This is a genomic window from Bradyrhizobium sp. USDA3010, from assembly GCF_056429065.1.
In genome coordinates, this window is sequence record NZ_JBWJZD010000043.1 from 1 (window position 1) to 45648 (window position 45648).

The following is a 45648-nucleotide window of genomic DNA, read 5'->3' on the forward strand; positions in this document are numbered from 1 at the left end:
CGCGTTGCAAAGTACCGGTCGTCAGGCGGTGAAAAGCCGAAGGCAATCCTGTGCGCCTCGTCAGAGCAGATGTACGGCCGCATCAATCGGGCCCAAAAGCCGCACTCTCACGAATAGGACGGGCTAGCATGGCCTTCTGGAGTCGAACCACGACTCCGCTGTGTGTAGACGCCCGCGTTATGGATGATCGCATCCATGCGCCCGATCGCGTTCACTTGGTCCGCGATGCCTTTCGTCTCGGCGCCGCTCTGCAGGTCCCCGACCACAACTCGTTCGGAGCGCAACGCGAGCTCTCCGAGGGTTGTGGCCCGATCCGCCGATCGCGCGTGCAGCACCACTCGATGCCCCTGATCGAGAAGCGACTGCGCCGCCGCCCAGCCGAGATCATCCGTACTGCCGGCAATGAATACGATCGCCATGCGCTGCACCTCCGGATGTTTCGGAACGCACTCTACAGCACCGGTGCATCACTTCCGAAAGCGCTCGCCGCTGACGTCCCGCGTTGAGGAGAGTCAAAATCGCAACGATTTGCCAACCATAGATGCTTTCCGAGCCGGCCGCTAACCAATCAAAAACCGATCCGCCTCATGTTCGCGTCTCGAAGCTGAATGGGGAAATCAAACATGACGGGATCAGCAATTCTGGAGAACGTGCGTCGCTATCGCGCAATAGCTTCGCTGTGCCGTCAAGCCGCAGCATTCCGCCCAGTCCAACGAATCTCATTGCTGATACAGGCCGACGAATGGGAGCAGAGAGCGGTTGGTGAGATCGAAGAATACTTTGGCGCCCAAGACTCTCCGATACCGGCTCAGCTCTCAAGCAGCGTCAATTGACCTAGAGCTAAGTACGAAAGCGGACACGCTTGGCACGTCAGGGGGACAAAGTCGCCTAGGTGCTTGACTATTTTGCCGCGAGTTAGTCATGCGCGGCGGGATCAACCCCGACCACCCGGCTTTGTGGGTTGTTGCAAGGCGCTTCCTGGCCTCGATGCTTGAATGAGCGCCAGATTCTTGCTCGCGATGATCGAACTCTTTGCTGCGACCTCGCGGTTGACATCACGAACATGATCAGCGTCGGTTAGTACCCGCGCTGGCAGGTCCGCCCGCCCGCCCCAAGAGAACTGCCGCAAATCGGGGCGTAAAGGCTAACCATATCTCCACCGATCTGTCGTGGAGATCGGTCGGACCATTGGACGTCTTAATGACATTTGAGCTACCGATGATGTATTCGGAATTGCTTGGAGCCTCGGCAATCACCAACGACTTTTCTTGAAAGGCCCTCAGCACTTTTCCGCTTGATTTCCTGAGCGCGCGCCCGGGAATCTCCTTCAAGACGTCCGGGTTATCGAGGCTATCAATGAGACGGGCCTTGTCATCTTCGGGCAAAGGGCACTTTGTCCGCTCGTAGTCAGCTATCGCGGTCTCGACCCGGGAGCGGAACGTTTCGGGCTTCAGAACCCGCGCGTGTTACGAATTTCGCCTCGAATTTTTTCGCCGATTTTTGGCTGCGAAAAAGTGAGGGGTCTATTTGCGATAGTTGACCCATCTCGTTCCTCAAAGCAGCAGTCGGAAATCATGCTGGGCGCCCCGGCGGTCACCAAGATCGAGGTCGTCGCTTTGCGTAGAGGTTACTCCCAAGTTGGGAGCGTGCAGGCAAACGCTCCTCCGTCCAGGACTTAAGCCACCCCATCCTGTTGTTGCTCCCCGGCTTCTCCTCCGCATTGGCGTGCCAAGTCTCCGGCTCATCGACTTCGATTGTAGGCACTACGCACCCGTCGTCAGTACACAGGCGGCCTGTTGCCCCGAATACGATATCCAATTGACACCATAGTTGGTCTCGCGGATGAATTCGTCGAAAGCTAATCTTTCATGATTCTCGAACCCTACGTAGTTGAAGTATTCGTCAAACACGATAACGCATCCGGGACGAAGCTGAGACTTGAGCCCCGTAAAGATACTTCTTGTGCTTGAATATATGTCGCAATCGACGTGGATGAACGCAACGGGCAGCTTGCGCTGAGCAAACACCGGAATCGTCTCATCAAACAAACCAACAATAAGCTCTACGTTCTCCGGAACGTCAGGCGCCTTGCCTCCACGATCGAAGTCCACTGGAAGGTATCCGTTCCAGCGCTCCGGCAGGCCATTAAAGCTATCGAAGCCATAAAACTTCCGCTCCGGAAATCGCTCGGCCATGGTGCTGATGGTGTAACCGCTATAGACGCCGAACTCGAGGGCAACACCCGCACCCGCTTTTGACAAGGCATCAAACCTGAATTCATCATGATCGGCAAAAAACACAGCATCAGCCATCTCTGTGCGGATTATCTCAATGGCTCGTTCCTGCGCAATCACAGACAAAGTACGAAACAGGCTATGATTTGTTCTGGGTAGCCCGTACATTTCCGCAGCGGTTACAAGTTTGCGCAGGTGTTCATTTGCAATGTCCTGCTTGCTCAGCATTGTCGACAAAGCTTTGGCTACCTCGCTGGAAGATTTTGCTAACCGATCAATTGCTGCCAATAGGCGATCATCAACCGTTTCTTTCATCGCGTCATTCCTTTTGACTACACAAAATCAATTGCTCTCGCTGATCCCGACGAAATTATCTCATCGATCCTCTGAAAAGCGGTAGTTGCGAAGAACCATTCCATGAGACAGGTAAGAGCGACTCGATTTCGGACCATAAGAACAACTGATTTGCTGCTGCTGCGACTACCAAATTCAGCAAAGTTCAAGATTGACGCGGCAAAGATCCCGCCGCAGGTGCAATTCGAAGAATGGGCGCAGTATCTAGCATGGCCAGCAGGCGGCTGGCGCCGGCATCCGGCCGGGGATGAGCGAACTCTTCTGCCGGTGCTGCTGGTCACCGCCGACACTCGACGATGGCCGATGATCGGTATGTCGATGATCATCAGCAATATGATGGTAATGCCGTCGAACAGCATGTTCATAGTGCCGATGATCAGTTGATCATCGGGTATCTGGCACTTTGGCCTCGGCCCCGATCGGCGTCCAATTCAGTCAGGTCTCCGCCACGCTACGTCACGATCCGGCTTGTAGGCCGGTCCGAGAGAATCCTGTCGTCCAACGCGATCGAAAGCCTCGTTCTCGATCACCAGAAGCGCGACATCTGCTTCACCGTACCATTTGGCGCTTCGTGACTGCGTCGGTAACTAACGCTCGCAGTCTGACAACGGGACACGCCGCCGTACTTTCTGAGAAGAGTCAGACTTCTGCTCAACAGACTTGTAATCTTCGTTCGCTGAGCTCGAGATTGGGCACTGACGAGTCCGTTCGTCGATCGCGCGTCTGGCCGCGGGAAGCGCGTCCAATTCTGCCGCAGCGGCGCTGTTGGCGAACGCCAAGCCGTTCCCTCTTGCGGTCCGTGTCAGGAACCTCGCTTTTCGAAGAAGCGGCCCTCGTAGTCCGCGCTGATCGTGCAAGCCTGCCAAACGTCGACGACGATGCGGGAGGCCAAACCGCAAAGGATCTGCGGCGGTCACTTCCTCCGGCTCAACTAGACCAACGAAATGCAACCCGGCATCATAGATGGCGGTCGACCAGTCCCGGTAGATCCTAAGAACCTTCCGGTTGAACATAGCACAAGGTCTTGATGCTTCTCGACCACCTCTACGATCCCACTCTTCAGCCCCGGGGAGGCATCACCTGCCTCACTACCGCCATAAGCCCTTCATCCACAGTTCTTACATCGGCGCGGTGTCCGTGCCGCTTGTGACTCGCTCTGCCTTCCAAAAGCTTAAGCTGGAGCGCCGCCGGCGATCCTGACGAGATGTTCGTTCGAGGCTTCCTCAACGAATCCTTGGGAAATCGCCAGAGCCGAGGTCTCCAAGGCAACGGATTCTTTCCGATGAAATGAACCGGCGCCGCCCTTCGCCGGAACGTTTCAAATTGTAGCGATCGTTTGCGGCACTCGTTCAGCGCTGCCGGCCAATCCTCGAAGCACACGCGAGAGCTTCTCCCGCGCACGAAGAAACTTTGCCGCAGGCGACGTGCCTAGCCGGCGCCAAAAATGGAAGTGCGACGTGTCCTCGGCCCATTCAAGCATCTGCAGGCGGAAATTGCCTTATCGGGACTGCCACGTAATCGTCTCAGGACCGGAAGATCCGGCGGTCCCGGGCACCGTCACCTGTATCGACGTCGAGACCGGCACGTTCGTCGGTAATGCTCGGATCGCCGATCGGTACGATCGTGCGATCGGGGACGAAGAAGTCACGCGGATGGTCGGGGGAGCGTACCGATTGGCCTCGATCGCGGTGGATTTGGAGACGGATCTCCTGTCTCGCCGCAGCAGGCGCATTTCGGATATCCTGCGGACCCGCCGACGTCGCTGGCGTCGCCGCTGCCGCGCCCGACTGCACGCTCTCGGCTGATTTTTCGCACCGCCCGCATCTTGCAGGGCCGAACCATTAAAATCTTGGGCACGAATGTAGCGCGATCACGGCCACTTCGGACCGGCCGAGAAATCATCCGGATCAGGCTCGTCCGGATCGACCTCGGTAAGGATGGGTTCTTCGCCGAATGGACGATTGATGATGGCGAGAGCTTCGGGAGCAGCATAGACCCGGTTGCGCGCGTAGCCGGTCCTCTCTTGCAGAATACCGGATTGTTGTAATTGCGCGATGGCCTGGTTTATCTGCGCAGGTGAGATATCGAGTAGTTGGCCGAGCCGCTTCGCCGTCACGACGGGATATTTGTGAAGTTCGTCCAAGGCTCGCATGGCCGCAGATCCCTTTCGGAATTTTCGGCGCTTCCTCCAGCGCTCGGACAATTCCGACAGCGCCGTCCGCGTTCGAATGAGTTCCTCGAAGGTACCGGTCACGGCCACGGCCACGAATGTGATGATGGGCTCCCAGTCAAGTCGTTGTTGAGCGTCCTTAAGCGAAGCGTAGTATGTGCCCTTTTTGCTTTCGATGTAAGGCGAAAGGTACAGAGGCACATGCTTCTCCGCCGCCATCATGAGCGGAAGTAGAAGGCGACCGACACGTCCATTGCCGTCGCGGAAGGGGTGCACCGCCTCGAAATGGGTGTGTGCGATCGCCATGCGCGTGATGAACCCTTGCGTCATCTGCTGCATCCCCTCGTTCCGAAGGTAGTCGACCGTTTGGGCGAGGCAGTTGGGGACATCGGCAGGAGGCGGAGGGTTCAGACTTGAATACGCGATGTCCTTGTTTCCGCCGATCCACACAACCCGCGTGCGGAGGGTCGCCGGGAACATCCTGGTAGTCGGGATCGTCCTTCATCACAGCGCGATGGAGATCCTTGATCAGGTCCATCGTGAAGACGCTATAGCCGTTCCTGGCGGCCCTCGGGATGAAGCCATCCATGGCAACGGCGTAGTTGCAATTCGTCGAGAGTGCTCTGGGTGCCTTCGATCGACGACGAACTGATCGCCTCGCGTCTGGTCAGGACCCGGCTGACGATGTAGGGGTCCTTCATCTGGACCGCGATGGCGTCGACCTTGCCGAAGGCCGCCTGAGCGGCCTCCAGGGCCTTGGTCGCTCCGGGGGCGAACACGCCGTCCTCCGGGGGCGCTGGCGGGACGATCCCATCATGGGAATCGTAGGGCGGGGGCTGCCGCCTCAGGGTCTCGCGATCATGTGGCTGAGCTCGCTACGCTTCATGGGAACCCATACTAAGATGCCGGATTTGCGTTTATATTTTTGTTTTTGAAAAAAGCCATAACGTGGCGAGATCTCAGGGACCCTTGTTTTGGTTTTCAAGGAATTGTCGGTTCCAACTCGCTTCCGATAGACCCGGGAGCTGGCGTATGCCGACCCGAACACAGATGGAAAAGCCGGCTGCGGCCGCCGCAATCGGCAGAAGCACTCGAATATCGCCCGCGGCCGGGCCGAGGTGATCCGATTGCTTCGGAGTAGTGGCAGGCGATTTTCGACGATGCTGCCACCTACACTGGGGCTCCGCCAACGCCGCCCGAGCGCCGCGCTTCTGCGACATCAACCGGCACCTGCTGCGCGTCGGCTGCCATCGATGTGGTCGCACGGTCGACATTCAGAAAGCCCATTCGCGAACGAGGGCCAACAGCCGTCTTCTTCGTGACGGCCGGTCAGCCGAGCGCAGGCATCGTCGAGGAGCCGCTGGCCGACCTCCTGCCAGACCGACTCGGGTCCGTACAGTCGTAGCGCTAGCGCCAGCGCCCGCCTTTGTCCGAATCCTGGATGTCCCGATGGCGCCATTACATCATCTGCCCCTCTCTCGGGAGGCCCTCAATAGCGAGTTCGGAAGGCAGGAGATGATGAATATCCTTATCGACCTCAATATCGAAGCAAAATGGCGGATTCCAATTATCGCAACAGGATCGCTCTTGATCTCGGACGCGCCCTAGCTGCCATTCGACAGATAAGGCTCCTTTTAAAGCGCCTTGAGAAGACGGCGGGAGTCTTGCTGTGGACATGGACGCCGCTGGTCTGATCGAGACCGTCGACCTGCCGACAGCACACGTCCCGGTCGCTCTAGCATCGCCACCGGCAATGGAGAGCTATTCCACAAGAGACACATCTCATGTGCGCCAAGGTTGGCAATGTTCCCCCAAATTCGACTTACTCTCCCCCCTCGTAGAAGAGCTCCAGCGGCAGACCGACCAGCGATTTTCCGATCCAGTCGCGCGCGATGACATTGGAGGGCCCCATCGCGATCGCTGCACGGGCGTCGCGATAGGCACGCTCGATCGGCCCGCGGTGATAGCCGTAGCCGCCCGTCACCGTCAGCGCCGTCGCCGCGACCTTGTTGGCGACCTCGGCGGCATGCACCTTGAACTCGGTCAGCGGGATCAGGATTTCGCTTTGCGGCTTGCCGGTACGCCAGAGCGCGTCGAGCTTGCCCGCGAGTTCGTTGCGCCACGGCCGCAGCGTCTCGACCAGCACCTTGGCTGCGCCGAGCTCCTGGCGGATTGCCTGATAGTCCGACAGGCTCTTGTTCCTGTCCTTGTGCACGAAGCTCGTGGTGTGGGCGATCGCAGCGTTCAACGCGCCGCGTGCGACGCCTTCCCAGACCGCGCCGAGCCCGATCAGATAGACCGGGGACACGCCGTCATAGATGATCTCCTTGCCCTGCCCTTCGGCACCGAGCCGGTCGCGTTGCGGCACATGCACATTGCTGTAGCGGATCGCCCCGGAATGGTTGGCCCGCACGCCGAGCGCATCCCAGGACCGGGACTCGATCCCCTCCGCCTTGCCGTCGACGATGAAGAAGATGATGTCGGCCTGATCCTTGGCGCCCGGTGTGCGCGTCTGCACCACGTAATAGTCGGCCTGGCCCGAGCTCGTGGTGAACGACTTCTCCGCGTTGACGCGATAGTCGTCACCGTCGCGCGAGGCTTCGGACAGATTGTACCACCAGTGCCCGCCGGTGGCGCGTTCGCTGGTCGAATAGGTGCCGAGCAGACTGCCATTATTCGCCTTCAGCCAGCGCTCCTTCTGGTCGGCGTTACCGAACAGATTGATGGTCTGCGCCGCACCAACATGCATGACATAGACCAGGCCGGTGGAGGCATCGGCCTGCCCGATCCGGTAGGCGGCTTCCGCGAAGTCCAGATGGCTGAGGCCGAGCCCGCCGAACTGCGGCTCGTTCAGCACACCGGTCCAGCCGGCCTCCGCCAGCGCGCGAAGATTCTCGCGCGGAAAGCGGCTCTCGCGGTCGTTGCGGTCGGCATTCACCTTCACCGTCGCGTCGATGGCGGCATCGAGCCTGGCATAAACGTCGTCGTCGATCTTGCGTGCGAGATTGTCGTTGGCCATGGTCAGTTTCTCCGGGTTGCAATCATGCGACAGCCTCGCGCGGCTGCCTTCGGCGCGGGTCACCCTGCGACGATCCGCCGAGATAGTGGGTCTTGATGTCGGCGCGCTGGCGCAGTTCGGCCGCGCGGCCGGCCAGCACGCTGCGCCCGTTCTTGAGCACGACCGCATAGTCGGCAAAGCGCAGCGCCACGGTCGAGTTCTGTTCGGCGACCAGGATCGACAGCCCCGGCTCGCTGTTGAGCTGCTTGAGCGCGCGAAAGATGGCCTCGACGACGAGCGGCGCGAGACCCATCGACGGTTCGTCGAGCACCAGCAGCCGCGGGCGCGACATCAGGGCCCGGCCGATCGCCGTCATCTGCTGCTCGCCGCCGGAGGTCAGTCCGGCGAGCGTGCGGCGATGCTGCTTCAGCCGCGGAAACAGCTGATAGATGCGGTCGAGGTCTGCAACGATCTCCGCCCTGCGCGCATCGCGTCCCATCGCGCCAGTGATCAGGTTTTCCTCCACCGTCAGCGAGGCGAAGCAGTGCCGCCCCTCGAGCACCGGCACGAGGCCGGCGCGCACCAGGGTTGCCGCCGAGGTGCCGGCGATTTCACGGCCATCGAAAACAATCCGGCCCGCGGTGATCTGGCCGCGCCGCGCCGAGAGCAACGCCGAGACCGCCTGCAGCGTGGTCGACTTGCCGGCGCCGTTGGCGCCGAGCACGGCGACGATCTCGCCGCGCCGCACGGCAAGCGAGACGTCGCTGACGGCCGCGATCGCGTGGTTGTAAGTCGCGGCCAGGCCTTCGACCGAGAGCAGGGTTTCGCTCATCTGTTGATCCATCGTCTTGAGGGACGCGGGAGCCGGACAGCTTCCGCGCCCGTTGCGGCGTCAGTTGCTGACGGGATCGTCGCCGGAGGTCCGCACCTTGATGCCGTGCTCCTTGGCATAGGCGGCGGCCGACTTCTCGATGATCGGACGCAGGAAGGCCCAGTCCGGCGCGATCCAGCCGGAGACGACCTTCCACTTGCCGCCGTCCCACTGCTGGAAGGTGACGCGGCCGTCGCCCTCGTGATTGTCCCAGGTGACGTTGATCGAGTGGAACAGATCCTTGGCGCCGAGCGCTTCGACCCGCGCCGGATCGAGCTGCAGATGCTCGAAGCCCCAGCGCACTTCGTCGCCGGTCAAAGTGCGCTTGCCGAACTTCGCCTGTGCGATGCGGATCGCCTCGACATTGAGGATGCCGTTCACGATGCCCAGATTGTGGTAGACGCTGCCGATCCGCTTCTTGTCGTCGAGATTACCCTTGCCGGCGCCATAGACCGTCTTGATCACCTCCTGCAGCACCGGATACTGCTCGCCCGAGGCCTGCGTCGTGATCGCGATGTAGCCCTTGGCGGCGTCGCCGGCCGGGATCACGTCTTCCTCGGAATTGGACCAGACGTTGCCGATGATGTGGTCGGCCGGGAAGCCGACCTTCTGCGCGGTCTTCAACGCCACCGGGTTCATCACGCCCCAGCCGCGCAGCACCACGTAATCGGGCTTGGCGCGCCGGATCGACAGCCATTGCGACTGCTGCTCGTTGCCGGGATGCGGCACCTCGATCTGCTCCAGGCTGAACTGGTACTTATCGGCCAAGAGCTTGTAGATCGGGATGGTCTCCTTGCCGTAGGGCGAGCCGTGATAGAGCACGACGATCTTCTTGTCCTTCAGCTTGTCGACCCCGCCCTCGCGGCTCGCGATGTAGTTCACGATGCCCGAGGTCTCGCTGTAGGGATTGAGCAGCAGCGGGAAAACGTAGGGGAACACGCGGCCGGCGGTCGAATCGGTGCGGCCGTGATTGATGGTGATGAGCGGCACCTTGTCCTTGGTGATGCGGTCGATCATGGCGTAGGCGATGCCGACTGACAGCGGATTCCAGGCGGCAACGCCGGGCCGCCCCTTGAGCCGCTCATAGACCTCGACCCCGCGCTCGACCTCGTACTGGGTCTCGCCCTCGTCCCAGGTCAGCTTGACACCGTTGACGCCGCCGTCGCGGATGTTGATCAAATTGAGATAGTCGATGAAGCCACCGAAGAAGCCGGTGCCGCCGGCCGCATAGGGACCGACCCGGTAGCTCTGCAGCGGGAAGAACTGCTCGTCGGCCCGCGCCGCCGGTGCTGTGGCCAGCACGGAGGCCACCGCCGCGGCGAAGGCAAATTTCAGATATCTCGATCTAATCATCTTTGGTCTCTCCCTTGGTGCGAAATGTCAGGTGTTGCGGATGGCGGCTGGCCGCGCGACCGCTCGCCAAAGCCGGTCCCACAGCGCGATCAGGCCGCGCGGTTCGGCAATCAGGAACGCGATGATGAGCACACCGACGACGATGCGCTGGCTCATCTCCAGCACGCCGGAATCGAACACGCCGCCGAGCAGGGCTGCGCCGGCGCGTGACAGGATCAGCGGAAACACCACGATGAAGGCGGCGCCGAGAAACGCGCCGCGCAGCGAGGCCAGTCCGCCGATGATGATGATGAACAGGATCTGGAACGAGCGATCGAGGTTGAAGCCGGCTGGCTCGACCGTGCGCAGATAGGCGAAGGCCCACAGCGCGCCGGCAATGCCGATCAGGAACGAGGAGGCGCCGAAAGCGAGCAGCTTGGTGCGCAACAGCGGCACGCCGATCACCTTGGCGGCGAGTTCGTGGTCGCGCACCGCGATGAAATTACGGCCGCTCTGCGAGCGCAACAGCCGCAGCGTCAGGAACGTCGCGACGACGACGACGCTCAGCGAGAACAGGTAGCGCCCCGCCGGGCTGGTGAAGGCGAAGCCGGCCACGCTGAGCACCGGGGCGTCGATCACGCCGGACGGATTGTCGTTGGAGAACCAGCCGAACTTGGTGAGCGCCCATTGCACGAAGAACTGCGCGGCGAGCGTCGAGACCGCAAGGTAGAAGCCGCGCAGCCGCAGGCTCGGCAGCCCGAACACGATACCGATCGCGGCTGCGATCAGGCCAGCGAGCACCAGATCGACAAGCAGCGGCAGCTGCGGCAGCCGAAGGTGAAGGTTGTAGGTCGCATAGGCGCCGACCGCGAGGAACGCGGCGGAGCCCAGCGAGACCTGCCCGGCATAGCCGGTGAGCACGTTGAGCCCGACGGCGGCGAGCGCCAGCGCCAGGAACGGCGTCAACACCGCGTCCATCAGATAGTCGGAACCGAGCAGCGGAACGGCGCCAAAGACGACCGCGACCCCGAGAGCAATCGCAAAGGCTCCGACGCCGGGCAAGAGCCGTGCCGTCGATGGTGCTGCGCGCATGGCCTAGACCCTTTCGACCAGCTTCTGCCCGAACAGCCCCGACGGCCGCACCAGGAGCAGGACCAGCGCCACGACATAGGCCGCCCAGGCCTCGATGCCGCCGCCGAACAGGGGCCCGACATAGACTTCGGAGAGCTTCTCGATGGCGCCGATCAGAAGGCGCCGATGATCGCACCGGCGATCGAATCGAAGCCGCCGAGCACCAGCACCGGCAGCGCCTTCAGCACCACCAGCGACAGCGAGAACTGCACGCCGAGCCGCGCGCCCCACAGCAGGCCCGCCACCAGCGCGACGATGCCGGAGGCGGTCCACACGCTGGCCCAGACCCGCGGCAGCCGCAGGCCGACGGCCAGCGCCGCGAACGGATCGTCGGCGACTGCGCGGAACGACAGCCCGGTGCGGGTGTAGCGGAAGAACAGCGCAAACAGCGCCACCAGGCTGCCCGCGACCGCCGCAGCGAACAGGTCGAACCGGCTGATGAAGACCCCGGCGATGTCGAGCGGCACGTCGCTGATCCCGATGTCGAGGCCGTGGACCTGGGTGCCCCACAGCAGCTGCGCCGCGCCCTCGATCACATAGGACAGCCCGAGCGTTGCCATGAACAAAGTGATCGGCGGCTGGTTGACCAGCGGCCGCAGCACCGCGCGCTCGACACTGACGCCGAGCACGACCATGATCGCGAGCGTGATGACGAAAGCAACCGGAAACGAGATGCCGCGCTCGATCAGGCTGACGAAGGTCAGCGCCGCGAACAGCAGCATCGCGCCTTGCGCGAAATTGAGTACGCCCGAGGTCTTGTAGATCAGCACGAAGCCGATCGCGACCAGCGAGTACATCACCCCCGACAGCAGGCCACCGACCAAAACCTCGATCAGAAACTGATAATCGAACATCAGACCGCGAGCTCCGTGACGTCCTGATGCGCGACGCCGAGATAGGCGTCGATCACCGCCTGGTCGGCCCTCACCTCGTCGGGCGTGCCGTCGGCGATCTTGCTGCCGTTGTCGAGCACCGCGATCCGGTCGGAGAGGCCCATCACCACACCGATGTCGTGCTCGATCAGAACGATGGTGGCGCCATAGAGGTCGCGCGCATTGCGCACGTGCTCGGACAGCTCGAGCTTCTCGCTCAACGTGACACCGGCGAACGGCTCGTCGAGCAGCAGCAGCCTCGGCCGCGCCACCAGCGTCCGCGCCAGTTCGACCCGCTTCTGCAAGCCATAAGGCAAGCTTCCGGCGGCGCGCTCGCGGACGTCGCCGAGATGCAGGAAACCGATGACGTCTTCGGCAGCGGCGCGGTTTTCCGCCTCGATCCGGCGCGCCAGCGGCGAGCCGATGATCTGGCGCAGGAAGCCGGCGCGGACGCGGTGCGCGAGCCCCATCAGGACATTGTCGAACACCGACAGCCCCTTGAAGATCGCGAGGTTCTGGAACGTGCGCGCAACGCCGTGCGCCGCCAATCGTGCCGTCGGCACCTGGGCGAAGGCGCGTTCACCGAGCCAGACCCGGCCGCGGTCGGGCCGGTAGAGCCCGCTGATGACGTTGAGCAGCGAGCTCTTGCCGGCGCCATTGGGCCCGATGACGGCACGGATTTCACCCGGTGCGACCGCAAGGTCGATGTCGCGCAGCGCGGCGACGCCGCCGAATGTCAGCGCGATATCGCTCAAGGCCAGCACCGGCCATGCCACGCGATCTGCGGCCTGCGCAAGGCGCCGATCGGGAGCATCGGTCGTCGCCGTTGCGAGCGCCCTGCCTTGCGCCGGGGCCGCCTCCAGCGCAAGAACGCCGGCATCTGTCGCTATCGCCGTCACGCCGCGCGACTCCCCGTCACTCGGCTGCCTGGGCGTGCACGGCGGTCTTCGCCTCCAGCGCACGGACCAGCGGAATGACGCGGCGGCCGAAATACTCGACCTCCTCCTGGAAGTGCAGGAAGCCGAGCAGCACGAGATCGACCCCTACCTCCTTCAGCGCGACGATGCGCTCGGCGATCTGTTCCGGCGTGCCGATCAGATTGGTCTTGAAGCCGTCATTGTACTGGACGAGATCCTCGAAGCTGGATTGCGCCCAATTGCCCTGACCTTCCGGCGAGGCCTTGCCGGCATTCTTCACCTCATGCCCGAACGCGTTGACCGCCTCCGGATCGGCCTTGACGATGATCTCGTCAAGCACGGCGCGCGCCTCGGCCTCGGTGTCGCGCGCGATCGCGAAGGCGTTGACGCCGATCTTGACCGAATGATTGTTGGCGCGCGCCTTCGCCCTGATGTCGTCGACCTGCTTCTTGATCTCCGCGACCGAATTGCCGTTGGTGAAGTACCAGTCCGACACCCGCGCGGCCATGTCGCGCGCGGCGCGCGAGCTGCCGCCCTGGAAGATCTCGGGCAAGGGATGCGCCGGCTTCGGCTTCAGCGTGTAGTCGGAGAAGCGGTAGAAGTCGCCGCGGAATGTGAAATTGTCCTGGGTCCAGATTCCGCGCAGCGCGCGGATGAATTCTTCGGAGCGGCGGTAGCGCTCGTCGTGGTCGAGCCAGGGCTCGCCGATCGCGGCGAACTCGCCGCGGAACCAGCCGCTGACGATGTTGACGGCGACGCGCCCCTCGGTCAGCTGACTGATGGTCGCGATCTGCTTGGCCGCAACCGCCGGATTCCAGGGGCCGGGCAGCAGCGCCGCGATCACTTTCAGCTTTGTGGTCGCGGCGAGCAAGGCGTGGCTGAAGGCGACCGGCTCATGCTGGAACTCGGCGCCGTATCCGGCGGTGAAACGGATCTGACTCAGTGCATAGTCGAACCCTGCCTGTTCCGCGATCTGCGCAAGACGGCGGTTATAGTCGATGTCCCATCCGGTTCGCTGCTCGATCTTGCTGATCACGAGGCCACCGGAAACATTTGGAACCCAGTAAGCGAATTTGACCTGATCATGACTGGTGGTCATTTGAATTACCTCAAACGTTGGACGTGATGGGGTGAGGAAGGCAGCACGAAGCGTTCGCGCGGGCGCCCATCCAGCGGGTTACAGCGCGGCTCATGCGAACTGCCGGCAGATTTGAACTAGGGGAGGGTGGCCGATCAGTATCCGCGATACGCGCCGGCACACGCTCGCTGCGTCAACAACACACCGTTCGACATGATGTCAGCGGCGCGGCGCGACTTCGAGATCGATCAAATGGGCCATTGCAAGTCATCCGCATTCCCCTCGCAGGCAGCATCGGCGAACGATCAATAGTCGCAGAGAAAGCAGAGACGAGCGAGTCCAAGGCAATCTCTTTTTCAGCCAGTCCGGGAAAGCGGTATTCTTTTGTTGATGCAAAATGCGTCGTTTGGTGCTGAGCGGTCGATTTTCTTCGGATTGAACGCGCCGCTAAACACCGAGCGACGCTTATAACGCGCTGGCTGCTCCATTCGGTAAGGCGAACATGCATGCGCGAAGCGATGAGGTGCCGAATATCGCGGACCAATGTGGGTTTTGCGCGCCTCCCGGAGGTGTCGGCAAGCTTTTCCCAGCGACTCATAATTGCCCGACGAAGCCAAAGGCAATACTCTGTCGAAGCCAATATCAATTACCGCATGGTAGGCCCGAGTGGCCGTCCGGTTAGAGATGCGAGCAATAATCGAGATGGCTTTTTTTTGTTTTTGGGTTTCTGCGTGGCAACCGAAGCCACGGTATCAAAAGCGATATGGCAATATGTGTATTTGTGCCTTAAGCTGGATCTGTAATGCTCAGGAGGTTGCCAGCATGGATGGTGCAGACTCGATGTCTGATTTGGTCGATTTCGCGTTCGAGCTCGCCGGAAGCGCAGGTGCTCACGCCACCGAATTGTTTCGACGGCCGATAGACATCAACACGAAGGATGACGAGAGCCCCGTTACGGAGGCAGATCGGCGTGTCGAGAAAGCCATCAGAAAGGCGATTTCCGCTCGATTTCCAGAGCATTCGATTTTCGGTGAAGAATACGGGATCCAAGGTGATCTCGATTCGCCTACGTGGGTGGTCGATCCCATAGATGGCACGCGCAGCTTCATTTCCGGGTCTCCGCTTTGGGGAACGCTGGTCGCGCTCGCTATCCAAGGGCGTTCACAGATTGGCGTCGTCGAGATGCCCGCATTGCGGGAACGCTGGACGGGCGCAACCGGCCTGGGTAGCTGGTTTGTCAACTCGAGCGGCATTCGCACAAAATGCCAAGTTCGCGACTGCCGGCGCCTCGCCGACGCGAACTTCTACACCACGTCGCCCCTCTATTTTGCAGAATCAGAACGCGATCAAATCCTGGGCATCAGCCAAACTGCCCGGATGTGTCGCTTCGGCGGCGATTGCTATAATTATGGGTTGCTTGCATCGGGACACATCGACCTCGTCATCGAGACGCGGATGGAGCCTTACGATTTCATGGCGCTGGTGCCGGTGATCGAAGAAGCCGGCGGCATTGTCACCGACTGGGAGGGCAAGCCGCTCACGATCACCTCCGGCAAGCGGGTCATCGCTGCAAGCACGGCAGAACTTCACGCCGAAGTTCTGCCGTTGCTCTAGAAACGATAGAAGCGCGGCTGAGTCGGTCAGTTACGTGGAAGGATGGGCGCCAGCATCATGTCGGTTGGACGCATCGAGCCTATTGTCGTATCGCGCTACGGCCCGAAGCCGACGATAGAAACTGCTAAGATACTGGGGAGCTTCTATGTGGCAAGAGGAACGACGGCGTCACATTCGATCGATGTTGGCAACGTTCGGCACGCTAAGCGTTGATCGGCTGACGGAAGATTTTGGAGTGTCGCTCGAAACGATACGCCGCGATCTCATGGAAATGAAAGAAAGCGGAGAACCCCGCCGGGTCCGTGGCGGAGTCGTTCCGGTTGCCAAGGACAAGGAGGCTCCCTGCCAATTGCGCACTGCCGTACGTAGCCGCGAGAAAAGAGCGATTGCCAGGGCAGCGGCAGCAATGGTCGAGGCCGGTCAGACGAGCCTTCTCGACGCGGGAAGTACGACAACCACCCTGGCCCAACGCTCAGCTCAGATGGAAGGGCTCATTGTCGTCACCAATTCTCTGAATGCCGCCAAGTGCTCAACTTCCGCGGGTGATTGCACGCAGAGCGGAAACAGAGGTGTGATCCTGGGTGGGGACGGACGATCCGCCCGCAACGCTCGGGGCGATTACCGTCAATGAGATAGCACTCGCTACCGAGAAGATTTAGCGATGGTCTCTCCGTTCGGTCTCGATGCGACCGCGGGTGCGATGAGCTACATCCCGACGAAATAGAGACAGCGAGAGCGATGTTTGATCATGCGCGGAAGCGCGTTATTCTCGCCGACTATTCCAAAGTGGGTGTCGTTAGCCGGGTTTCGTATTGCGCGCTGGTAGACGCAGACTGCGTGATCGTCGACGTCAGGGCCCGTCAGAACGCCATGTTTCCGCAACTGTGCTCAGTCAATCCGAACGTAGTTGTCGCTTAGGTACTGCGGCGCATCGAGAGGCACGTGAGGCATTTCCTCCATCCCCAACATACCTAGATTCCAAATTTGTAAAAACTTAGCGACCGCTTGCGGCTCGCGCCATTGTGCCGCCATCGAATTGCTCAGAAGTGAGCGGAGCGCGTGTCCGATGTAGCGCAGCGCCGTGCTGCCTTTGCGATAAGCCGAGCATCCGGATCGCTCGTGGACACGTGTGCATGGTTGCTGCGCGATTGTCCGCGGAAGTCGCTGCCGCCCTCGTCATCGCCGTCCTTCTCGAACCTCTTCTGCCCGGCCCGAGCCTAGATCAACGTGCGATCCACACTGAAATGTTCGCCCGACAACCAGCCCCGGTCATTGGCGATCTCCACCACTTTGTTGAACAGCGCGATCACCGCATCGTGTTCGATCAATCGCTCGCAGTTCTTGCAACCTTGGCCGGCGCCGTTTGCCGACCCAGCACGAGGTCCAGATGGCCGTCCTTAAGCCGGCTCAGGCGCCGTGTCGCTCATGTTCGCTCCGTCGGTCGCATCGGGCGACGGCGTTGCGCCGGATCGGACCGACGGCAGTGCGTGCACGCCATCGCCTCCCGCGCGTTCAAGCCGGCGCACGCTAGCCTCCCCCCGCGGCGTCGCTGCGGTAGCGGCTGGTCGAGGTCTGGTAGTACTGGGCGTGGATGGCCGCCATGGCCTCGATCAACGCTCCCCACGGCGCAGGAAAGCGCTCTTCCGCCATCAGCCGATACAACATGCGCGTATGGCCGGCCAGCTCGTCGTTAAGGAACTCCACGACAGGCATAGCCGAATAGCGCTGCAGCAGCAGGATCGCCGCGTTGCCGGCCTCGCCGGCCAACCTGTCCTTGTCCCGTCCATGCAGATCGTTCTGCAGGCGCCCTATCGCGGAGATGAGCCGCAGGACCTGGCGAAACGCCGGACGCGCGCGCAAGGTCGCCATGTCCAGGCCCCACAGCAACGACAGGCAACAGAACACGTTCGTGTAGGCGATCGAATCGATGCCGTTGTGCAGGTACTCGGCGTAGGACCAACGTTCCGCGTCTGCCGTCTGCGCCTGTCCGGCGCGCAGCGCCGCGCAGTAGCGCCGGGTATCGTCGAGAAGCTGAGCATAGTCGCGACGATCGTAGGCAAGCGCAGCCAGCGAAGCGCGCAGCACAGCGCAGCCCTCGAATCCGGGGAGCGCGCACGGCTCGCCCTGTCCCAGCGCCTGCTCCACCGCGGCGAGTTGTTCCGGCGCGATCAGGCCAAGGTCGTTGCAATCGTCGAGCCAGAACAGCAGCGCCAATTCGCGATAGAACGCCACGATCAGCGTTTCGTCCTGCGGATCGCGGCCGGTTCGGGCGCTGATTTCGCGCAGGCTCGGGTGGATGCGCTGCAGGATGTACTGGCCGCCCCTGACGGCTTCCATGGCATGCTCGTCGGCGAACCCGGTCAGGGAACGCCCCCACTCCAGCACCTGCTGCAGCGCGCGTTCGGGCTGGATCATGGCGCCGCTCCTGCTCCCTCGGCCAGGACCCGCCGCTCCCAACGAAGCGCCAGCCACAACCCGGCGAGTTCGGCCACACGCACGACCCGGGTGGGGCAATACAGTTCCTTGCCGATCCACAGCGGCGTTTGCGGCAATGCATGCGCCGCATGGCGGGCGAGCATCCAGTCCAGCGCACGTGCGACCGCGTGCGCGATGCGCCAGCGCCCTGTCGGCTCTTCGCTCCCGTCCATCACGCGCAACGCGAACAGCGCATAGGCGGTTTCCTCGAATGTGGACGCGCGACCGGCGCCCCAGCCGCCGTCGTCACGCTGCGCCTGTAGCAGCGCCGCAAGCGTGCGCTCGTCGCGCCACTGCGGCTCGCCTTGCGCCAGCGCAGCGAGCGCATGCGCAGTGGGATACAGCCACGAAACGTGCCATTTTTCGTTGTCCCATAGACCTTGCAGGTTGCGATTGGCCTCGACGTAGGCGCTGGTGCCGGCGGCGGGCTTTCCCAACAGCCGCAAGGCATGCAGGGCATGGATGTTGGTCGACACCGAGGCATTGCGCTCGCCGGGGAAGGTGGCGAACAGCTCGCCGATTTCGAAATGGCGCAACGCATCGACCGCCGGCTCACGGCCAGCAAGGCGCAGGACGCACAACGCAACGGCGGTGTCGTCCGCATCGGCCGCGAAGTGCAAGGCCGGGCCCAGACCGCGCCCGCTCAGACGCGCGTCAAGCTGCGCGACGATCACGCGCACCGCCTCGGCGAGCGCGGGATGCGCGAACAGCCCGGCCAGATGCAGGGTGTACAGCGACCAGCATGGCTCGAACACATTGATCGGCCAGACGTTGGGAACGACACCTTCGATGCCGCTGCGCGTCGCCCGCGATGCCGTCTGCAAATACGCGTCGGCGCGCCCGACCTGCGGCGTGCTCCCCTGTGTCACGGCGTGCGCACGCCACGCGGCGGTGGCCGCCGGACTGATGCCGATGCTGCCGTGCTCATCCGGGAGTGCGGTGGTCGGCGACGTCCCCCAGGCTTCCCAGGAGTGCAGCAACGGATGGCCGCTCGGCAACGTCGCCACCGCCGCCAGCTTGACCAGGCACGCTTGCCGCAACGGCAACAGCGCCGGGTGGCGCGGAAACGCCACGCCGCCCAGCAAGGATGCGGCCTCGCCGCAAAACTGCGGCAGGATCAGCTCCGCGCCGATCGGCGCGTCTTCCGGGACCGCATGCGCGTAGGGATCGGGCTGGCGCTGGAGGAACCGGATTGCAGCCTGGACTGCGTCGGCAGCGCCGGGAAGAGGATAGGCCCGCTGCAATGCCAGCAATGCCGCCCACGTAGGCGCATGGCGGAACAGCGGGAAGTCCGCGCTTCCCCATCCGCCATCGGCCTGTTGCTGCGCCATGAGCCACGCGTATGCATCCTGCCGACCGGTGACGTTGCCATGGAACCGCAGAGCTCGCGCCGTGTCGTAGACGGACGGACCGACGCTGCCGCCATCGCTCATCTCGCTCAGCAGGCGACGCAATTCGGAAAGGATCTGTTCAGATAGCGCGTTCACGCGGGATGCTCCTTCAGACGGATGGGCAAACGTCGCGCGCATGTCGCCGCAGGGCGTCGCTTAGGCAGTGCCGGACGGCCGCCCTGCTCCGGCGCGGCGACCACCCCAATGCTGGCGCCGGCCCGCCGCATAGGCTTGCGGGCAGCGCGCCCGCGTGCGCCGCGGCCGTGCCGGGCAACCGCTGCGATCGGCGCCGGAGACTTCGCACATAGTGCAGCATGCACCGCTGCCGCCGGCCGATCGCAACGGCACAGGAGCGTCTCCAAGCGGACGGGCACGCTCATGCGCATGGCGCGTGCTTGAACAGATACGCGTTGGCCCGCTGCAGGATTTGCGCCAACCGTTCTGCACGCGGCCCCAGCGGCGCGATGGCCTCCCCGGCATCGCGCAACAGATCCAGCGCGAACTGGCGCGCTGCCTGCAGTCCCATGATCGACGCGCAGGTCGGCTTCTGCGCCGCCGCGTCCTTGCCGGGGGTCTTGCCCAGCGTCGCGGTATCCGCTGTCACGTCGAGAATGTCGTCGATCACCTGCAACGCCAGGCCGAAACAGGCGCTGTAGCGATCGAGCGCACAGTACAGCGCAGCGTGCGCGGCATCCTCCGCGATGGCGCATAGCGCGCCCATGCGAACGGACGCGCGCACTAGCGCTCCGCTCTTCATCCGGTACATCGCCACGATCCTGTCCAGCTCCACGTGCTTTCCGACCAGCGACAGATCGATGGCCTGCCCGCCTGCGGCCCCCTCGGCGGACACCGCCTGCGCCAGTTCGCGCACGAGCGCGATACGGTAGTCGCCCGGCGCATCCAGGCTCGCCAGGGTCAGGAAGGCGTGCGCCTGCAGCGCATCTCCGGCCAGGATCGCAGTAGCTTCGCCGAACTTGACGTGCACGGTCGGTAGGCCGCGACGAAGCACGTCGTCGTCCATCGCGGGCAGATCGTCGTGGACCAGGGTACAAGCGTGCATCATCTCGATGGCGGCGCCGACGTCGTCGAGCATGTGCGCCGGCGTGTCGGACAGTGCGCCGGCCGCCAGGCAGAGCAAGGCACGGGTGCGCTTCCCGCCATGCAAGGTGGCGTAGCGCATCGCCGTCATCAGCTCGGTCTCACCGTCACGTTCGGCGCAGAGAAGGCGCGCCAGCACCTGTTCGACCCGCTTTGCGCCGTCCTGCATCCAGATCTCGGGCAGCAGCCCGCCGGATGCGCCGCGCGCCTGTCCGCCCAATCCGCCGAGCGCGGAATCACCAGTCCTGTCGTCCTGTGGCGTGGAACCGGTCTGCATGTTGTTCATGTCCTTGTTCCTGACAGGCGAGCCGCCGAGGTGTCGTCCGCGTCGCACCGTGCGCGCGCGGCGAGTGCAGCAATGCCGCGCGTCGCCGGCACCGCTGCCTCGCCACAGGGGCATGCGGTGCCAGCTCATGAGAATCCGATGCGGATAGTCATGGACGGATGTGCGGTCGGGTAATAGCGCCGGCCTTTTTCGACGCTGCTCAGCAACCGCGGCCGCACCCCGGCCTCGTGCATGGTCAGCGCCAAGGCGATGCAGAACTGCACCAGTTCCAGCCATGCCAGGTGGTAGCCCATGCAGACGTGTGGGCCGGTACCGAATTGCAGCATGTCCACCGGACGGATCGGCTCGGTGCGTTGCAGCCACCGCGCCAGCCGAAACTGATCAGGCGCTTCGTGCAGCAGCGCCGAGGTCGAGAAATGCAGCAGCGGGATGCACAGATCGGTGCCCGCGGGAATGCGCTGTTGGCCGAGTCGCAATTCACGCAGTGCGCGACGCACCAGGAGCGGCGTCGCCGGATGCACGCGCAGCGTCTCGCGGAACAGCGCCTCGGCGACCGGACACTGCGCCAGGTCCGCGTGCCGGCTCGGCACCGCGCCCACGCGTAGCGCCTCCTCGACCAGGGCGTCCCACAGCCCAGGCTGCCGCGCCAGCTCGATCACCATCCAGGCCATCGTCGAGGCGGTGGTGTCGTGACCACCAAGCAGCAGCAAGCGGATATTAGCGACCAGGACGTCATCGGAAAGCGGATCGTCGCTGCGATCGAAGGCGCTCACCATGTCGTTGATCAACCCGGTGCGCGAGGCATGTTCGCGCGCGGCGCGGACGAACTCGCGCAACCGCGCATCGATCCAGTCGCGGGCGGCGCGGCCGCGCCGCAAGGGCAGTCCGGGCAAGTCGACCGGGGGCGCGACGATCAACTGCAGCAGTTGCCGGTACTTGCGATGCCATCCCGGCAGGTCCTGCGCGGGGATTCCCATGAGACTGAAGATGAGCTTGAGCATCAGATCGCCGGTTTCGCGCAGGATGGTTACGTCGCCGCGGTCGCGCCACCTCTGCACGCGCGCCCGGATGACGGGCGCGAACAGCTCGCCGATGCCGGCCTGGGTCAGCCCCTTGGGCAGGAGTGCCGCCTGGATCGCATCGCGCGCCTGCCGGTGCGCGATGCCGTCCTGGGCGACCAATGTTCCCCCAAACAATTCGGGCGCGATGTCTTCGATCAGCGCCGAGGACACGTCTTTGTGCCGGAGCAGTGCGAGAGCATCCGGATCCAGACTGGTCATCAGGTGTCCGGCAGGGCCGAAATCCAGCCAGAAGTGGCTGCCCAGCGTCCGTTCCGCGCGCCGCAGCAGGCGCGGCAGGTCGCAGACAACGGCGGGAAGATGCCCGACCAAGGGGAAAGCGCCGGGCACGACCGGGATGTCGTGCCGCAGCCGATGCCGACGGTTCAGTGGGTTGAGCAGCATGTCCATCAGCAGCGCGGCGACGCGTCCGCTTTGGCGGTCTTGCCGGAAGGCCGCGCGGCGCGGCTGTTGCCACCATCGGCGTATGTCGGCACATGCGCCAGCATGCCGCCGTCGATGCACACGACCTGGCCAGTGATGAACGCAGCATCGTCGGAGAGCAGGAACGCCACCAGCGCGGCCACGTCCTCGGGGCGGCCGACGCGCGGCAGGAGCTGGTGCCGGCGCAGATGCCGTTGCGTGCACTCATCCAGCTTAGCGAGGAGACGATCGGTCATGATGAGACCCGGCGCAACCGCGTTGCAGCGGATCTGCGCATGACCGTACTGGGTGGCGAGCGAAGCGGACAGCATGTTCATCGCCGCCTTCGACGCGGCGTAGGATGTCTGCGCGGTGTCACCGCTGAGCCCCTGGCACGACGACATGTTGACGATCGCGCCACCGCCGCGGGCGATCATCCGTGGGATGGCCTGCCGGCAGCAGAGCAACGTGCCGCGCAGATTGGTCGCCATTGTCTGATCCCAGACCGCCAGTTCCAGGTCAAGGATCGCGTGGTCGCGCGGAGTCAGATGCATGGCGCTCGCGTTGTTCACCAGCAGGTCGACCCCACCGAAGTGCCGCTCCGCCGTTTCGAACAGCGCTACCACCGCCTGCGCATCGGCGATGTCTGTTGCCGAGGCCAGCGCGTGGTCCGCCTCGGATGCAATTTGCGCGGTGCAGGCTATGGCCGCCGAGCCATCAATGTCGGCGATCACCACTCGCCCTCCCTCGCGCGCGATAGCGAGAGCGCATGCCTTGCCGATGCCGCCGCCGGCGCCGGTCACCACTGCCACCTTGTCTTCAAACCGTCCCATCGTGTCCTCCTGGATGGCGTTGGTCTCTCTCGGCATGCCGCTCGGCCTCCGCTGCAAAAGGCGCAGGGTCGGCGCTGGCGCGCTCGTCATCGCCAGCGTCGCTTTCGATGACCCGAATGGCGGCGACCGGGCACTGGCGCGCCGCGAGCCTCACGGCGGCGTGCAGCGCTTGCGGGACCGTCGCCACGCACACTTCGGCCACGCCGTCCGGTTCGCGCTGGCGAAAGGTGCCCGGCAGCGTCAGCACGCACTGCCCGCTGGTTCCGCACAGATCCTGGTCGACCACAACGCGCATCTCAGCTCCCCCGCGCATGCAGCCGCACCGGCAGCGCGCGGAACGTCCGAAGGAAGGCGGAGGGCTCCCGGGTCGGCTGCTCGGCCAATGCCAGCGTGGGGAAACGGGCCTGGATCCGCGGCAGGCTCTCGGCCAACTGCACCCGGGCCAGTTGCGCACCGAGGCAGAAGTGAATGCCGTGGCCGAAGCTCAGCATGATCTGCCCGTCGGTCGACATACCTGGACTGGTGCCGTAGAACCGCGCCGGATCGAAGCGATCGGGATCGGCGAAGGCGTCCGGGTCGCGATTGCCGGACGCGATCAGCACGCGCACGTCCGCGTTCTTCGGGATCACCACGCCGCCCAATTCGATGTCGCGCTGGGCGATACGCGGAATGGAGCTGAACATCGCGGGCGCGTCGCAGCGCAGGACTTCTTCGACGAACGCCTTCACCCCCACGGCGTCTCCCTGCAGCCAGTGCCTCTGTTGGGGATACGCCAACATCGCCAGGACCGCATGGTCGATGGTGGCAGCAGTGGTGGCGAAGCCGCCCAGCAGCATGCCCCACAACATGCTGATCAACTCCGCATCCGACAGCGTGTCGGCATCATCGTCGTGTGCGCCGACCAGCATCGACACGATGTCGTAGCGGGGATCGGTGCGCTTGCGCTGTATGAGGCCGCCGAAGTAGGCCTTCACTCTGGCACTGGCCGCGTCCGCCGCGGCGAGCTGGGGATCGCTGGCGTGCGGGCTCAGGCCTTCCAGAATGGCGCCGATGCCAGCGGCGAGCCCGAACATGTCGTCCTGGGGCATGCCAAACAGTTCGGCGAAGACCAGCATGGGCAAGGCCAGCGCGAATTCCCGATGCAGGTCCACGGCCTCCCCGCGCTCCAGCGCGGGCGCCATGCCGTCCAGGCGCGCGGCGACGATGCGCGCGATGGCCGGCCGCAGGTCGTCGATCTGGCGCATGGTGAAATCGCGCGAGATCAGCCGGCGCAGACGCGTGTGCGCCGGTGGGTTCTTCATCGCTAGCGTGGACGCCAGCAGATTGAGCGATAGGCTGGTCGCCGCATGCGGAAAATAGCGCGCCAGTTCGCCCGGTTCCGGCGCCCGAAACACATCGCCCGTGGCCTTGAGCGCCCAATAGATGTCGGCGTGGCGGCTCAACAGAAAGAGGCCCGAAGCCGCGCGATGCACCGGATCGGTCTCGCGCAGCCACCGCATGAACGGATATGGGTCGTGGATGCACGCAGGCGACGCCAGTTCGGCGAAGGCATCCCGGCATACTGCCGTGGTTTCTTGCACGTCCATCTTGGTTACCCATCGGCTGGCTGATCTGACCGGCGCGCCCCACGCGCGCAGGCAAATTGTGGAGAAGATCGCGATCCGCGGCGCCGTCCGCGCATCACCAGAGCACCGGGAACTCCTCGAACCCGCCAGTGATGATCTCCTTGCGCAACTTCAGTTCTTCGGGCGGCACGGCCAGGCGTAGCGCGGGAAAGCGCTGGAAGATCGAACCGAACACCGCTTTGAGTTCGAGCCTGGCCAGCGCCCCGCCGATGCAGGAGTGCGGCCCGTAGGAGAACGCCAGGTGCGGCTTTTCCTGGCGTCCAATGTCAAAGATTTCCGGGTCATCGAAATGGCGCGGATCGAACGACGTCGCCGGCAGGCCGACGAGCACTTTGCTCTCCGCGGGAATATCCACGCCCGCGATGGTCACGTCGGTCCTCGGATAGCGCATGATGCCGTCCCAGCCCGCGCCCGGCGGGTACATGCGCAGGATTTCCTCCACCGCCTTGTCCACCAGGGATGGATCGCCGACCAGGCGTTCGCGCTGTTGCGGATGGCGGAACATCGCCAGCAGGCCGAATTCGATCTGCGCGACGGTGCTCTCGTGCCCCGCCACCAGCATGCCCGCCGCCAGGCCGACCGCCTCTTCCTCGGTCGCCTTGCCCTGCTCGACCGCCGCGAGCAGATCCGTCAGCAGGTTGTCGCCCGGATCCTGGCGCTTATCCCGCATCTTGCCGCGCATGTAGGCGCGCAGTTCTTCCCAGGCCCGGCACGACGCACTGCGCGGGCCGCTTTCATGCTGGTGCGTCATCACCTCGTCGGACAGCCGGGCGAAAAAGGCGCGATCCTCGTAGAGCACGCCCATCAGCGCGCTGATGACCATGGCCGGAAGCGGAAAGGAGAGGTGGCGCCTCAGGTCGGCGGGCTGAGGCTGGGCCGCTAGTTTCCCAAACGACTGCGCGGCGATCGCTTCGACCTGCTGCGCGAGCAGCTTCAACCGGCGGTTGCTGAAGGCCGGCGCCACGATCGTGCGTAACCGAGCATGCTCGCCCCCCTCGTGCGAGACCAGCCAGCCCGGCGAACCGAGAATCACCGAATCCGGGGTGAATGCCGGCGGCGGCATTCCCGCGGGCCGGAACGCCGCGTCGGACAGCACCGCCTTGGCCTCGTCATAGCCCGTCACCCACCAGCCTTCGTGTCCGGACGGGAAGCGCACGCGGTGGATCGGACCGTTGGCGCTTAGCGTTAACATCTCCGGCGAAGGCTCGATGTGATCGACGCGCCACATCGGCAGCGTCGGCAAGGATTGTTCGGACATGGTGGCACTTCATTCTCTAAGCGATGAATGGGCGGAAGGTTACCGATAGGAGCCGCGGGCAGCGAATGCGCAAGACGGCAGGTAGACGACATCCTCCCCGGCGATGGTCAGCGCCAGATCCCCCATCCGCACGAGCGGCGCGAGGAAGGCGCAGCGCAATTCCAGGCGTGCCAGCGCAGCGCTCAGGCAGAAATGCGGCCCTAGCCGAACGAGAGGTGCGGGTTGTGCCGCCGCATGACATCGAACCTGTCGGCATCGCCATAAATCGACTGACCGTAGGGATCGGTGAAGGAGGTCGAGGTACCACCACCGACTTGTCCGCCAATATAGCCTCCGGACCAGTCGCACACTTCCCGTGGCAGTTTCACTGGCTCCCAAAAGAAGAACTCTAGATCGCATCCAACCCTTCCCTGCATTTGCTCGTCCACAACCGAGCGCCAAGTCATTGCACAGCAAACCGTCGGAACGGACGAAACGCGAACAGCGACGCGCGCCGTGTCCCGAAGACCATCGCACTGCGATTGGTGATGATGCCGTAAACAGAGCAAATCGCGTGCCGAGGTGAATTCGCAGGCTCCGCAGGCACTTCGTAGCGGCGCGTATGTCAGGTTTCTGGCATTGAGTCTCAATGCCGACAACCGGCGCAGCAAATGCCCGACAAAGGCCTGCTCTCGCGCTGAATGCGCGTGGCGGCCCTTGCGCGATTTCAAGCAACCGGATTGGTTGCGGCAGGTGACCGCTTCTGGCAGTGGGTGGAAAGCCGCTTCAGGATTGCGAGGTCGAGGCCCTCGTTCTCGAGCGCGAAGGTGAGGTGTCCTTCGAGTGTCGCGTCTGGGGCATGGCGTGGCGTATAGATGCGCCATCCCCCTTCCTCGATGATGCGATGCTTTGTTCCAATGGCGGATAGCGCGCGGGGAATAGGAACGGACAGGTCGTAAGCGTCGATCAAGGCGGCTAGCCAGCGGGGGTCGCGGCCTCCGGCAGCCTGCGATCATGAAAAACGCTCGCCGGCCCTGAAAATTGTATCTGCATGAGACCGACTCCTGAAAACCCTTCTCCGGCCGTGAATTTTGGCTGCCATTTCGCCTTGGGTACTCGAAACAGACTTTACCCCACGAAAAACGCTCTCCTGAAACAGGAAATATGAAAACCTTCACATTGTCCGCCGCAGATTTTGCCCAGGGGGAGCCATACGTAGTTCCGACCTACTCAACCCTCCAAAAAGTAAGCTTGAAAGTTCAATTCCAAATGGAGCCGACTTTCGGTGAAATCGAGCGGACATTCGTCCAGAACCGGAACGCTCTGCAAAAAGCCGCGCTGATCAATTCGCATTATTCGTCTGCTCGAGTTCGGCCCCTTCGAACGGCGCTCGCGTGGCGGCTGCCGTTTCGGCACGAAGACGATCAGCAATGTCGTCGCCGAGCGCCTGATCTCTAACGGTCGCGCGGAAATCATTGGTGACCGCTTGCAACTTAAGCGCCGTGAGGCAGCAGAGTGATGCCTACGGACGGCTCCGGCAGGTCATGAACGGATCTTTGGCCACGACGTTTCGGCCGACCACCCCGAGCCCATGCGCCCGCAGATTACCGTCCGCCTTCCGATACGCAAGGCCTAGTCGTCCTCGCCGGTGAGTTCCTTCCATCGCCGATGTCGACATCGACGAAGTTCGCCGGATCTCCGCGGCCAAAAGGCTTCGTGTCGCCGCGAAGCGCGCGTTCATGCCCACTTTCACAAAGGCACTTACCAAGCCCGTATCTTGGCACAGGGGCCGCTTTCCGAGAGCGGACATTCGCGAATTTACAAGAATCTGGGCGATCGCATCCTTCGCCGCGGGGCTCTTCTCGGTTTCATAAGCATAGTTCAGGTGACGAATGTAGTCTGGTGGATGGTAGTAGGAAATGTATTGGAGAGCGTCCGCGACGCTACGAATGACATCATCTTCGCTAATGAGCGCGGTCATAATAGATCTTCTCCTCCGGGAGGCCCAAATGCACAGTCGACGAAAATAGCTCGATCAAGGATGTGACCTAACCGCGGTCGGGGCTTTCATTGGATCTCCAGGTCTTCGTCGTTGTGATCGTCGGCACCGCTCTCACGACGTCGATGACGGTGCCATCCCTGTATTCGACCACTGCGACGATCTTGTCGTCCTCGATGGCGCGCGCCTTCACTGGGCCTGCCTTGCGTATCGCTTCTTCCTTCAATCGTTCGATCGAGACCACAGGTATATTCGCGAACTTTAGGCGATCCAGCAGGTCGGTGCGTTGAGGATTGACCGCGACGCCGGATTCGGTGACGACGACATCGACGGTCTCCCCTGGCGTGGTCAACGTTTTGACACGATCGACTATCTTCGGCACGTTACCGGCCGTCAGTTGCGTGGTTATCAATGTGAGCTTGGCTCCGGCAGCGGTGTCCGCATGTCCTCCCGATCCTCCGAGGATCAGGCCTTGATTTCCGGTTGTTACGTTGACATTGAACGCGAGATCGACTTCGGCGGCCCCAAGGATGACTGCGTCCAGCTCGTTCACGACACATCCGCGATTGTGCGGATTGGCATACATCGAAGCCGACATGCCGTGATGGGCCGGGCTGCGGCGGTAGGATGCCACGGCTTCGAGATCGAAAGCCTGAACGTCGAGCAACGCACGAAACAACCCCGCGTCGAACATTTCGACGATCCCGCCAGTGATGCCTCCGGAAGCGAAACTACCTTGCACCTTGCGGCGGATCATGATGTCTCGAAGATAAGCCGCTGCGGCTAGCGACACTCCGCCGGCGCCGGTCTGAAACGAGAAGCCCTCGTCCAACAATCCCGATGCGTCGATTATCCTAGCTGCCATTTCGGCAATCTGCAAACCAACGGGATTTGTCGTCAGACGCGTGGTTCCCGAGACGATCTGCTCCGGGTCGCCGATGGACTCGATGGCGACGACGAAGTCGACGCTATCTTGTGAAATCTCTATAGGTGTCGCCGGATATGGGACCAGATTGTCTGTGATTGCAACGACGTGATCCGCGTACTGGACGTCGGAAACCGCATAGCCAAGCGGGCCGCAGGCGGCCCTACCGTTGACGCCGTTGAGATTCCCGCATCTGTCGGCGGTCGGCGCTGCAACGAAGGCGATGTCGATGTGAAGTTCACCGGACTCGATGCAGCGCGCACGGCCCCCGTGCGTAAACATCAATACAGGCTTGGCTAGTTCGCCCCTCGAAACCGCATCGGCAAGCGGTCCATAGATGGTGCTCGCCGCCAGTCCACCCACGACCCCGCGATGTATGTGCTGGACCAGAGGAGCATGGACGGAAAACAGCGCGCTTGCCGCCACTGTGATGTCTTTCAACCCCTTCGCAGCAATCTCTGACAGTACCAGATTCAGGACGCGATCGCCGTTGCGGAGATGGTGGTGGAATGAGATGGTCGCACCATCCCGAAGCTCACATGCGTCGAGCGCCGCCCTAACACTTGGTAGTGTCTTGGGAACGCCACGCGTGGCGCTGCGGACGACTGTCGCGGCGCGCGATATGGGACCGGGCACCCGCAATGCTCCAGCGAAGGGGTTAACGTTGCCATAGCCTTCTATGGAGCTGGGTAACCCTCGTCCAAGTATGTCCGGCATCTGCGACTTTCCTTCGAGCAGTGCGGAGGGGTCTGCCATACAGCGTCGTTTGGCTTTGAGAACGAGGACTAATACCCCTGTGCCAAAATCCAGGCGTCAATTGCCATATGTGGTGGGGCGGAGAAATAGCGAATTCGTTTGAAGAGCTAGAGCAAATTCCAATGGCAGCTAGCTCACCCTTTAGAGACGGACCGGAGCGGTCAGTGACCGCGCGCTTAGCGTGACCTTGATGTTTTCGAGCACTTGCCTAGTTTGAACGCGAATGTTGCGGCCAGAGCGGGTACCAGTAACAAAAAGCCTCACGGTATGGCCGTCTTTGCAATAATTACATTCGTGTGCGACGCAAACAGTTCCGTGAGAGCCGTGGAGAGCCAGAAGGTCGTAATGGTCGCAAGCGCGACAACCCCTGCCACTGGATGAAGGGTCCTGGTCATAGTCTTCCAGCGGTGAGAGTTCGTTGCGCCTGTGGTGTCGCGAATCTTGGATTGCGGGTCATCTGCTGAACCACATGCGCCGGAGAAGATGGTCGCGGCGAATGAATTGGTGATAAAGGGCGGCACCGGCGTGAAGCACGAGCAAGGCAAGCAGGAGCCGCGCTCCCAAGCCGTGCGGCACGTGGGCGGATGCCTCTAGAAGTCCGGCAGCAGGGCGCCCTCTCCGCCAAAGATCGCTAGCGTTGCGCCGCTCAGCGCCATCATCCCGATGCCGCTCGCGATCATTCCCAGGGACGACGAGGTAGAAGAGGAGGTGAACCGCTCGAGCTAAGCGCTCCTGCCACCGCGGTGAACCGCCGACCGGATCGGGCTTGCGAGATGGAAGCGGGCGCCGCCGCTGGGCAACAAGCAAACCGCGCGCCAACTTGGCGCGGTTGCCGAACGTTCTGTCAATGACAGTCCGTCAAAGAGCGCGAGGCGCTCTCTGACATCCTCAGCGCAAGAGCAGATGGGCACCTGGCTTGACGACGTGCTCGCCGTTCCGCCCCGGCTTACTTCCAGGCCGCACACTTGCTTTCGCCGCGTGTCGCGAACGCCTGATCGCCAGGGACCTTCTCCTCGAGCTTGAGGTAGTCCCAGGGATATTTCGATTCGGCCGGCGACTTGACTTGTGCGAGATACATGTCGTGCACCATGCGGCCATCCGGCCGAATGTAGCCTCCTGTCGCGAACATGTCGTTGATCTTCATCGACTTGAGCTGAGCCATCACCTTTTCGCCCTCGTCGGTCCCCGCCGCCTTGACCGCCGTCAGATACGTGAGGGTCGCCGAATAATCCGCAGCATGACCGCTATTCGGCATTCTCCCCGTCCTCTCGAAGTAGCGCTTTGCCCACTTTCTGGTTTCTTCGTTCGTGTCCCAGTACCATGCATCAGTCAGATACAGGCCCTGGGTCGCCTTGAGGCCGAGCGAGTGAATGTCGCTCACGTACATTAGAAGCGCGGCCATGTTCATCGTCTGGTTTACACCGAACTCGCTCGCCTGCTTGATCGCTTTGATCAAGTCTCCGCCGGCATTTGCCAAACCGAGTATTTTCGCTTTGGACGCCTGCGCCTGAAGCAGATTCGAAGAATAGTCCGACGTGTTGATTGGATGCTTGGAGGATCCAACGACGGTGCCGCCGTCCTCCTTCACCACTTTCGTTGTATCAGCCTCGAGAGATGCGCCAAACGCATAATCTGCCGTTAGAAAAAACCACGACTTGCCTCCGTCGCGTACCACCGCTCCTCCGGTCACTTTCGCGAGAGCGACAGTGTCATAGGAATAGTGAACCGTGAAGGGCGTCCATTCTTCGTTGGTGAGCCGCGCCGTGGCCGCGCCGACGTTGATATAGACCTTCTTCTTCTCGTTCGCGACGAAGGCGATCGCCAACCCCGCAGCAGAGTTCGAGCCACCGAGCACCATATCGACGCCCTGGGTGTCAATCCACTCCCTCACCTTGTTGGCTGCGATGTCGCTCTTGTTCTGATGATCCGCGAATACGAGCTCGATCTTCTTTCCATTGGCGCTGCCGCCGAAGTCGGCGATGGCCAACTTGATCGCCTCGACCCCGCCCATGCCGTCGATATCCGCATAGGTACCGCTGATGTCGGTGATGAAGCCGATGCGACGATGTACGGCGCCAGAATCTGTCATCCGATGCTGCCAATCACCGACCGACGGGAGCACCTGATCGTTCGGCCGTCAGCTGCTCGATCGCGCGTTTGGTTCTCCTGACGTGTTTGGAGGGACAGTGACGCTGGAGCGCCGAAGAATTCTGCGCTCGTAGTTGTCCGCGAGATCCAGAAGTCGTCGCTTAATGAAGGGATCGGCGTCCCGCGCAATCTCCCTAAGCTGACGCACGCGCTCGACGAGAAAATCGTCATCCATCGGCTCGATTCTCCGAGACAGGCCGACACCATGTTGATCAACGCGAACGCACACCTCATGCGAGGACGTATTGCAAACCACTATGGCAACGAGAACGATTTACTAATTGGTCGGGAGCCGTTTGGCTGGCATCTTCTCGCCGTTTCTCCCGCGCATCCTCCTGGGTGCCACTGACTTGAGCCCGGCACACCTACGCCGGGCTTTTTTATTGCATTTGCGCGCGGCCACTTCAAACGCGTCGACGTCACGTTGACGGGCGCGCGGTAATCGCTCTTAGCACGATAAGCAGGCTAGCGCCGCAATCAGGCCGCTTTTGACAAATGCGTCTTCTAAGCTTGTCTGCCTAGACCTTGTACACCTGCAACGCTGGGACCAGCCGAAAGCAATGATGCCGTCGACGGCAAGAGGACGATCCGCTTATCCAACCGTCTGGTATCACTGGAACCTTGGAGTGTCCCTGGAGCCCACTGTCCAAAGAGCTCGTGGCCCGAATTGCTGGCATCACGCATTGCTTGCGACCCGGACGCGCTCCGGCGAAAACTCGGCTCTTATCCTGTTTCCATCGCGATCGTGGCTGGGGACCCCGCCACAGCACTTCGACTCGCCGCGCACCGAACTACCAGGCGCCAGGAGTTCGATGTCGCCACCATCGGTCGCCACGGTAACGTACTTGTTTTGCGGGTGGTCGATAAGATCCTTGAGTTCGGAAAAATGTCCGAACGCGATGCGCGCGCGTGACAGGCGCGCGACACACTCATCAGAATCAAGCTTTACGATTTGTTCGGCACACCACGCCTCGACCTGGGCTCGGTTCTCGATGCGAACCTTATTGCTCTCGGACCCCGGAGCGAGCACCTGCGTCGGCGCTCCGAAGACATCGGCACACAAGGACTTCCACTCACGCTCATTTTGCACCGATATCAGGACGTCCTTGCCATCGCGGCACGCAAACTTCCCGTACGGAACAATGGACGGATGCCTTAGCCCAAGTCGCATTGGCGCAAACTGCCCGTACTTGTGCTGCAGAAAGGGGACGTTCATCCAATCAGCCATCGCGTGATAGAGAGAGACGTCGATCACACGGCCCTTGCCGGACCTCGAGCGCCCCAGCAAGCCTTCAAGGATTGCCTGGTAGGCGGTCATGCCGGCCGCGATGTCGCAGACGGAAACGCCAACACGCGCGGGTTCATCGCCGATCCCATTGACCGCACAAAGGCCTGTTTCTGCCTGAATCAGGAGGTCATAGGCCTTCTGCTCGCTTCTTGGTCCCTCGCGGCCATAGCCGCTGATGTTGCACACGATCAGCCGCGGATTGAGCACCAGGAGTTCATCGGAGCTGAAACCGAGCGATTCGATCACACCGGGACCGAGGTTTTGAATGAAGACATCGGCCCGCCTCAGCATGTTCTTGAGCAGCGCCTTATCCTCCGTCGCTTTCAGGTCCAGAGCGATTGATTCCTTTCCACGATTGAGCCGGACGAAATAAGCGCTCTGGCCGTTCACGAGTGCATCGTACGCCCGGGCAAAGTCTCCCTCCGGCCGCTCGACCTTGATCACTCTCGCGCCGGCGTCAGCGAGCTTGCCCGATGCATAGGGCGCGGCGACGGCGTGCTCGACGGCAACAACAATGATGTTAGAGAGATCCGTCATTGTGCGTTGCCTCCATTCCTGTACCTGAAGACTGTGGCCCAATTGCCTTCTCCGCAACTGCATTGTGCCGATGGGTGCTATTGGCTTACCCTATCGAGAGTCCCGCGGCTTTCAGTCATTGGTTTTCGCAATATCAGTGGTCAACGATTCGGTGTTGCGGTCGCAGAAGCGGATGCTTAACGCTGCCCGAACCTCCGCGACGACGCCTTTGGGTGGGACATGACGATGAGCGATCCATTTCTTGCCTTGTTCATTCCCGCCACGAGGCCTGAACGCTTCTACAAGGCGGCTTCTTCCGGCGCCGACGCGATCGTCATTGATCTCGAAGATGCAGTTGCGGCACATGATCGCGCCGCTGCGCGGAGAACGTTGCGCGCCGTTCTTCCAACGCAGGAATTTCCCGGCCAGGTCGTCATCCGCATGAACGGACCTCGAACGACGGATCACGATGAAGATGTTCGTCTCCTCGAGGATCTGCCGAGCTCGATCGGCGTCATGCTCGCCAAAACGGAGCAATGCGAGGACCTCCCACGCCTCGCCGACTTGCTTCCGGGTCGCTTGCCAATAGGTCTGGTTGAGACGGCTACAGGCATCGCCAACGCCCGCCATCTCGCACCTCTATGCACCCGAGTGGCGTTCGGATCGATCGACTATGCGAATTCGATCGGAGCCGCTCATTCGGCGCGCGCCCTGCTGGCGGCCCGGTCGGAACTCGTGTTCGCCTCGGCCCTCTCGCGTGCGGCCGCGCCGCTCGACGGCGTGACTATTTCGATAGGAGACGAGGCAGGAATTGAGTCCGATGCCTCCCTGGCCCGAGAGCTCGGCTTTCGGGGCAAATTGCTGATCCACCCTGCGCAGGTCGTGCCGGCGCTGCGCGGCATGGCCCCTCCGGCAGCGGATCTCGAGCATGCCCGCGCGGTTCTCGCGGCAGGCAACCGTGGCGCCCACGGGGTCGACGGGAAGATGGTGGATGCACCGGTTGTCGAGACCGCAAGACGCATTGCTGAGGACTACGACCGAATACATCGCCGGATCGACGCCATTGTGCGCAGATCCCCCTTGGCATCGTAGTTCATCCGCGAGCCCGCCCATTCAGGACCGACCGGCGAATTAAAGAACGCGAGGAAAGGTTGCGGCGAGGTTGCCGCCAGAGAGGAGCAGATATGGAGAAACAGATAGGTATTATCGGGATCGGCCTGATGGGGCACGGCATTGCCAAAAATCTTATCCTCCGAGGGTGGAAGACCCGTTATCTAAGACACGCGGGCAACCAACCGACGGACGATCTCGATGCGAAGGGCGCGGTGGGGTGGCCTTCAGCGTCAGAGCTCACGAGAACATCCGACGTTCTCATCCTATGCGTTACGGGCACTCCTCAAGTTGAGGATGTCCTGACCGGGAGCGGCGCCGTACTTGATGCGCTCCGCCCCGGTACAATTGTTATCGACTGCTCGACAGCAATTCCGAGCTCGACGATCAGGTTGGCGGAGTTGGTCTCCGCAAAAGGCTGCCACTTTGTCGACGCTCCAATGACGCGCACTCCGAAGGAGGCCGAAGAGGGCCGGCTCAACCTCCTGGTTGGTGGGGACGCCGCTGTGGTCGAGTCCTTGCAACCTCTACTTTCTTCGTTCGCGGAAAACATCTTTTACGCCGGCGGCGTCGGGTCAGGGCACCAGCTCAAGCTGCTCCACAATTTTGTGTCACTCGGCACCGTCACATTGATCACGGAAGCCGTGGCCTGCGCCGCTAAAGGAGGCGTCTCAATGGGCGCACTTGTGGACTGCTTGAGCCGCGGTGGCGGCGCCGGCGTTGCGCTCGATCGGCTCATTCCTTACATTCAAAAAGAACAAACGGAACGACTTCGCTTCACCGTGGCAAATGCTTGCAAGGATTTTTCCTACTACAATCAGATGGCTGATGAACTCGGCGCTTCGCATTTAATCGCCGCTGGCATCTATCACACCCTAGATGGTTTGGTTCGCTGCGGCGAAGGAGACGCATACATGCCCCAGCAAGCCACATTGCTTCAGAAGCATGTCATAACGTGATCGATGCCGAGGCTTTCAGCGCCTCGCCTGAAAGAAGGGACTTGTCGGTCCCTTCTTCACCGCAACACTCCAGCATCCTCACAGCGCCTTTTCCAGTTGGGGCAAGGCCTCGAATAGATCGGCGACCAGGCCGAAGTCCGCCACCTGAAAAATGGGTGCATCCTGATCATTGTTGATCGCCGCGATAATCTTAGAGTCCTTCATACCAGCGAGGTGCTGTATGGCGCCGGAAATGCCGACCGCAATGTAGAGTTCGGGTGCCACCACTTTGCCGGTTTGACCCACCTGATAATCATTCGACACGAAACCCGCATCGACGGCCGCACGAGACGCGCCCACCGCGGCGTTCAACTTCCGCGCCACCGCTTCGAGCAGCTTGAAATTTTCGCCGGACTGCATACCCCGTCCCCCCGAGATGACAACCTTGGCTGAAGTGAGTTCAGGTAGATCCGATCGAGAGATGGTTTCGCCCACGTAGGAGGACAGGCCCGGGTCAGCAACGGCCTCTTTACGCCCGACGACGGCGTTCCCGGTCTCGCTTGCCGGCGGAAACGAGGCGATACGCACCGTGATCACCTTCTTCGCGTCGGTCGCTTGGACCGTCTGGACGGCGTTGCCCGCATAAATCAGTCGGACAAATATGTCGGCTGCCTTCACGTCCGACACTTCAGACACCTGCATCACATCAAGCATCGCGGCCACGCGCGGCATGTAGTTCTTGCAGTTATTGGTGGCCGGCGCGACGATGTGATCGTAATCGGCCGCAAGCGCAACAATATTCGCCGCCATGGGCTCAGCCAGCGGACGCTCGAGCTCCGCAGCGTCGATATGCAGAACCCTCGTCACGCCGGTCAATTTTGCCGCATGCTCAGCCGCTGCCGCGGCCTGGTAGCCCGCCACGAGTACGTGAATATCGCCACCCACCTTGGCGGCCGCGGACAGTGCCTTGTGAGTAGCTTCTTTCAGCGACGCGTTGTCATGTTCCGCGATGAGTAGAACGGTCATCGGATCGCACCCGTTTCCTTGAGCTTTGCTGCGAGCTCGCTCGCCGAACACACCTTCACGCCTGCCTGCCGTTTTGACGGCTCCTCCGTCTTGATCAGTTTGAGGCGCGGTTTAACATCTACGCCGTAGTCTGCTGGAGTCATTTCGTCGCAAGGCTTCTTCTTTGCCTTCATGATGTTGGGCAACGATGCATAGCGCGGCTCGTTCAGCCGGAGATCCGTCGTAACTATAGTTGGCATCCTGAGCCTGACGGTCTGCAGGCCGCCATCCGCCTCGCGCACGACGGTCAAAGTCGAATCCTCTATGTCGATCTTCGAGGCGAACGTACCTTGTGGCCAGTCCAGCAACGCGGCGAGCATTTGTCCCGTTTGATTGCAGTCATCGTCAATGGCTTGCTTGCCCAGAATCACGATGTCGGGTTTTTCGGCTGTAACGACTTCCTTGAGCACCTTGGCCACGCCGAGCGGCTCCACATAGTCCTCGTGCTTGACCAGAATGGCCCGGTCGGCCCCCATAGCCAGCGCCGTGCGTAGCGTCTCCTGGACCTGGGCAGGGCCGATCGAAACAACCACCACTTCGGTGGCCTTTCCGGCTTCCTTGAGGCGCACCGCCTCCTCCACGCCGATCTCATCGAAGGGGTTCATCGACATCTTCGCGTTGCCGATGTCCACGCCCGAGCCGTCGGCCTTAACACGGATTGCGACATTGAAATCGACGACGCGCTTCACCGCGACGAGAATCTTCATCGATCGAATTCTCCCGATCTTTTTTGACAGTTTGGACTGAGATGTGTGCCGGAACGACTTTTCGATCGCCTGCGCTCGATGCACTTGGCGACAGGACTTGGCTTCGGCGACGGGCCCGGATTGGAGCAACGGGCAGGCCAGCCGCACGTGGACGACGGCCTACCCCTTCAAAGTCCGGAGCGACTTGACCTAGACCTTAACGTAGCAAGGCCGCGGGCAATAATGGGCTCGATCGTCTCCATGATCTCGTCGTAGTCGGGATTCATGGGAAGCGCCTGGAAGCCGGTGAATCCGAGATTCTTGGATACCTCTTCCCCCGAAAAATACGCGCCCGCGACGAACCGACCGACGACATCCATTTCCTCGACCGGGATCGCATTGAGAAACGCGAGCGGATCGTGAGGCTTCTCCGCAGGCAGCTTGGAGACGATCTCGTAGAACCGTGGCGCGAGATCCGGGCGCGCTTTGAGTGCGCGCGGGAGCAGCGTCTCCAGAACGCCGGCGGCCCTCGCGGAGGGCATACCCAGTTCATTGTCCCCCGGGATCATGGCATCGCACAGCCACCCCAGCTGAGCGCGAATGTCTTCGTATGTAGTGGACATAAAAGGTGCTCCTCAGGCGACTTTCGATGAGACTCTCTGATCGCGACGACTGTTTACGATCGCTTCGGCATTGCGCAGAGCGAGTGCGGCCACGGTTCCGGTTGGGTTCACCGGCCCCGATGTCGGCATCACGCTGCCGTCCATCACGAACAAATTCGGGACATCGTGGGCGCGTCCGAATCCATCGACCACCGATGTCGCGGGGTCCGCCCCCATGCGAACCGACCCGAGAATGTGCCAGCCTGTTTCACGCGAGTCCGGCGCGATAACGGTCTCGTACGCCCCCGCCTCGCGCATCGAGATCGCGGCGTGCTCCTCGTGCCATTTGACCAACTTTCGGGAATTGTCGTCACACCGGTAGATGAGTTTCGGCGCCGGAATTCCGTCCGCATCCTTCAAGACCGGATCGATCACGACCCTATTTTCGGGATTCGGCAGATCTTCGCCAATAATCGACCACATCGCGGAGCGACCGAACCGCTTGTGAACGATCTTGTGGAATTCCGCTCCCCAGCCCGCGCGCTTACCCCACGGCCAGACGCCAATTGTCCCGAGCGGTCCGCCCGTGCCCATGAGCTGCCACTTTGCGCCGCGTAAGAACCCGACACCGGGCTGCGTCTCCGTGAATTGCTGCGAATAGGCTCTCTGTCCGGTCGGACCCTGCCAACTGTCGAAGTGATCATCAAACAGGCCCATCACCATGCCGTGGGGGTGCATCATCAAGTGGCGTCCGACCATATCGGAGCTATTGGCGAGCCCCTTGGGGAACTTCGCACTATGCGAGTTCAACAGGATCCGCGGGCTGCCGATGCCGTTGGCACTGACGATGACGATTCGCCCCGCCTGGAAATGCGTCTTGCCCGACTCACGATCAATATAGGTGACGCCGGTCGCGAGACCCGATGGGTCGGTTTCGACCCGTGACACGCGCGCCCGCTGCACGAGCTTCACACCTAGCTTGATGTTGGTGGGCCAATGCGTCCGGTCGACGGACCCCTTCGCTCCGTCGAAACAGGCCGGAGCCATGCATGCACCGCGCCGCACGCACGGGTTCATGCCGTTATGCTTCACCGTGGCAATGGCGTTGGTACCAGGCCAAATGTGCCACCCCAGACGCTTGTGAGCAGCGAATAGTTTCTTGTCGATCACGCCCATCGGCATGGGCGGGAGCGGTGGATCGAACGGCGGATAGGATGGATCACCACCCACTCCCGACACGGACATCTGCTCCTCTGCCCGCGCGTAGTACGGAGCCAGGTCATCATAGGTCAGCGGCCAGTCCGCACCGACGCCGTCCAAAGTCTTGACGCGGAAATTGCTCGGCTGAAAGCGATGCCACGCCGCGGCGTAGATCACTGAACTTCCTCCAACGCCATTCCACATGAACGGCGCAACGTCTGATTCCTCGTCGTTGATCGGATAGTCGGCTGCATTCATGCGCCTGTTCGGGTACCAACTGAACACCTGGTCTCTTTTGAGCTCGAATGTCGGCTCGTCGAAATTGATCGAAGTGTAGTTCGGGTACTCGCCCTGCTCGAGGCAAACGACGGATAATCCAGCCTCCGCCAGCCGGCGAGCCGCGATCGCTCCACTCGGTCCGGAGCCCACGATAACGGCGTCCACAATGTCCTTCGTGCCTGTATTCACGGCATCCTCCTCGTTCCAAATCAACGCTTACGCGTCGATGGCTTTTTCAAACGGCTGTCCTGATAGCGGTGTGTCGTCCGCAAGTTCTTTTCATCGGGCCCTGCGCGTACTCGCCCCGATTTCCGCGCAGGGCCCTCCCCCTGGGTGACTCAACGCGATCCCGCAATACGCTTTTGGAGGGCGTCCAACAGGACCGCGGCAAGAATGATCGAGCCGGTCGCGAAGTCCTGCCAAAAGATGTCGATGCGAGCGAGATTGAGGAAGTTCCTGATCAGCGCGATGACCACGACACCGATGATCACTCGCAGGATATTGCCCTGCCCGCCGCTGAGGCTGACACCTCCGATAACAACGCCGGCAATCACTTCGAATTCCAATCCGCGGGCCGTGTCGGCCTGGATCGATCCGATACGCGCCAGCAGGACCATCCCGGCGAAGGACGCGCAAAGACCACAAATCATCAGACAAACGATTTTGATGCGATCCACGTTGATTCCGGACAGCGCAGCCACATTTCGATTCGCACCAATGGCATACACCTTCTTTCCGAAAGCCGTGTGGTTGAGGAGGACGTAACCCGCCAGAATCGTCAGGATTGCGATGATGAAGGGCATCGGAATGCCAAGGGGTCGCCCAAGGCCGATAATCCTGAATGACTCCGGGACGTTGGACACCACCTGTCCTTGAGTTGTCACGAACGCTAGGCTTCGGGCGATCATCATCGTTCCGAGCGTGGTTATGAACGACGGGATGCCGAACTTTGTCACGACAACGCCGGCGAAAAGGCCGAATAGCGGCCCCACCACCAGCGCAAGCGCAAACGTTGCCGTGATTCCGATCTCGGGCATCAGCTTGCCGGCAATGGATGCCGTCAGGGCCAGGACGGCACCCACGCTGATATCGAACTCGCCGTTTATCATCACGATGGTCATGCCTGCAGCCACGATTAGCGCTGCCGACATCTGAGCCATCAGGTTCTGAATGTTTATCACGGACGCAAATCGCGGTGAGACGATCGACATCACCACGACCAGAACGAGCAGGACGGCCACGGACTGGATGAGACCGTACGAGCGTCGAATACTCTCCTGCAAATTCGAGCGCCCAGCCTCTAGCGTGTATGTGCTCATGCCGCTTTCCTCCCACTGACCGAAGTTTCGAGAATTCGATTGTGCTCCAGCTGCGCGCCGGCAAACTCTCCAACGATGGAGCCGCGGAACATCACGATAGCCCGGTCACAGAGCTTCTCGATGTCCGGCATCTCGGTGCTGATTATGATGACTCCGACACCTTCGGAGGCAATGCGTTCGATGATCTTTCTGATCTCGTCCTTGGAGCCGACGTCTATACCGACGGTCGGATCATCCAGAATGAAAATTTTTGGGCGCGTTTCCAGCCACTTCGCAATCAGCACCTTCTGCTGGTTTCCGCCACTTAGCGTTCTGATCGGAACATGCGCGCTCGGCGCCTTGACGTTGAGCTCACGGACGCACCGCGTTCCCATGGCGTCGATCTTGCTCCTCGACAGCAACCCCAGTGCATTGCGCAACTTGCCGATGATGGGAAGCCCAACATTCTCCGCGATGGTGAAATCGGGGAGAATCCCCTCACGCAGCCGGTCACCGGTCAACAGGGCCACCCCTTCCTTGATGGCCTTGCCGGGATTCCAATGGCTCTTTACGTTACCGCGGATCGCGATCGTTCCCTTGGACGGCTGATATCCCTCGACGCCGAACAAGGTCTTTGCGAGCTCCGTGAGACCGGAGCCCGTTAAACCGGTGAAGCCCAGGATTTCGCCACGATGAAGATCGAACGAAACGTCGTGAAGCATCCCTGGCACACTCAGACCCCGCACCGACAGAAGCACCTCAGTGCTCGCGACCGCACCTCGCTTGCTCCTGGCGTCGACTTCGACCAGCTTACGTCCGAGCATATGCTGCACAACCTCCGAAATCGAGGTCGACTCCTTCTGCAGATTGGCGATGGTCTGGCCGTCGCGCAATATCGTAATCGTGTCGCAGATCCGAAATACTTCGGACAGATAATGGGAAACGAAGACGATCGCGACGCCTCTGCGAGACAACTCGGTAATGAGCTTGAGAACGACGTCGACCTCGGTTGCGGTCAGCGAGGACGTGGGCTCATCCATCAGCAAGATGGTTGGCTCCCAAGTCATCGCCTTGATGATCTGCACCATCTTCTTCAGGTCATTCGGCAGCCGGCTGACTTGCTGACTTGCGTCGACCTCGATTCCGTAGTGGTCGAGAAGCTCTTGCGCTTTCGCGTTGAGGCTGCCAGCCGTAAGAACGCCGAGACGACTCGTCGGCTCATTGTTCAGAAAAATGTTCTCCGCGACGGTCATTCCTTCCACAAGATTGATGTCCTGATGAATGGTCACGATGCCGCGCTTGAGGGCGTCGATCGCGTTGTGTGGGCTGTAATCTTTCCCGAGCAACTTGATGCTCTCGGCAGAATCGGCCTGGTACACGCCGGCTAGAATCTTGAGAAGGGTGCTCTTGCCCGCTCCGTTCTCTCCGACGAGCCCAACCACCTGTCCCTTTTCCAGCGTGAAGCTTGCGCTTCGAAGAGCCTTGATGCTGCCGAAGGTTTTCTTGACGTCCTTGCAGACGAGTGCCAACTCACTCATTGTTTCCCCCGTCCGGAGTGTCCGGCATTCGCCGGACACTCCACTATTTGTTCGCGCTTCAATTGACCTTGGCGTCGAGGACCTGCGGTTCATTGACGAACTCGGCAGCGTTGGCCTTGGTCATGAGTTTCGGCGGCAACTCGACCAGCTTCTCCGTTTTTCCGCCGGTCAGGAACGACAGCATCGAGTTCATGCCGACATAGCCCATCTCGAAGGGGTTCTGGACGATCGTGCCCGCGATCTTGCCTTCCTTGACGAGGCGGTAGGCCGTGGGATCGGTATCGAAGTTGACGAGCTTCACGTCCAAGCGCTTCGCCGCCTCGAGCGTCGCCTCAGCACCGATCGTCGGCGCGTGGTTCTGGAAGAAGACACCGGCGATGTCCGGGATCTCGGTCAGCGTATCTTCCATCGTGCGTCGGCCGTCCTCGAGGGAGAGCTTCATCACCTTGCGCGGAAGGACGGTCAAGCCGAGCTCCTTGGAGCGCTGCTCGAAGCCGCGATTGCGGTCGATGATGCACTGCACGGCCGGACCATGGTCGAAGACGATAACCTTGGCCCCCTTAGGCACCAGAGTGGCCATATGATCGGCGGCCATGCGACCGCCCAATTCGTTCGCCGTCACGACGTAGGTCACCCAGTCGCCCGAGTTTAGGCCGATATCGGTGACAACAACCGGAATCTTGTTCTTGTTGTAGATATTCTTGACCGGATCGGCGAGAACGACGGAGTCACCAGGGAAGATCAGCAGACCATCGATCTTCTGCGTATAAAGGTCTTCGAGATCTCCGACCTGCTTGGTGGTATCGGTGTCGCCGCCGTTGGTCACCAAGAGCTCGACCGACACGCCCTTCTTTTCCCATTCGCCCATCGCCTTCCGGGCGCCGGCGATCTGTGTGCGAAGGAAGGTATTCGTGCCCCAGAACTGGGAATATCCGAGCTTGAACTTCTTGTCCGCGGCCATCGCCCTGCCGATGAACGGCGATGCCAGAACGGACGCTCCAAGTAGCGTCGAAAACTTCAATACGTCGCGCTTGCTAACAGTCATTCCCACCTCCCTATGCAAAAGAATATTCTTCTCCGAGCCACCGTCGGCTCGTCCGATCGCTCTGTTCTGGAAGCGGCGGCGCCAGACCTCACGGCAATGACGTCAGCTTCCTGTCTCAAAGCCGGCACGGTCCGAGCATGGCGATTGGATCCCCCGATCGGCAATTGTCCCTACGCTCTGGCACCGATTAGAATTTGATATCGCTGGCACCGACCGCTGGCAGGCGGCCATAGCCAGTACCAATTGCCATCAGAATGAATGCGGCCTAGCTGCCTGCGCGCCACCTGGGATTACGTCGCATCCTCACACTAACCTTCGGGAGGACTAGCTCATGCAGGCAAAAGGGAATGGTATGAAAGATTGCGTCGTGCTCGTGACGGGAGCTGCGGGGGGAGTCGGCAAGGAAGTCATCCGTCAACTCGCCGAGAACGACGCCAAGATCATCGCGACGGACATTGCCGATCAGGTTCATGACCTAAATAGGGAGTTCTCCGGCGCCCGGATCACGACGATCACCGGCGACGTCTCGAAGAGCGTCGATGTCGAGAAGATCTTCGGTGCTGGCGAGGACAAGTTCGGCGCCGTTCAAGCCCTTATCAGCAACGCCGGCTACATGATTGCCAAGGCGCTGCACGAAACCAGCGAGCAAGACTGGGATGCAGTCCTCGCGGGGAACGCAAAATCCTTCTTCCTGACCGCGAAGCGAGCTCTTTCAAACATGCTGGCCGCCAAGAAAGGATCGATTACGGCGACCGGCTCCATCTCCAGCGTCGTCGGACTGCCTTCCCAGGCCGCTTACTGCGCTTCGAAAGGCGCCGTTCTGCAGCTCGTCCGGCAACTGGCCGTTGAGTATGCCGGCTCGGGCGTCCGCGTGAACGCCGTCGGTCCGGGTGCTATCAATACGCCGTTCCTCACGCGCTATCTGAATGGCCTTCCCGACCCGAAGGCAGGCGCGGATGCCGTGAAGGCCGCGCATCCGATGAAGCGTTGGGCCGAACCCGACGAAGTCGCAAAAGCCCTGGTTTTCCTCGCAAGCGACGATGCCGCCTTCATTACCGGCCATATCTTGATGGTCGATGGCGGGTACGTCGCGGGCTGACCCATAGATAGAGCCATTGGAGAGACGTCATGTCCGTCAGCGCCATAATCGACCCCCATCATCACCTCTGGGATCTCGAAAACTATTCCTATCCCTGGCTTTGCCAAAGCGGCGAACCGGTGGCTCCGATCGTAGGTAGCCTCCGGTCCATCATGAAATCCTACTCACTCGCGGACTACCGCGAGGATTCCAAACGATGGAATGTCGTGAAGGACGTCCATCTCGACGCGCTCTCGGCCGACATTCTCACCGAGACACGTTGGCTTCAGGACATGAAAAACAAGACAGGTTTCCCGACGGCCATCGTCGCGCACGCGGATCTGGAGGCCGACAATGCCGACAGCGTTCTTGCAAGCCACGCGGAAAGCAAGGCGGTCCGCGGCATTCGCCAGATCCTCAACTGGCATCAGGATCCTCGCTACACTTTCATCGAACGTTCGGACCTGCTGCGAGACCCGAAGTGGCTGAAGGGTTTTGGCCTGCTGAAGAAGTACGACTTCTCCTTCGACCTTCAGCTCTATCCCCACCAGATGATGGACGCAGCCCGCGTTGCCCGTGACCACGAGGACACGACCATCATCCTGAACCATACCGGAATGCCTCTTCAGCGGGATGCGGCGGGCGTTCAGACCTGGCAAGACGGCATGCGGGCTCTGGCGTCCGTTCCAAGCGTCCATGCCAAGATCTCAGGCCTCGGAATGGTCGACCCTGAGTGGACGGTCGCAAGCATCCGGCCGTTCGTCCTCAAGACGATCGACTACTTTGGGGTCGATCGGTGCATGTTCGCAAGCAACTTCCCAGTCGACAAGATCTACGCCAGCTTCGACCGGATCTACGAGGCTTTCTTCGAGATCGTGAAGGACTTGTCCGATACCGACAAGAAGAAGCTCTTTCACGATAACGCTCTACGCGTCTATCGGCTTTGACATCGGGTCCGCGAGCATCGGCGCACTGCCGCGACAATAAGTATCTACATTGTTGCAGTAGTCCGTGGGACGGACCACGACAGGAGCCAACCCCACCCCCTTTTGCGCAGGGCTATCGCATGTGGCCGAGGAGTTCGAAGAGGAATGCATCGTTCCATCCGGCGCGCTTGAGCTTGCCGCGCAGGGAGACTGTCGTGTCCGGGTGGGCTTGGGCGACGTTGAGAGCCAGACGC

At 61.6% G+C, this 45648-nt stretch carries 38 protein-coding genes and 6 pseudogenes; 8 read left to right on the plus strand and 36 right to left on the minus strand.

Annotation, left to right across the window (positions count from 1 at the left end; translation table 11 throughout):
* Positions 1-122: 122 nt before the first annotated feature.
* Both AC066Y_RS37400 and AC066Y_RS37405 read right to left on the minus strand, forming a co-directional pair.
* Positions 123-419 (minus strand): annotated as a pseudogene (locus tag AC066Y_RS37400) (SDR family NAD(P)-dependent oxidoreductase); the annotation flags it as partial.
* A 1344-nt stretch (positions 420-1763) separates the two neighbouring features.
* On the minus strand, positions 1764-2549 hold the full coding sequence (locus tag AC066Y_RS37405; RefSeq protein ID WP_478278230.1) for a class I SAM-dependent methyltransferase: 786 nt from the start codon (positions 2547-2549) through the stop codon (positions 1764-1766).
* Positions 2550-2699: 150 nt separating this feature from the next.
* Between AC066Y_RS37405 and AC066Y_RS37410 the strand changes: the two genes are divergently transcribed.
* Positions 2700-2972 carry a hypothetical protein gene (locus tag AC066Y_RS37410; RefSeq protein ID WP_478278231.1) on the plus strand — a complete coding sequence of 91 codons (273 nt, stop codon included), beginning with the start codon at positions 2700-2702 and terminating at the stop codon, positions 2970-2972.
* A gap of 1486 nt (positions 2973-4458) precedes the next feature.
* Here the strand turns inward: AC066Y_RS37410 and AC066Y_RS37415 are convergent.
* From AC066Y_RS37415 to sfnG, 9 genes and pseudogenes are all read right to left on the minus strand, one after another.
* A complete protein-coding gene (locus AC066Y_RS37415) occupies positions 4459-5238 on the minus strand; it encodes a Fic family protein (protein WP_478278232.1) in 780 nt (259 codons plus the stop codon).
* A gap of 68 nt (positions 5239-5306) precedes the next feature.
* On the minus strand, positions 5307-5537 hold the full coding sequence (locus AC066Y_RS37420; RefSeq protein ID WP_478278233.1) for a Fic/DOC family N-terminal domain-containing protein: 231 nt from the start codon (positions 5535-5537) through the stop codon (positions 5307-5309).
* Positions 5538-6580: 1043 nt separating this feature from the next.
* Positions 6581-7777, minus strand: a complete 1197-nt coding sequence (locus AC066Y_RS37425) for an acyl-CoA dehydrogenase family protein (protein WP_478278234.1) — start codon at positions 7775-7777, stop codon at positions 6581-6583.
* A gap of 22 nt (positions 7778-7799) precedes the next feature.
* Positions 7800-8588, minus strand: a complete 789-nt coding sequence (locus tag AC066Y_RS37430) for an ABC transporter ATP-binding protein (RefSeq protein ID WP_478278235.1) — start codon at positions 8586-8588, stop codon at positions 7800-7802.
* A gap of 60 nt (positions 8589-8648) precedes the next feature.
* On the minus strand, positions 8649-9980 hold the full coding sequence (locus AC066Y_RS37435) for an ABC transporter substrate-binding protein (RefSeq protein WP_478278236.1): 1332 nt from the start codon (positions 9978-9980) through the stop codon (positions 8649-8651).
* A 27-nt stretch (positions 9981-10007) separates the two neighbouring features.
* Positions 10008-11051 carry a branched-chain amino acid ABC transporter permease gene (locus AC066Y_RS37440; protein WP_478278237.1) on the minus strand — a complete coding sequence of 348 codons (1044 nt, stop codon included), beginning with the start codon at positions 11049-11051 and terminating at the stop codon, positions 10008-10010.
* Positions 11052-11054: 3 nt separating this feature from the next.
* A pseudogene (locus AC066Y_RS37445) lies at positions 11055-11944 on the minus strand (branched-chain amino acid ABC transporter permease).
* Positions 11944-12861: an ABC transporter ATP-binding protein gene (locus AC066Y_RS37450; protein ID WP_478278238.1), complete on the minus strand. Its 918-nt coding sequence runs from the start codon at positions 12859-12861 to the stop codon at positions 11944-11946. The pseudogene AC066Y_RS37445 and the gene AC066Y_RS37450 overlap by 1 nt, the downstream one beginning before the upstream one ends.
* Before the next feature lie 16 nt (positions 12862-12877).
* The gene (sfnG, locus tag AC066Y_RS37455) at positions 12878-13978 is read right to left on the minus strand and encodes a dimethylsulfone monooxygenase SfnG (protein ID WP_478278239.1); all 1101 of its coding nucleotides are present in this window, start codon (positions 13976-13978) and stop codon (positions 12878-12880) included.
* Between the two features lie 801 nt (positions 13979-14779).
* Here sfnG and hisN point away from each other — a divergent pair.
* From hisN to AC066Y_RS37470, 3 genes and pseudogenes are all read left to right on the plus strand, one after another.
* Positions 14780-15571 carry a histidinol-phosphatase gene (gene hisN / locus AC066Y_RS37460; RefSeq protein ID WP_456718553.1) on the plus strand — a complete coding sequence of 264 codons (792 nt, stop codon included), beginning with the start codon at positions 14780-14782 and terminating at the stop codon, positions 15569-15571.
* 145 nt (positions 15572-15716) lie between these two features.
* The gene (locus AC066Y_RS37465) at positions 15717-16202 is read left to right on the plus strand and encodes a DeoR family transcriptional regulator (protein ID WP_478278240.1); all 486 of its coding nucleotides are present in this window, start codon (positions 15717-15719) and stop codon (positions 16200-16202) included.
* A 71-nt stretch (positions 16203-16273) separates the two neighbouring features.
* Positions 16274-16489 (plus strand): annotated as a pseudogene (locus AC066Y_RS37470) (hypothetical protein); the annotation flags it as partial.
* A gap of 135 nt (positions 16490-16624) precedes the next feature.
* Here the strand turns inward: AC066Y_RS37470 and AC066Y_RS37475 are convergent.
* From AC066Y_RS37475 to AC066Y_RS37555, 17 genes and pseudogenes are all read right to left on the minus strand, one after another.
* Positions 16625-16914 (minus strand): annotated as a pseudogene (locus tag AC066Y_RS37475) (IS5/IS1182 family transposase); the annotation flags it as partial.
* A gap of 184 nt (positions 16915-17098) precedes the next feature.
* Positions 17099-17986 (minus strand): terpene synthase family protein, encoded by an 888-nt coding sequence (locus AC066Y_RS37480; RefSeq protein WP_478278241.1) that lies wholly within the window; start codon positions 17984-17986, stop codon positions 17099-17101.
* Entirely contained in the window at positions 17983-19533 is a 1551-nt protein-coding gene (locus AC066Y_RS37485; RefSeq protein WP_478278242.1) for a hypothetical protein, read from the minus strand. The genes AC066Y_RS37480 and AC066Y_RS37485 overlap by 4 nt, the downstream gene beginning before the upstream one ends.
* Before the next feature lie 280 nt (positions 19534-19813).
* Positions 19814-20812, minus strand: a complete 999-nt coding sequence (locus AC066Y_RS37490) for a polyprenyl synthetase family protein (RefSeq protein WP_478278264.1) — start codon at positions 20810-20812, stop codon at positions 19814-19816.
* 134 nt (positions 20813-20946) lie between these two features.
* A complete protein-coding gene (locus tag AC066Y_RS37495) occupies positions 20947-22290 on the minus strand; it encodes a cytochrome P450 (RefSeq protein WP_478278243.1) in 1344 nt (447 codons plus the stop codon).
* Positions 22290-23135, minus strand: coding sequence for an SDR family oxidoreductase (locus AC066Y_RS37500; protein WP_478278244.1), 846 nt, complete (start codon positions 23133-23135; stop codon positions 22290-22292). Before AC066Y_RS37500 ends, AC066Y_RS37495 begins: the two co-directional genes overlap by 1 nt.
* The gene (locus AC066Y_RS37505) at positions 23122-23430 is read right to left on the minus strand and encodes a ferredoxin (RefSeq protein WP_478278245.1); all 309 of its coding nucleotides are present in this window, start codon (positions 23428-23430) and stop codon (positions 23122-23124) included. Before AC066Y_RS37505 ends, AC066Y_RS37500 begins: the two co-directional genes overlap by 14 nt.
* Position 23431: 1 nt before the next feature.
* Positions 23432-24721 carry a cytochrome P450 gene (locus AC066Y_RS37510; RefSeq protein WP_478278246.1) on the minus strand — a complete coding sequence of 430 codons (1290 nt, stop codon included), beginning with the start codon at positions 24719-24721 and terminating at the stop codon, positions 23432-23434.
* A 94-nt stretch (positions 24722-24815) separates the two neighbouring features.
* A complete protein-coding gene (locus AC066Y_RS37515) occupies positions 24816-26018 on the minus strand; it encodes a cytochrome P450 (protein ID WP_478278247.1) in 1203 nt (400 codons plus the stop codon).
* 200 nt (positions 26019-26218) lie between these two features.
* The gene (locus AC066Y_RS37520; protein WP_478278248.1) at positions 26219-26386 is read right to left on the minus strand and encodes a hypothetical protein; all 168 of its coding nucleotides are present in this window, start codon (positions 26384-26386) and stop codon (positions 26219-26221) included.
* A gap of 338 nt (positions 26387-26724) precedes the next feature.
* Positions 26725-26967 (minus strand): hypothetical protein, encoded by a 243-nt coding sequence (locus tag AC066Y_RS37525; RefSeq protein ID WP_478278249.1) that lies wholly within the window; start codon positions 26965-26967, stop codon positions 26725-26727.
* A gap of 372 nt (positions 26968-27339) precedes the next feature.
* On the minus strand, positions 27340-27489 hold the full coding sequence (locus AC066Y_RS37530) for a hypothetical protein (RefSeq protein ID WP_478278250.1): 150 nt from the start codon (positions 27487-27489) through the stop codon (positions 27340-27342).
* 219 nt (positions 27490-27708) lie between these two features.
* A pseudogene (locus AC066Y_RS37535) lies at positions 27709-27978 on the minus strand (fumarate hydratase); the annotation flags it as partial.
* A gap of 67 nt (positions 27979-28045) precedes the next feature.
* Entirely contained in the window at positions 28046-29638 is a 1593-nt protein-coding gene (citF, locus tag AC066Y_RS37540) for a citrate lyase subunit alpha (RefSeq protein WP_478278251.1), read from the minus strand.
* Positions 29639-30130: 492 nt separating this feature from the next.
* Positions 30131-30496: a cytochrome b/b6 domain-containing protein gene (locus AC066Y_RS37545; RefSeq protein WP_478278252.1), complete on the minus strand. Its 366-nt coding sequence runs from the start codon at positions 30494-30496 to the stop codon at positions 30131-30133.
* Between the two features lie 127 nt (positions 30497-30623).
* Complete coding sequence (locus tag AC066Y_RS37550) at positions 30624-31766, minus strand: ABC transporter substrate-binding protein (RefSeq protein WP_478278253.1); 1143 nt, start codon at positions 31764-31766, stop codon at positions 30624-30626.
* Between the two features lie 735 nt (positions 31767-32501).
* Complete coding sequence (locus AC066Y_RS37555) at positions 32502-33650, minus strand: CaiB/BaiF CoA transferase family protein (protein ID WP_478278254.1); 1149 nt, start codon at positions 33648-33650, stop codon at positions 32502-32504.
* A gap of 225 nt (positions 33651-33875) precedes the next feature.
* Between AC066Y_RS37555 and AC066Y_RS37560 the strand changes: the two genes are divergently transcribed.
* Both AC066Y_RS37560 and AC066Y_RS37565 read left to right on the plus strand, forming a co-directional pair.
* Positions 33876-34721, plus strand: a complete 846-nt coding sequence (locus AC066Y_RS37560; RefSeq protein ID WP_478278255.1) for an HpcH/HpaI aldolase/citrate lyase family protein — start codon at positions 33876-33878, stop codon at positions 34719-34721.
* 38 nt (positions 34722-34759) lie between these two features.
* Positions 34760-35698 carry an NAD(P)-dependent oxidoreductase gene (locus AC066Y_RS37565; protein ID WP_478278265.1) on the plus strand — a complete coding sequence of 313 codons (939 nt, stop codon included), beginning with the start codon at positions 34760-34762 and terminating at the stop codon, positions 35696-35698.
* Positions 35699-35776: 78 nt separating this feature from the next.
* Here AC066Y_RS37565 and AC066Y_RS37570 read toward each other — a convergent pair whose 3' ends face one another.
* The 7 genes from AC066Y_RS37570 to AC066Y_RS37600 form a co-directional block, all read right to left on the minus strand.
* Positions 35777-36703, minus strand: a complete 927-nt coding sequence (locus AC066Y_RS37570; RefSeq protein WP_478278256.1) for an electron transfer flavoprotein subunit alpha/FixB family protein — start codon at positions 36701-36703, stop codon at positions 35777-35779.
* Positions 36700-37449, minus strand: a complete 750-nt coding sequence (locus AC066Y_RS37575; protein WP_478278257.1) for an electron transfer flavoprotein subunit beta/FixA family protein — start codon at positions 37447-37449, stop codon at positions 36700-36702. The genes AC066Y_RS37570 and AC066Y_RS37575 overlap by 4 nt, the downstream gene beginning before the upstream one ends.
* A 167-nt stretch (positions 37450-37616) precedes the next feature.
* Complete coding sequence (locus AC066Y_RS37580; protein ID WP_478278258.1) at positions 37617-38051, minus strand: hypothetical protein; 435 nt, start codon at positions 38049-38051, stop codon at positions 37617-37619.
* Positions 38052-38063: 12 nt separating this feature from the next.
* A complete protein-coding gene (locus tag AC066Y_RS37585; protein WP_478278259.1) occupies positions 38064-39698 on the minus strand; it encodes a GMC family oxidoreductase in 1635 nt (544 codons plus the stop codon).
* Between the two features lie 149 nt (positions 39699-39847).
* Positions 39848-40828 (minus strand): ABC transporter permease, encoded by a 981-nt coding sequence (locus tag AC066Y_RS37590; protein WP_126261737.1) that lies wholly within the window; start codon positions 40826-40828, stop codon positions 39848-39850.
* Positions 40825-42345 (minus strand): sugar ABC transporter ATP-binding protein, encoded by a 1521-nt coding sequence (locus tag AC066Y_RS37595; RefSeq protein WP_478278260.1) that lies wholly within the window; start codon positions 42343-42345, stop codon positions 40825-40827. The genes AC066Y_RS37590 and AC066Y_RS37595 overlap by 4 nt, the downstream gene beginning before the upstream one ends.
* 58 nt (positions 42346-42403) lie before the next feature.
* Entirely contained in the window at positions 42404-43390 is a 987-nt protein-coding gene (locus tag AC066Y_RS37600) for a substrate-binding domain-containing protein (protein WP_478278261.1), read from the minus strand.
* Positions 43391-43721: 331 nt separating this feature from the next.
* Here AC066Y_RS37600 and AC066Y_RS37605 point away from each other — a divergent pair, with 331 nt between their 5' ends.
* The gene (locus AC066Y_RS37605) at positions 43722-44489 is read left to right on the plus strand and encodes an SDR family NAD(P)-dependent oxidoreductase (RefSeq protein WP_478278262.1); all 768 of its coding nucleotides are present in this window, start codon (positions 43722-43724) and stop codon (positions 44487-44489) included.
* 29 nt (positions 44490-44518) lie between these two features.
* Entirely contained in the window at positions 44519-45415 is an 897-nt protein-coding gene (locus tag AC066Y_RS37610) for an amidohydrolase family protein (RefSeq protein ID WP_478278263.1), read from the plus strand.
* Positions 45416-45527: 112 nt separating this feature from the next.
* On the opposite strand, the pseudogene AC066Y_RS37615 reads toward AC066Y_RS37610, so the two are convergent.
* A pseudogene (locus tag AC066Y_RS37615) lies at positions 45528-45648 on the minus strand (ISAs1 family transposase); the annotation flags it as partial.

What these genes read in the sequence shown, in the direction of transcription:
- AC066Y_RS37515 (WP_478278247.1), bottom strand. Translation starts at nt 26,018, where the DNA reads ATGTCCGAACAATCCTTGCCGACGCTGCCGATGTGGCGCGTCGATCAC.
- AC066Y_RS37595 (WP_478278260.1), bottom strand. Translation starts at nt 42,345, where the DNA reads ATGAGTGAGTTGGCACTCGTCTGCAAGGACGTCAAGAAAACCTTCGGC.
- AC066Y_RS37560 (WP_478278255.1), top strand. Translation starts at nt 33,876, where the DNA reads ATGAGCGATCCATTTCTTGCCTTGTTCATTCCCGCCACGAGGCCTGAA.
- AC066Y_RS37500 (WP_478278244.1), bottom strand. Translation starts at nt 23,135, where the DNA reads ATGGGACGGTTTGAAGACAAGGTGGCAGTGGTGACCGGCGCCGGCGGC.
- AC066Y_RS37590 (WP_126261737.1), bottom strand. Translation starts at nt 40,828, where the DNA reads ATGAGCACATACACGCTAGAGGCTGGGCGCTCGAATTTGCAGGAGAGT.
- hisN (WP_456718553.1), top strand. Translation starts at nt 14,780, where the DNA reads ATGGATGGTGCAGACTCGATGTCTGATTTGGTCGATTTCGCGTTCGAG.
- AC066Y_RS37495 (WP_478278243.1), bottom strand. Translation starts at nt 22,290, where the DNA reads ATGGACATGCTGCTCAACCCACTGAACCGTCGGCATCGGCTGCGGCAC.
- AC066Y_RS37550 (WP_478278253.1), bottom strand. Translation starts at nt 31,766, where the DNA reads ATGACAGATTCTGGCGCCGTACATCGTCGCATCGGCTTCATCACCGAC.
- AC066Y_RS37465 (WP_478278240.1), top strand. Translation starts at nt 15,717, where the DNA reads ATGTGGCAAGAGGAACGACGGCGTCACATTCGATCGATGTTGGCAACG.
- AC066Y_RS37570 (WP_478278256.1), bottom strand. Translation starts at nt 36,703, where the DNA reads ATGACCGTTCTACTCATCGCGGAACATGACAACGCGTCGCTGAAAGAA.
- AC066Y_RS37405 (WP_478278230.1), bottom strand. Translation starts at nt 2,549, where the DNA reads ATGAAAGAAACGGTTGATGATCGCCTATTGGCAGCAATTGATCGGTTA.
- citF (WP_478278251.1), bottom strand. Translation starts at nt 29,638, where the DNA reads ATGCCGGACATACTTGGACGAGGGTTACCCAGCTCCATAGAAGGCTAT.
- AC066Y_RS37555 (WP_478278254.1), bottom strand. Translation starts at nt 33,650, where the DNA reads ATGACGGATCTCTCTAACATCATTGTTGTTGCCGTCGAGCACGCCGTC.
- AC066Y_RS37580 (WP_478278258.1), bottom strand. Translation starts at nt 38,051, where the DNA reads ATGTCCACTACATACGAAGACATTCGCGCTCAGCTGGGGTGGCTGTGC.
- AC066Y_RS37415 (WP_478278232.1), bottom strand. Translation starts at nt 5,238, where the DNA reads ATGTTCCCGGCGACCCTCCGCACGCGGGTTGTGTGGATCGGCGGAAAC.
- AC066Y_RS37435 (WP_478278236.1), bottom strand. Translation starts at nt 9,980, where the DNA reads ATGATTAGATCGAGATATCTGAAATTTGCCTTCGCCGCGGCGGTGGCC.
- AC066Y_RS37505 (WP_478278245.1), bottom strand. Translation starts at nt 23,430, where the DNA reads ATGCGCGTTGTGGTCGACCAGGATCTGTGCGGAACCAGCGGGCAGTGC.
- AC066Y_RS37610 (WP_478278263.1), top strand. Translation starts at nt 44,519, where the DNA reads ATGTCCGTCAGCGCCATAATCGACCCCCATCATCACCTCTGGGATCTC.
- AC066Y_RS37490 (WP_478278264.1), bottom strand. Translation starts at nt 20,812, where the DNA reads ATGCAGACCGGTTCCACGCCACAGGACGACAGGACTGGTGATTCCGCG.
- sfnG (WP_478278239.1), bottom strand. Translation starts at nt 13,978, where the DNA reads ATGACCACCAGTCATGATCAGGTCAAATTCGCTTACTGGGTTCCAAAT.
- AC066Y_RS37425 (WP_478278234.1), bottom strand. Translation starts at nt 7,777, where the DNA reads ATGGCCAACGACAATCTCGCACGCAAGATCGACGACGACGTTTATGCC.
- AC066Y_RS37430 (WP_478278235.1), bottom strand. Translation starts at nt 8,588, where the DNA reads ATGAGCGAAACCCTGCTCTCGGTCGAAGGCCTGGCCGCGACTTACAAC.
- AC066Y_RS37600 (WP_478278261.1), bottom strand. Translation starts at nt 43,390, where the DNA reads ATGACTGTTAGCAAGCGCGACGTATTGAAGTTTTCGACGCTACTTGGA.
- AC066Y_RS37510 (WP_478278246.1), bottom strand. Translation starts at nt 24,721, where the DNA reads ATGGACGTGCAAGAAACCACGGCAGTATGCCGGGATGCCTTCGCCGAA.
- AC066Y_RS37440 (WP_478278237.1), bottom strand. Translation starts at nt 11,051, where the DNA reads ATGCGCGCAGCACCATCGACGGCACGGCTCTTGCCCGGCGTCGGAGCC.
- AC066Y_RS37605 (WP_478278262.1), top strand. Translation starts at nt 43,722, where the DNA reads ATGCAGGCAAAAGGGAATGGTATGAAAGATTGCGTCGTGCTCGTGACG.
- AC066Y_RS37480 (WP_478278241.1), bottom strand. Translation starts at nt 17,986, where the DNA reads ATGATCCAGCCCGAACGCGCGCTGCAGCAGGTGCTGGAGTGGGGGCGT.
- AC066Y_RS37575 (WP_478278257.1), bottom strand. Translation starts at nt 37,449, where the DNA reads ATGAAGATTCTCGTCGCGGTGAAGCGCGTCGTCGATTTCAATGTCGCA.